Source organism: Cytobacillus citreus (assembly GCF_018343665.1).
Taxonomy (GTDB): domain Bacteria; phylum Bacillota; class Bacilli; order Bacillales; family Cytobacillaceae; genus Cytobacillus; species Cytobacillus citreus.
In genome coordinates, this window is the sequence record NZ_JAGYPM010000009.1 from 72,462 (window position 1) to 115,225 (window position 42,764).

The window sequence follows — 42,764 nt, forward strand, 5'->3', positions numbered from 1 at the left end:
ATCGGGCGTTACAGTCAATGGCAAGCAGCTTCGCTGTGGCTCTGGCTCTACTCCATGAATGAGTAATTCTATTAGTGGCTCTCTATTCCGCAAATGATGGCTCTTTTCTCCGCAATGAATGGCTCAATTCATTCGCAATAATCAGTGCCTCGTTCTCAGATTCAAAAGCTTGTATTGAAGACATTGAGTATTACAAGGATCGTAATAAATAAGGAACTCATATTAAAATTGGCCAGTGGCCTATATATTCAAAATCATCATAACATCATACTGAAAGGACCAACCGGGTCAGGAAAAACCTTTATGGCCTGTGCATTTGGCATATCTGCGTGTCGTCAATTCCACAAGGTAATGTATGTTCGGCTGCCTGAATTGTTGGACGAACTCTCTCTGGCAAAACTGGCGGCAGACGGCAGCTATCGTAAGTTAATCAATAAATATATCAAAACTGATGTACTGATTCTTGATGGATGGCTACTTATGGATTTATCAAAAGATGAGGCCAATATCTTATTGGAGGTTACAGAAGCACGTCATAAAACCTCCTCTACCATTTACTGTTCCCAAATCGATCCAAATGGATGGCACATGAAATTAGGGAATGGCACCATTGCCGAAGCCATTTTAGACCGCATTATCCATGATTCCTACCAGCTTTTATTAGACGGTGACCTCTCCATGCGTGAACGTCATGGATTAAGCAGTAGTAAGGTCTGAAATATGGTTGTTTTGACAAGAGAAGGTTTATCCAAAATGGAAGATTCCTATTATTGGGGAGGCAATAGAAGGTGTGTACCTTTCCCTGATGAATTAAAGGAAAGATTACTGGAAACATACGGAGAAGAACCTTTCCCCTTCACATGGTCTGAACAGGATATCCATGAAGGGGCAAGAAAAATCATAAGACAGTACTTTAACGATTAACACGAGGTTTTAATACACAACAGCCCTCCACTAACATACGATTTGTGAGTTAGTGGAGGGCTTACTGGTAAATTACTTGGCACAGCATGGTAAATTCCTTGGCAAAGGCTGGTACAAAAGATGGCAGAGGTGGTAAAAAACGATGGCAGTAATCAAAGGACACAATCATTGATCAGCCAAATACAAATCGAAATGACTTAACTGACATGACCCCGTACAGTGCAATGCAAAATCGCTCTTTGTACTTCCTCACTGTTGGATTTGGGCACAATTCCAAAGTATGGCTGATATTATTAGTACGCTTCGACTATACGGATATGATTATGCGGTTAGCATTGAGCATGAGGATGGTAATGGTAAGGCAAGCTATTGAGAGGATGTGGTGGGTTTATGGGAGGATAGAAGGAATAATTTGCTTTCTTGAGCTACTTGATTAAATATTGGATCCAAATTGGTATTGTGGTGCAAACTTTGAGATGGGGTTGCTCCGATAAATGCACTTTTTAGTACTTGAAAAATTAATAGAAAAAACCGTTTCATTATTGTGGAGAAACGGTTTTTTTGTATTTTGAAACTGGTGTTGGGGTCGAAATACTGATTTAATATAATTCTGCTTATAAATGTGTAAAATTTGTGTAAAATGTTCTGAATGTATAACGTTGTTGAACAGTTTTAAATTTCTTCGTTTGTTTCCGTATTCCACATGGATTGGATGGTGATGGCAGATAATTATAGATGTAGTATTGTTTACCTTATACTTAATTAATAATCTTATTATCATGTGAAAGGCCATATTACATCATGCCGCTCGTAAGGTGAGAGTGTGTAATACCTTCAACGATGTGTGCAGGAAGTGCGATATACCCAGGTTTTAGCGAATAGGAATTGTAACATCATGTTTTTATAAAATGTATGGGAGATCTGTTAATCCTTTGGTCGATTTCCACGGTATTGAAGCATGATTAAGATTATTCACATTATATGTAGTCGGGTGATTAAATCTATTATTTGAATCAAAACACGACATTGTCCCTTCTATACTATATGCCGTGAATAAACTCGAGTTCCATTTACCCGCATATCCACCATGGTGAGGGATCACCATGATATAGCTATTATGACTATAGGTTCTAAGTACATATTTCTCCAATTTCTTATAATGGTGATCTCCTGTTAGAAGAGCGGTATGATCTGGACCATTAACCAAGACAACAATTCCTGTTTGATTCCTATAACTTCCAGTCGATGCCCTGAATATTTCTAAAAACTCGTTATTATAAACTGAAGAAAGCATGATCTCACGCGAGGTTTTGGGAGTCGGTTTTATTAAGATAGGTCTTATCACACTTCTTATTTTATTTAATACTCTTTGTGCTGTTAAATTATTTGGAACTTGTGAGGGAGCAATAAAAGATTGTATTGCATTTAAATCACTAGAGGACATTCCTAAAATTCCATGATAATGATCAACATCCCAATGGCTTAATATAATATGCAAATTATTTAATTGAGATATAGAAAGTCTTCTAGCCAAACTAGTTAGCTGATTAATCCCCCAAGTCATATCAGCTCCAGTGTCATAAAATAAATTAAATGAATCCGATTTAATTGCATTCCAATTTCCATGACCTACACCAAATACCTCTAACTTAATCTCTTCATTTTCTTTTGGTTTTAATTCAAAATTTGGGTCAGGTTTCGAAACGACTTTCACTTCATTTGTAAAATTTAAAGATGGGATGATTGTTTTATATTTGTTTAACTCCAATTCTTCACCGGAGTACGAGAGGAACAATCTAAATATAGCAGATTCTTCTATTATAGAATCTCTCAAAATAAAATTGTTCCCAAAAAAATCTATTGGAAACCTATACCACATACCCTCTCTTGGTCCTTCATAAGACAATGTTTTAAATCCTTCAATATATATAAGGGATCTTTCATCAATCTCCGATACATCGTCTGAGAAAAGGGTAAGAAAAATATTCAAGTCTTCTTTTTTATAAAAATCAAATATGGCGTACTTGTTTTTTACATGTTTTTCACAATATAAATGAATATACAATAAACTTTCTCCTAACTCATTTATTAAAATATCGCTCTTTCCCATTGGCCAGTTGCAGCTACCGCATCCCAACTCGTTTCAAGTTCTGGAAAGTAGGTAATTCTAAAACCAAAGCTATATAATAAAACACCTATCAAAATCTCAGTAATAATAAACCAAAACAATAAAGATTTTATGATTTTCATAACTAATTCCTTAATTTGTTGCTTCTAGAATGTTTAAGATTGGTAAAAGAAAACCGACTTAAATTAGTTAGTAGATGAAACCCCTATATTTTGTTCTGCTTTTTCTGGTAGAGCTTCAATACTATTTAGGAAAGCGTCATACTGCTCACTATCCCTATTAGAAATGGCTTCTAATATTATTTTCGCGTTTTCCTTAAATTCTGGTATATTAACAGGTTTAAATAATCTATCAGGTTGTTGTTCACCATGCGAATATTCATTGTTTATTCTGTTGATAAATGATCGAACTTTCATATTCCCACCAAAGAAAGATAGTATTCTTCTATCATTTCCAATTTTAATATCTGGGTACTTAAAAAACATATAGGTTTCGATAAATTTACGAGCATTGTTAGGGAAATTGTAGAATACATGGTAATTCTCATCGCATTGTTCCTCATTTGCTACTCGATATATCTCATGAAATAAATATATAAATTCTGTTGAGTATTTTTCTAAGTATTTTGGCATTTTTTTAACCGTACCAACAACTTCGCGTTCTTTATTAAAACACTTTTCTATCAACCACCACTTATTGTGATAGAGTTTCATTCTATGCTTATTTTTCTCCGGATTGGTAAGCTTTTGCAAGTATTTTAGAAAGTCTAGATTATGTGTTGAAATAAAAATCTGCTTATATTTCTTGCTCGCTATCTCTGAATCTATTAAACTATAAACATAAAAAATATGATTGCTATCTAAACTACAGATAGGATCATCAATAAAAATAGTGTAATCATCAACATTAGAAATATCTTTTAGTGTGGCTAAAAAGTAACAAAATGCAATTAAACTTTGCTCACCTTCACTTAAATTTTTTGCCAGCTCTTGTTTTCGCATTATCACAAATTTTGATTGATTTTCTGGTCCACTATTTTTTATTAAATCTAGATATAATTCTGGATGACCAAGAAATGTTTTTAAATACTTATTAATCTCTATAACCGAATTTTGCTCGTCTTTTAACATTACTTCTAGGTTTTTAATTCTTGTCAATGACTCTTTTTCATTTACTGTTAAAGTGTCTTTTTGTAAACTGATTTGTTGGAGCTTTTTATTTTCTTCATCAATTTTCCTTTTTCTCTTTTCATAGTTAATCATCTTTATTACCTTATGGATTTCATTGAATCTTAACTGACTTCTTGCTTTTTCTTGTTCATTTAAGAAACCATTTGTAAAATTGTTATGGCGCTCAACTAACATATTAATATTTGATATATTAATTTCGATACGATGGGCAAGGTCGTTATCGTTTATAGTTTTATTAAAAGGGTTAAAGAGGTTAAGTCTTCTCTCATCTAGAATCTCAATTTTAGTCTCTAAATGCTTTATCTTTTCACTTATTAGAAATTCATATTCTTCAACTAAAATATTGAACTGTTCCTGAAAAACAGAATAAAAATCTGAACTCTTAAGTGGTAATTTGTAATTCATTATCAGCTCTTTTTTATTTTCAAGTTGTTTAATTAAGCTATTAATCTTTAAGGAAAATTCCTCTACTTCTGTAGTAAAATGACTATCCAATTCTTCCCATGCTCGCTCATCAATTGGACTCCCACAAAAAGCACACTCTTCGTTATGTACTTTCTTATGGAAAGCAATTCCTTCTCTTACCCATTGCTGAAGTAAACTATTTTTTGCTAATCGTTCAATAATTCTGCTAGGATTAATATTTCGAGTTAGCAGTTCATTAGCTTCCAGTAATAAATTGGGATCCATAAAATCCAAATCCTTAATCGTATTTAATACTGGCTTAATTTCTTCTTTAAGTATGTTCCGATGTCTTTCTTCAATAGGAATATCCAATGCTAATGCACTAGGTATTTCTGAAAGAAAATCTCTACTATCATATTGCTTCTTTTTCTCATTAGCGACAAAATATAAAGAATTGTTTCTAATATCACTTGCTGCTTCCCTAATTTTTTGCTGTAATTCTTTCTCCATTGAAGAAATTCTTTTCTCTTCCACATTGTATCGATGAACTAACCCATTATTATTCGTTCCATAAAGTCTGAATTGAATTTCTTCAATTTTTCTCCTTTCAATATCAATTTTCTTGTCAATATCAACATTTTCTTCACCTAGTATTGTAAAAGGCAAAATTTCGCCTTCATCGTTATACAAAAAGCTTAAATTTTCTTTCTTAAAATCTGAATTATAGACTCTAAAATTAAATGTTCCTTGAGCAATTTCTTGGTCTGTTATTTCTGTTCCATCTTCTAAAGTTATTAAAAACTTTCCATCTTTAAAGTCTTCATGGGGTTTTCGATTCTCGAGGCTTCTAAAAATTCGTGAAAAAGTTGTTTTTCCTGAATAGTTTCTTCCGTATATGATATTTCTAGGTCCAAAGGTTGTATCTTCCGTATTTCCCATTACATTATTCCAGATAAAATCTTTATAGACCCCATAATCGTAAATATTTAATTTTTTTATCATATTATCGCCCCTATGTATTAATCTTTACGAGAAGAGTGATATCTTGATGAATAATTTTATAAACATTAAATGGAAATAATCATTTAACTTTACTTCCATTCACAATGCTCGTTCTAACTTCTTCAAAATCTTTTGTCTATCTTTTACCGAGAAATTCCCAACCTCACCAACAATCACTTCAAAAGTCAACCTTCTACTTTCCCTTACCAAAAAGGCAATAAGCTTGTCCTTAAAATGTTCATGCAACTGCTCTCGCTCAATTTCTGTTCCAACAACAGGGTAGTAACCTCATCTATCACCTTGTCATCTATTTTTCTCATCGCTGTTCTATAGCTTCTTCAATGTTTATAATGTATGAAGTTAAAAATTCTGCACTTATCGACCTTAAGTAAATAAAATCTAAGTATGTTGTTCTTTCTAAATCAATGAATTCTTTTTTAAACACCTTACGTCTCCCGTAATTATTATCATTCTGCTGTGAATACAGGCTCTGTAAATTGTCAATGAGCTACAAACCTTACTTTCGGCTGATACTCTCATCTGCTGGAGCAATGTTAATACTCTTTTAATCCTTCTTGGGTCGCGATAGTACTACCTTCTATTTCGATGAATTTCCTTATTATTCTTCACATTACGACAATCCTATATATATATTACCAAAAATTTCATCCAAATGTATGGTTTTTATCTATTAGAAACACGAAGTCACAAAGATATTATGTTTCATGAAGTTCACCAGTGAATTCAACCACCAAATACAGTAACCATAACAACCAAAGATCCTTTCGTGATGTTATCTACTTGTAATTTATGGTCTACTTGGAGATACTTCTTCGCATATTTCCCATAGTTTTCACAAAAAGTACGATAGGAATAGGGAATCTTTCCACCCTCACGTGCTTCTGTCGCATACTCGAGATGCAATAAAGTCAAGGTGACATTCTTTTTTTGTAACTCCTTATGCACTTTTTCCCAATCAACCGGGAAGTAACCTTTCTAAACAGCTTGTTTCTCTGGAAAGAGAAACGCTTCTAGCCATGGATTGGTCATTGTATCGTTCAAGCTTTCCACACCAAATTTCTTGGCACGTTGAACGACATCTGAAACTGTATTTCTTGAATGCCCAGTGCTAGAACTAATGGTTCTTTGACTGACCCCTTCAAAATACAGTTCCAGAATCTTCCGACAATTAACCATAAAAAACCTCCTGTATAATAGTGTCATGCTTGCTTGCTTGCATGCAACATAATTATACAAGAGGTTTTTCTTGATTCTATTTATAGTGGCTCTCCATTCTGCAAAGGGTGGCTCTTTACTCCACAATGACTGGCTCAATTCAACCGCATAATCACCGCCTATTAGTAAGGCGGTTCCAACAATAATAGAAATAATCATGGCTGATAATGCAAGAAAAAACACGGACATCACCTTTTCCTTAATTGACTTGATGTAAGCCTGAACAGCTATTTTTGGACTTATGATGGATAATTCCTTAATAGAAACCTAGTTTTATAGTATGAAGGATCTCCTTGTATCTTGCAAATTCATTATTACTTTATTGCTTGATATGGGAAATTTAATGTAATTTTACAAGGATAATTAAACAAATTGCACATTTTCTTTACTTCAGATTTTATTACTACTATCCCCCTAAATTAAACAAAATTACCTAATAATGTTGTTTTTCTATAGTAAAAATTTAATAATAGAATTAGAGAAATAATTAGAAATATTTTTTTTGAAAGTGAAGTGAATATGTTGTTAAAAGGACTTCTTGATAACTTCCATCATAGCTAAGAAATCAGTTATATAATCCTGTGCGGACCCTTCATTCATTCCGGATGCTTTAGAAACAGCAATTTTACTTGCCTGCCTGGTCATTTCACCAAAGTAGACCTTCTTAGCATATTTATAGGCACTGGCCACCATCTCATTTGTTATTTTTGCATTCTCTTTTTTCTTTTCAACTATAGATGGTGACGAAGAGTCACCTGCCCTCCCGCTAATTTGAATAGTAGCCTCATTTGATACTTTCGAGAAGGTTTCAGCTACATACTGATTCATCAATCTAGTAATAACATCCTTTGAACTTTCATTATTAAGCTTTAACGCCATACTAAATTTCTCCGCTAAATTTCTATTTATTGAAAAATCAATGGAACCCCCATTTGTCATATTTCGCACCTCCAAATTAACTATATCAACTATTTACGACAAATTTCTGGAAATCCCTTCAAAAAAAGCTTGTAGAATTAATGATAACTGGCACTAATCTACAAGCTTTTCATATTAATCAGATAGCAACTCTACTAAAACTTTAAATACGGCTGTTGGATTTCTCTCAAGCACTTCCAAGGACATTGATCTCGACACATTTCGGTTTGTTAGTATTATTTCTTGTTCAACAGGTTTAAGCTGAATGGAAATATCTTTGATTTCATACTCCATAACATTCTTGGCTTCATCAACATACGCCGCATCTAAATCTAGTTTAATTTGATCTGAAACTCTTCGAAGTATCCTCCACAAAATCATTTCATCCTTTGACTTCATGAAAAGCTCTGGAAGTTCCTTTGATTCTTGTAATGTATTCAATGTGGTCATTATATAATTAGCAATTCCATATCCTACGGGTTTAATTGCCTCATCTAGTGCTTTCCAATGATTAACTTCAAAGCGTACTGTTTCCTTTTCCGTGTGAATCTGTATAATTTCCCCGTATACGACAACACCATTTATGGAACCAACACCATTTTTAACATATAAAGCAATATGTTTAGCCTCCTGCCACCCTTTCCTTAAACAATTACCTAAAATTACAAAGCAGCCTTCTTGCCTAAACCTTCGATAATCTTCTTCTGATGAAACTAGTCCAACAAGTACCTTTTCTTCAAGACTGGACGACCATGCCTCAAGAGTTCCTTTTGGTAATATCCCTTCATTTTGGATTTCCTCTGGACCAGCATCAATTAATCTTTCCACAAATGTTTCCACTAAGGCTGTTGCATTAGGAAGAAATGGTAACCCTCCGATATTTACCTCGTTAATACTCTTATAAAAATGATGGTGTTGATACTCATACTCTTCTCCCCACGGAAAAAGAACGTATGCACCAAAAGCTGTTCGTTCATATGGACCATTTTTAGCTGCAACGATCGAATCGCGATAACGATGCATTGTATTTATATCATCCTCCATCGGGCCAGGCGTAAAATAACGAGAATGATAATAACTACCAGCCTGGGCATAATCAATCCGATATTTCGCATCAAAAATATAATTGTAGGAATAGTTCTTACCCTTTTTAGAAATTTGCAGGACCATATCGGGCTTCTGTGGAATAGTCGGTAGCCTTCCCACATACTTTTGGTAAGTGAGAACAATTTTCTCTTTCGTGACAGGATGTTGAAAAACCCTCTTAGAAGAACTGTTTACATCGAGATTCACAAACAAGCCTTTATGGTTTACTCGAATAATATCCTGACTGACTAAATCGTATTTTCGGCTAAGGATCTGGCCTAGCTTTAAATAGGTCCAATACTCATATAGAGTAGCAACATCCTTAACGGACATTTGATAAAATTTCCCTTGAAGAGCCAATCCCTTAGAAACAGTTAGATAGATTTGAAATGCGTCTCGGTAGCCTGGTGCCATCTGCATTACCAGGCTCATAACAGAGCGATCAAGCTTGCTAATCTGTCTCCAAAAAAACTGATGCAATTTTTTCTCTAATTGCGTTCTCATAGAGATAATTTTTTCAATCAATTCAAAATCTGGTAGCTGCTTCCATCGATTATTTTCACTTTGAATGGCATTAATTAAATCCGTCAGCTTATGAATGAGCCGTACCATCATCCATTTGACATACTGATTTTCGAGAGTATCATAGGTTAATTCCTTCCTCATTCTTAAACCTTCACGTGGCATCAATTGTCTTTTGTCAATCTCCACTCCATTTTGAACCTCTACAAACAAGCTAGTCCTCTTACGTAAATAGCTTCGACTCGTCGAATCAAGCCTTCTTAGCTGGTCCCCACGTGCCTTTTCATGAATCGTTTGCAGTCGATGATTAGGCTGGTGTTCAATATGCTCTATTGCATGTATAAATTGATTAAAATGCCTACTCATTAAGCGATAAAACTCGGCTTTAGAAGGTTTACCTTCAATTTTCACGCTGGCTCCTAAATAAGTCTTTCGGATAAAATGATAGGCTAAATTATAAATTTCATCGTTCACTTCTTCTAATAGCTTTTGATAATCTCTTTTATAGTCAAGCTTTACTGGAAATATCTCAAGCGTCACTGTCAGTATGGTCTTGTCGGCCTGATGAATTTCAATGGTGGATTGGCCTACCTCATTTTGAAAATGAAGGTTACCCATCAATACCGAATGATTTCCAATTTTCACAGGTGTTATTGCTTTTCTTAAAACAGGATGCTCATGATAGAAGGTGAGTTCCTCCCCAGTCTTTGACACCACGATAACCTGATAGATTCCATTTTCGAAAAAGATCGGACGTAGGTTACTTGGGAAAACTAGCTGTCCAATTTGAACATCATAAACCTTATATTCCTGAATACCATGGCCATCGACAGTAAATTCCATCACATCGTGCGAGTCCATTGCTCGATATTGCTTTAGGCCTTCGTAGCGCTCATGATAAGGCTTCCCTTTAATAATGAGAGAGCATTTCTCTGTTTCAATTTGAACTAATTCAACATCCTCACGAGACCCAGAAGGAAGTAATGCCATCTTCTTGTAACCTCCTCAGCATCTCAGCTACTTTCTCGGCACTTCCAGGATATTTGGCATACTGAAAATCGTTGGTATTATTTTCTTCATATATCATATTGGTAAACATTGCATAAAGTTCAATTAAAACTTTTTCCACTCTACTATCACTACCAGCAATACGTGGCAATATTTTTTGAAGAATGCAGTAATCAAGAGCTTCTTCAAATTTAAATAAATCTCCTAGCTCGTTATATGCTAAATAGAAACAAATCTCATCTCTTACACGATAACCTACATGGGCATGAATAATTTTTAGAGCTTCATTAATCTTAACCAACTCGTTAGTCGTACGTTCGATGATTTCTTTATGAATCAAGTAAAGATCCTTAAGATGCAAATACTTAGACTCTAACTGGTTATTGACAATCTCCAACGACTCCATAGATTCAGAGTCTTCTAGAAAGGATAAATTCTGTAAGTCCACTCGGTTAAATTCGATTGTATTGGCTCTGTCTAAAACCTTTTTACTAAATGGATGTGTTGTTTCATCCATGTTAACAGTACCAATAATATATAGATTATTTGGGAGTCTCAGTTCAAATCCTGCGGTTTCCTCTGTAAGAAGAGGTGAAGAAAGGATGTTCCTACCTTCCCACTTCCGACTCTCCATTACACTTAAAATATCACTGAAATAGTACTCCACTCTCGCTAAGTTCATCTCATCCAGCAGCACAAAGAAAGGCTTAGTTGGATTACCTGCTGCTTTTTTAATCACCCTTGTTAAAGGACCTTCCTTAAATTCACCTTTAATATCCCGATAACCTAACAAATCACTACCATCATTCCAATCCGGCCGTATCGGTATAAGAGTAAATTGTCCATTCGCCTCACTCGCCCCTATACTTTCCGCAAACCACTGTACAATCTTTGTTTTGCCTGTACCAGATATCCCTGATAGAATAACGAAGGGTTTGGATTTGAGCGATAGGAAAAGGTTTGTTACTTCTTCCTTGGAGTAGAGGAAACCCTTTCTTGTTATATAATTGTGAATATGAGTAGTAAGTTTTTTGTAACTAATATGTTCTAGCTGGCTTTCAACCACTTGACTCTCCAATCTATTTGATTCATATTCCATCGAAACGCTTCCAATCTTCATTCTTATAAAATTCTCATAAATTTCAACCATTTCTTTCAGGTCAGAATCAAATACATGCTCCTCTGGCATACTTTCCAAATCATATCTAATGTAAGCAGCAGTAGAAAAGGCGTAATCCCTTGCTTTCTTACTAGTCCCTAACATAATATTGTCGTCCTTTTGGACCCTGTATGTATCAGAGAATGAATCTCGAATTTCTTGTTTCATTCTCAGCATGTCTTCGTGAGAGGTCTCTGTAACACCCTGAGCTAGTGTGAGAAAAACACTATTCATATTCTCACTAAATAAATAACCGATGTAATAGCCTCTCTGAGTAGAAACGGTGATTCTACTGTTCATAATCGCAATCCAAGGTACTGCAGCCCAATTTCCTTGTCCAACAGAGCCAGTCACTACATATTCTGCAGAATCTATGAACGGAATCTGCGTAAATTCCTTGGTGACATCCTGTCGAACAAATGCACCCAAAGGATGCCCACCAAAGGGTTCTCTTTTTGCATCTATGTATTCATTCATGATTCTTAATAAACTATCCTTAATTTTGCTTGTCATATCTTGCTCCCTTTGAGATTGTGTCTCAAAATAACTTTCTACAGGAGACCATTTCTCATCAATTAACTTTGTTGTTTCCAGCCACTTAAGAAGATTATAAGTTCGTTCCTTTGCAACCGATTCTACCATAAGATTGCTACCTCTAGAATTTCGAACTATCAACATTCCTAACTCAACTATAGCTGCTCTCTTTTCCTCTTCTGATAGCTCCCTTAAAAGGTCTAAACAAATGAGAACCATATTAATATATTGCAGTTTTGGTAGTATATTTTTTATGTAGTCATCTTTGTTACTAGATTCTGAGTATTCTTCTAATTGAAACATATTTACTTCTTTAAATTCATTTACAAAACCAAGTAACCTTGCATCCTGTCTAGCACGTGATTTAATCCGATACAGCTTATCATCTAGTTGTTGGCTAAGTTGTTTTGGATTGTATTGCCCGTTTATCATTTCCTCTAAGAAGCTTTTTACCTTATGATACTGTTCATTTGGTAACTCATCTGTAAAATATTCTTTTAACTGAATAAAGGTTTTTCCATTATTAATTGAAATCTCAACGAAAGGTAATTGACTAAATAATGCCATCAGGAAAGAGGTTCGTCCTCTAGTTTTTCTGAAATCATCCGCTGTGGCATTCCTTGCCGAAATAAATTCCTGCCATCCATCTAGGAGAAAATCATTTGTAATAATTTCATAAGGTTCTTGCTTATCACCTTCTTCAAATTTTCTTCTAGAAGATTCAGTTTCTACATAGATTCCCACTTGGTCAACATTGGTAATATAATTTACTTTTTTTGTACTAAGAGTGTTTATTTGTTGCACTCTTTTTACTAACTCCAACACCACTTTTTCTAACAATGTCATTTCACCCTTACTTCTGCTTTAATTAATTTTATAATTTAGGCTAAATTGTAACTAACAACACCACTCTATTTATTAGAATATTTGGTATAGAAAGAAAGTTGATCACCTATTCCTTTACCTTCAAGCGGCACCTTACATTTAATTCCCTTTTGTTCAAGCATTGTGATTAAATACTCCCGGTATTTCTTCCCCACGTAAAAATCCGCTTGTTTTACATTTTGATGAAGACCTTCTATCTGGTCTAGCACCCTTTTAGACCAGTTTAACCTTTCAGAAGCTTTCTTTGAATTCAATGTTACATCATAGGGTTCAATAACATCTTGTTTTCTTAATAAACCATATTTGGCAGATAGAATAAACCAGTCGACATAATCTTTACTTTCTATGTAAATTGTAGCCTTCTTAAACAAAGTTGATTTTAAATACATTTCTTTAGCACTGCATGGCATTTCTTCTTTAAGTTTTGTACAGCAAACAAACGCTATTTTCATCTATTAACTACTTCCTCTTGATTCTATGTATTTTGAACAATACTTACGTTCTTTTTCTACATTATATAACAAATTATTGGAAAATACTGGTCAACAATCTGTTTTACTTGTAATATTAAAAATAAAAGAGAAGATAATATGGGAAGAAATTATATTTTTGAACTTTTATTTTCTATTTTGGAAATAAAGGAAAAAATGGAGGATTAAAAAACTGTTTTCCTGAGTATAGTGAAAAGTATTTTTGACGATTTTTATGAACGGTCCGAAAATAAATAGTCGGCATGACTGATCTTAACTCCCATAAATTCGAGGTTACTTGCATTAGCTGCCTTAAGAGCAAGTCTGCGTTAGATTATTGTCTCCAAAAAGTAGAGAGTGCTGGGTTGGTATGACCGGGGCTTTTTTGTATAGAATTAAAATATACAGTCTAAAATAGTAGCAGTAAATTTTGAGGTGAAATATCATGATAGAATATATTGTATTTTTCGGTCTACATGCTGCTGCAATTTTGGCTTTTATTTTCCTCCCTAAACCGGTGCCAATCGTTAATCTGGTCGTAGATGAACGAAATAAATGCGAAAGTCCTATCGAGCGCCAGTTATATAACGCTCTGACATTTCGAGGCTATGCGGTCACAACTCAAGTTCCCTGCGGTAAATACCGTATCGATATTGCGTTAGTTGGTCCTCGCATCGCGATAGAGTGCGATGGCAAGGCGTATCATTCATCGCCAAAAGCAAAGGCGCGTGATCGATGCAAGGATAAATGTTTGATGGAGAATGGCTGGAAAGTACTGCGGTTTACTGGACTGCAAATTTATTACGATATGCCCCATGTAATGAAGCGGATTGGTGAGGCAATAAAGTGAATGAGTTACTAGAGGAGAAATTATCTATATCGAGGATTTTATAATGAGTGATGATTTAGCTTGTTCAGCTTAATTTTGTTATCTATTTTATTTAATAAATCAATTTCCGTTACTCCTTAATACATCATGCCGCCAATTCTTCAGCTTATAAAACATAAGGAAATCATGTTAAATAGACGCTACAAATCAACATCTTTTGAGTTTATTTTAAATAACTTAAAAGTGCTTATGAAAAAGACGAGGACAGTATTTGCCGAGGTTAGAAATCCTAACAATTCCATCTTTACTTACATTGAAATAAGAACATCAAATGTTATTCTTGTAAGCATTATTAATTAGTTAGGTTAATGAAAAAAAATAATGTATGCACAAGAGAACAGTGCATACATTATTTTTTTTCTAATGTTTAAGAATTTGGAAGTATGAAAGTGGCAAACCCGTAATTTGACTAATAAAATGTAACAATGTTTTTGCACCAATAATAAGGTCATTATAATTGGTGAACATACTTTTTAATTTATCATGATCTATATCCTTCGATTGTAGATCGTATTCCATTAAGGAAAAATCCAAAAATCTAAGTAAATCATAATATTGAAGTGGATTATTTGTTACCCTATTAATCAAATCTTTAAATGCTTCAGTATATCTTGGTGGACCTAGGTTGATAGATGGTAAATCAGCTGGTGGTATAAAATCCGGATTTTGACCTTGTACCATACTATACGCAACCCTAAATGCAGCATCAAAAATCTCTTTTCTCTTCTTATTAGAAACATCCCCGGCTGATAACGCTTCAATAATTGTGTCGGATTTTTCCCTATCACTAAAATAATATAATTCTTTTGATATATTTAATGTTGAAAGTAAAAAGAAGCATACAAGTTCGTTAATTGCCCATTTTATTGAAACTAATTGTTCCGATGGAATTGGAACATCTAAGATATTAGACAGCTCCCGGATTGCGGTTATAATTTTCTTTACTCTCGAATAGTTATCCAAGACCCAATAGTCAGATGAAATAAAGTTAGCAATTTTTTTAAAGATTTCATTTGTCGGGACGGCAATTCTTGAAAAAGTTACAAGTTGATTGTGCTGTGTTTCAGGGTTCCATGAACCAGTCCAATCATCAGATAGGATATTATAATCCTTCTCTAATTTTTCAATTATTCTTAGATCTAACACTTGTATTCCATACTTCCTCGCATATTGCTTTACTTCAGTTCTTACCCCACCTTTTACAAATAGGGCATTATTAATATCTACCGTATTCATAATACCCCTAATCCAGGAAATCCTCTCATGTACCTTTGCTCCCCCAGATTTACAATCGGCCCAAAGAGTTTTACTAGTAAAATCTTTATGAACATAAATCCCATAAACATCTAAATCAGTTATTGTTACCGCTGCTTCATCTTGAGATGTTTTCATTATAACGCCAACTTTTGGGAAATACCCCATATTAAACAATAGTCTTTTTAATCTAAATTCCAAAAGCGTTCCAACAGGAATTGTAAATGGAATTTTTCTCCCCGCTGAATTTCCACCATTTTCGTACTGATTTTTCTTGTAGCTTTTATATACCTTTTCTGTTTTATCTGGATTTAACTTATGTGCTTTAGACATTTCAGTTGTTGAGGATTTTGCAAAATCGTCTTTTTCAACAGCTTTTTTTTCCTTTACTTCACTTGAATCTTTTAAATCAATCAATTCGTTTTTTTCTTCCCTTTCATTGATCAAACTTTTCACCCTTTCCTATAAAAGTTCCCCTCTTAGTAATCTAACAGCGTGTTCTTCAACTTCTTGAACATGTTCTGGTGATTCTCCTAATCTAATTCTTGATTCTTCTGGAGTTAAAAAAGAACCGGTTTCAATCATTGAACTAAAATCAGTAATGTCCGAATCTGTCTGGAAATTGTAATCTGGACTCTTTATTATCTTTAAGGCTTCTTCGGCAACATCTTTACGTATTAGTTCTAAGCATGAACCTGTTCGGGCTCTACCAGTGTAATAATTAAACTTTGTTTTAGTTACAACTTTTACAATTCCCTTTTTTTCTAACAGAGTATAGTCTGTAGCATTTGCATCATGTGGACCAATATCTCCACTATTAATCAATTTATTTAGGAATCTTTCTGGATCATTGATAGTAGAGTGTGGTGTATAATTTTCACCAAATCTAATTGAAGCTAAAAGAAGTTTAACATCATCCAAAATGTCGTCATTATTTAAGTTTGCCCCAATTAAGTCAGAACTAAAACCAAAATCTTTTTGAAACCCCCTTCTTGACACAATTGTAGTTGGATTAATCATACCAATTTTTTTTGCTAAATTTAAAAATTCATTAGATTGAACAGGTAACTTTTCAAGCGGGTATCCCTGTGTACGTTGTATAATCTCAATAATCTCCTTTAAGGTTTGTCTACCTTCGATTTCCAGTCCAGATATTGCAAGAGCAATTTTCTGACTGTTTGCACCCCATACATACTCATTACTAATGATCCGCTCTTGACTTTTAGATTTTTCAAACATCTGGATCAATTTAAACTGTTTTTGCAAGGCATAAGCTAAAGATATGTCTTTCTCGGAGTAGCCCTGCTCTACTAGGAGCTGCGTTAGTTCGCTTTGTAAATACGGTATTTTTTTAGTCTCATCCATAGTCTCAACGGTAACCAGTTCAAATGCATTTGGGGAAAGATTATCAAAAAGTTGACCAGATATTTCCAATACCTTTGAATTCGTAAATACATACTCTGCTACTCCAGTTATGCTACCGGTTGTATCTTTAATTAACTCTATTTGTTTATCTGATGCCTTGGCCAGGTACGGAAGTATTATCATTTCTAATTCATGTTTACTATTTATTCCAACGGTATTTGCCATTTGGACTAGTTTTTCCATGTTTTCAATAACTCCATTACCTCTAATTACACCCAAAAATCTGCCAGCCTTACCCGCAATATTAATACTGCCAAAATTACTAAGACCAGCGCTATCAACTTGAAACTGTTTCAAATGCTTTTGTGTTGCAATAGACCAATATCCAGCTTTTATTTTTTCTTGTGTCGACATTTTTTCCCCTCTTTTTAAATTATTAAATTTTTTTAAAAGAAATTGTTACTTCCTCTGATTAATTGTAAATCATTGTAGTATGGAAAAGAAGGAAAAATTATACAAACAAAACAATACTGTATCTTGATTTGATAATAGATGCTTAAAAAATTTAATAAAGGTACACGGAAACAAAATTAAAAGTAATATTGGGTCATTCATAGACGCGTCACCATATAACGATAATACACTTTATTAAGTCTCGGAATACGATCTCAAACTGGTGCACTGGAAATTCTTATCCTAGTGTTCCGGAATTATTTGAACTTGCTAAATTACTAGGAAAAAATGTAGATGAATTATATGAATGCTTGGAAGAGAATATGGAGTAGGATTGTCTGTATAACTTTAGAAGTTTGGCGATTGCTCGATAGTAATTTACACAACGTCCTCAAGGTTATGCTGTTCCAAGTGAAAGTAAAAAAAGCCAAGGAATGTATCGCCTCGACTCTTATATTCAAACATATTCTGTTTTACTGGCTATTCTTCGTTTTCAGTCAGTTCAAAGCCACCATCAAGTTAACTATATTTTTGCTTAATTTCAGCCATCCATTCTGGAAGTTTGGGAGTTAGTGTCATATTATGCCTTAACAAATTGCCAGCCGTTTGATTGATTGCCTTGCTAAAATTAACACTACTAATGAGCTCATTGATATAGGGAACAACATCAGGCTGTGAAGTAGAATATGAATTTACTGATCTTTCAAGTATCCCACTATCTAGCCCCCACTCCGAAGAGAAATCAATAATCGCATTCTGCAGCTTACTTGCTTTCCAAATTTCAAATGCCTCATCAAAGTTTAAACCGCTTGATAAGTTACCAGGCACAAGCTCCGCATCCACAAATTCCTTCAACAACTGTGCATGCTCGTATTCCCCCATGTTACTCAACTCTTGAATTTGTTGATAAATGATACGGAGTGTTTCACTATCCACCGTTTGCATGCCGTTCGATGAGGTGACTTTTGAACCGATTAAACTAAGAATATGATACGCATCGATTACTTGCGTACCCGCTAACTTCGTTTTTCCAACAAGGGTATTAACTGCTGACGGCAGCGGAGGAGTGCCGGGCTGCCAAGTTAAGTTTTTATACGCACCGACATACTGCAACCACTTATGTTCATCAATACCAAAAGTACTATCATCCCACTTAAATTCATAGTATTGTTCGACTAAATTTAACTGCTCAGCAGCATCTTTAAAAGCAAGTATGAATGCTTCTTTTTTCTTCTCATCATGTTCAATTGTTTGCCAATCAGTAGGGTCAGGTAAAGCCGGAATCATTTCAGCAATTTTTATCGCGAACTTCTTTACGGCTGTTTCATAAGTATCAACAATTGCGATGCTACTCTTACCCCCGCTTCCATACAGCTTCAAAGCTTGATTTACGATTTCTTCGGTAATTCGAGGATATTGAAAGTTAATAATCGTACCAAATTCTTTAGTTGAGCCAAAGACCCGATTTGTTCGTGAATAAGCTTGAATTAAACCTTGAAGTTCAAGTGAACGGTCAACATAAAGCGTATTGAGACGCTTAGAGTCATAACCAGTCAGTAATTGGTCTGCCACAATCACGAGGTCTATATTCTTTGGATTTCGTCCGCTACCACCCCTAGTGGCACGTTCCACGACATCTTCAAAGTAAGCATCCTCGCCGTGTTTTTTATCACCAGCAACAAACGAAATGCCCGTAAATGCGGCATAGTCCTTAAACATATCTCCGACAATTTTAGGGTCTAGTGGCGTAGGATCATTTTCATTACCAAAACTGAATGTCATAGCCACATTCAATTTTTCTCCGCGTTCTTTCAGTTGTTTTTTAAATTCATCATAATAAGCCATGACACGATTTTTATAAGCAACTGTCAAAATCGCATTAAATTCCCTACCTTGTGATTGTGATTCCCAGTTATTCAGAATTTCTTCCACTACTCGTGGGATATGTGTTTCGTCTTGATATGTAAGCAATTCTCTTTTTCTCGCTTGCCTTTCAACGTCAGCTTCTGACAATTCTTGAACTTGGCGTTCAATTTCTCTGTCAGTTAACTCTGGGTGTTCTTCTTTCATCTTCTCAGCAAGTTGCTCTCTTAAATCATCATAGCTTTTAAATTCTCCCGTGTTGATATAGTCAACGTGAAAACCTAATACGTTTTTATCTGCAATCGCTTCATCAATCGTATATTGATGTAACTTAGGTCCAAATAATTTTTCGGTTGTGTTGATGACCTCACTTTTTTCATTGACCTTTCCCTTGATCTTATTTTCATCAAATAAAGGTGTTCCAGTATAGCCAAAGAAGAGCCCATTTTTCTTGAAATAGCGCTTAATGGTTCCCATCATTTGCCCCATTGTTGTACGGTGAGCTTCATCGATGATAAAAACGATTTTCTTATCTGCTAAACTAACATCTTGTACTTCTTCCAGTTCCTTAACTAAGGAATTCAGTTTGAATGTCGTTGTTACCACAATTCCGTTTTTAGCTGACTTGAGTATCTTTTTTAACTGGTAGGTGTGTTTCGTATCATCAACGGAAACAGACTCGTAAGCAGCGTATGCTTTGAAGTTTTCACTGGTACGATTGTCTAGCTCACGTCTATCAACAAGGAAGACGACTTTATCGAACCCTGCTCTAGTCGATAAAAACAAAGCAGTCTTGAAACTCGTAATAGTTTTCCCCGAACCAGTAGTGTGCCAAACAAAACCGCCATGAGGTAATTTTTCATCATTGTCCCAACCGAATGCTGCCCCTTCAACCGCTTGTAAAGCGTGGACTTGATATGGACGCATTAACATATGTCGTCTATTTTCCTCATCACGAGCTTCATCAATAACTAAGTAATCTCCGACCATCTGATGTGCCATTGGAATCATCAAAAATTGCCCAATTACTTTCTCCCAAGCATTTACAACATTGTTTTCTTTATCTGCCCAATGGAATACGAAACTAGGGTTAAAGTCTCCAGCTGTTTTTGGTGTAGCGAAATAGCGAGTGGCGATTTCAGAAGTGATCACCATCATTTGTGAAAAAGCCATGAAGTTGTTACTGTATTCGCCGTCACGATAGTAGCGCATAAATTGACCAAATGCTTCGTCTAGTGTTTTATCTGTGCGTTTTTGCTCAATATTGATTAAGGGCAAGCCGTTGATCAGTAAGACAATATCAAAACGGTTGTTGTTTGGTGTCTGTACCTCTCTAGCAATTCGATAACTTGAATCCCCACCACGCACTGCAGCTTTTTTGAAAATCGTCAACGTGATTTGTTTTCTTGTGATTGTGGGATGGTCATCACGGTAAATGCCGTCAATCTTGCCTTTTGATTCTTCAATCGCTAAAATCTTTGCTGCCTCGTAACTGTTGCTAATTTGATTGACTTTTGCCATCACTTGACTGAACTCATTATCCGTCAATTCCACGCCTTCAAGCTGGTCAGCATTGATTCGGTTGAGTTCTCTACGCCAATGCTTAACCAAGTCAGCAACGGTTACCTTTTGAATATTACCGTTTAGAAAGTCGGGCGCTTCCCATTTATATTTTTGTAGTTCTTTAGCAAAATTCTCTTGAAAAGTTTTCTCTGCCGCACTTTTTGGTGCATTGCTCATGACTGACGCTCCCCTCTAAACAAACATCTCATTTAGGTATGCTTTTTTAATATTTTGGAGTTTTTCTAACTTACGCTGATGAAAAGTGATGAGGTGGTCTAGTTGTGCAAAAAAGTCACCAATTTTCTTCTGTTCTTCTTCACTTGGTAACATAATCTCTTGATTTTTTACTAAATCAGAATTCAAGTTGACTTGACTACCAGGCTGTCCATATTTTTGCCATTTCGGGCGGAACATCTCCAACCATTGGAACATGAATTCACGGTCGAATTTTGGATTTTGAAAGATTAAGAATCCATCGTGTACGCCAGTTTTAACATAGTTCACAACAGGTTTTCCCACTGTTGCAGCGATACTCAACAATAAATGTGGTTCAGTTAATACACGAGTTTTTTCTTGCCCAGCTTTTGATATACGTTGTTCAAGATAATGAATACGTCCGCCTTGCTCAGTTACATCTGCAATTCGTAACCATCCAATATCAGATTCATCATCAAACCATTTCGGATCTTGAATAGGTCGAGGGCTTGCACCTCGTACTATATCAGCTAATTCCCCAACTTTCCGTTGTTCCCAAGCTTGAGTAAATCCTGCAAATCTCCGTTTTGGTTCACGTTCACCTTCAGTGGGAAACATTTCAGAAAGGTATGCAGACTTTAACGCTTTCGTCTTTTCTAACTTGCGCTGATGAAGAGTAATCAACTTATCAAACTGGCTAACGAACTTAGAAATTACCTTCTGTTCATCTAAAGTTGGTATTGAAATAGTTAAATTCCTCAGGGTACCAGCATTAACATTCTTTTGCGCTCCCCCTGCTTCCATTCCCGTTATTTGTTTCATACCTACATCAGAATTAATAAATATTGATACAAATTCAGGTAGAGCTTTGTTTTTTTTCAGTCTCGTAATTAATGTTGTGAAGGTTTGGGCACAATTTAAATGCATTGGTACAACAGCACTTAGTCCGGGATATCCGGTTCTTACTGTTAAAACATCCCCTGTTTTTACTCTTTTTGTAGAATTAGCTTGATCGAAATCTTTTGAAATAAATTCTAATTCACTATCATCAATTCTATTTTGTTTTATATTTTGATTTTTGATGAAAGGAACTCCTTTATTTCTATCGGTAAAGTGTTCACTTGAAGACGTAGCTATGCCAACAGAAACCTTTTCGGCAACTTCACCTAACTTACGCTGTTCCCAAGCTTGAGTGTTTTGAAACTCCTTAAATCGCCTTTTTGGCACTGAATTTGTTTGTTGCGTCATTATCTCACCACCAATTCACTCATCAATGCTTTAAACGCTGATTCTAAGCCACTACTCTCTTCATCAATCGCTGACAAAGTATCTGCATAACGATTGTGCAACATTTGCAGCGTACTTAGCTCTGTTTTTAACGGAAGTTCTATCAAATAAACCATAGCGTCCACCGTACTACCGAACCATTTTTCATACATCAAGTTGTCGATTTCTTCATTTGTCAAAGTTAAGATACGTTCTTGCACAGCCTCTTTGAGCGCTTTTTCATCAGCTTTCACGGCTTTGCTAAGCGCTGATTTATCTGCAAATAACTTTTCAACTTTCTTCAGTAGGTTATATTCAACTGTTCCCTTGCTCACCTTCTTCAACTCTGCTTTGACTGATTTATTTTCAAAAGCTTCTCCAGCTTCATTCAACATTTCACCTAAAGCATTGGCTTCATCGCTGTCTTCAACTTTCGCAGACTCAACCAAGTCTGACAGCTCATTTTCAATTTCTTGAATGCGAATATTCTTTGATTCGATTTCTTCTAGCTCATCACTATATAAAAGTTTCGCAATCAACTCATTCGGTACGATACTGCCAACCCAGCCGTCTTGCTCTTCACGTTTTTTATCGCCGGTTCCTTTCGTTACCATATTGGGTTCACGAGTGCGTCCTGCCGTATAGAAATCACTCAATGCGATGATTTCCGTATCATGTGTCAGTGCATTCTTCCAAATTTCAGCCACAATCTGATACCCATCATAAACATCAATATAATTGAAATCCGCCAAAATCGTCTTGATTTCAACAAGCATTTCATCCATCAGCTGAGTAAAACTACTGCTACTGTCTACATTTCGTAAAATGCCCCAGTATTTATCAATATAGGCTTTTGCTTTGCTTTCGATTTCTTTTGATTTTTCAACAATGCGAGAGTCACTTAATATAGCATCTGAAATTTCCTCAACTGGCTTCAAAAGTTCGACATAACCATCACGAATTTCTTTCAAAGATTTTCCTAAAACATCTGACACTGTAGACTGTAAAATCTTCAAATCATCAATATTCTTTTGAGGAATCCCACCTTGTAAGTGAGCATCTACATCGTGAGGAATCTCTTTATCTATCGCTTCAATATAGCGAGGAATATTCATGTTGTATTGATTTTCGAGAATATCTTCACGTTTCACCAGACAGCTATAACCATTTACTTCCCTACGTTCAACATACGTATCAACAATTTTTGCGATGTCCTTTTCTTGTAGGACATTTTGTTTCCCTACTTTGATAAAGTCATGGGAAGCATCAATGATCAGTACAGGTTCATTGATATTACGATTCTTCTTCAAAATCATCACGGCTACTGGAATTCCCGTATTAGTAAATAAGTTATTTGGTAAGCCAATGATTGTATCAATATAGTTTTTCTCAAGCAAACGTTCACGAATCTCACCTTCAGCTGAACCACGGAATAGCACACCGTGGGGTAACACAATCGCCATTGTTCCATTTTGGCCTAAGTGGAATAGCCCATGTAGAAGAAAAGCAAAATCTCCTTTAGAGTCTGGTGGCAATACGCCAGCAACTTCAAAACGAGGGTCACTGACTTTTAATCCTGCTTTGTTCCAATTTTTCGCGGAATAAGGTGGGTTCATAACGACCGCATCAAACTGCACGCCTTCATTTGGACGCTCTGGATCCTCTGGCCAGTCTTGTGAAAGTGTATCGCCGTTTTTAATGGTCATCTTTTCCGGACGAACACCATGAAGCAATAAATTCATACGAGTTAAGTTATAGGTTGCTGTATTCTTTTCTTGACCGTAATAGCTTAAATTCTTTTGAACATCTTCATCTAAATGCTTCTTAACCGTTAAAAGTAGCGAACCAGAACCGACAGTCGGGTCATAGATTGACTTGACGTCTGATGTTTTCGCTACGATTTGTGCCATGACTTCACTGACTTGTCGTGGCGTGTAGAATTCACCAGCCTTCTTCCCCGACTCCATTGCAAACTGCCCGATAAGATACTCATATGCATCTCCCAGAACATCGCCTTTTTGCAAAGCCACCATGTTCAAGTCTGCAAATAGTAAAATCAAGGCCTTAATATTTTTACTACGTTCGTTTAAGTTACTGCCTAAAGCAGTATCCGTTAAATCAAGTGTAGAACTTGAGAACAATCCTTTAAAGTCATTCGAATCACCAGACACGGCAATCGTACGCTCAAAGTTATTCAAGCTATCTGTTACTTTTTGAACTTCAAAATCTCCTAAATTGATGTCTTTTAACCATGTCTGATAGAGATACTCAGGCGATACATAATAACCGAGTACATTTTGAATCATTTTATCTAGTTGTTCACCGTATTCTGCTTTTGCCTTTGTATACTCTTCCACTAATTCGGATTCAGCCATTTGCCCTAAACCGCTGGTCACTTTGAATGTTTCTAAAGTCTTATCGCTCAAAAACTTGTAGAACATCAATCCAAGCATATAATCTTTATAACGGCTGGCATCCATTGAACCACGTAGTTCACTTGCCCCGTCCCATAATCTGCGTTTAATTTCTTCTGATGTAATCACTTCGTATCCCCCATTGATTTTTTACTTTTTCAGCCTAATAATATCGCCAATATCAACATTAAGCACCAAACATAATCATTAAACTAAGCTCAAACATTAACATTTTCTCATTATCATTATACCAGTCTATTAATAAATCCGATGAAAGAGTTAATATAGAAAATGAACGGCTTTCTCTTTCTACTTTAACTATTCGATACTGCTGATGAGAGCATATGAAGAAATGTTTCCTGCTATTATATTTATTGTAATTAAGATAATAAGTTTTCACAACGCACCACTATTGTTAAAGCGGTAGATGTGATCAGAAAAACCGCCTTACCACAACTCGGTTATTTACTAGGTGTTATCAATGGTCTCTTGTATGACATCAAGTCGATTGAGTTCCGTATTAATAAGGACAACTTTGTTCTTAATTAATTCTATTAGACCAAAAAGTTCACGAATATCATCCACAGCGGCTTCTGCAAGTTCTGATTGTCGCTCTGAGGCTTGCTGTGATGCTAATTGACAAGCTTCATCCAGATCTTCATAAAGTGCTAATTCGTTTGAAAGCAAATCGCTTGCAAAATTCTGAGCATTAAAAGAGGAAAACTCCCAGATTGGAGTTCCGTGATCACAAAGGTCACTAGCCCGCTGTAAAATACTCATATCCGATAAATTAAATATTTGATTAAGACCATGAATTTCACGTAAATTATTAATTTCTTCCTCCAATTCAATAATCACATCATACAGAATAGAAACATCTCGATTTGACAAATATGAGTCCCAGAAGTTAAATACCTCTGTATCTTCGATAGGGTGACCTACATATGTATATACCCCCTCCTTCATATTGTCAGCAGCCATCTTCATTTCGGATAAGAGCATTGAAAAAGTAAGCTGTTTTTCATTAAGAACATCACCGAAGTATTGGATTCCTTCGCCCTCAATAATTGGAACCAGATTGTCGATAACGAGTTGTACCATTTCTGGATCTTTGATCAAAATACCTGTTTCTCTACTGTTTTGACTTTCTTCAGAGAAATTTGCAGACCCTACATACGCAATATTGTTAGTTAAGATAATCTTCGTATGGTTTTCAAAGTGAAAAAATGCTGAAAATCCATCCATTGATTCAGGATTCAGTTTTTCAGTATATCTTTCTATACTTGCTTGTGCCTTTTGGCGTGGTACAGATGAATAATACCTATCAAAACGGCTAGGTATATTAGTAACTAATCTTACTTCTGCATGCTCAGATGCCTCCTTGAGCATCTGCAGGAGTCGTTCTCGTCTTTCCGAAATGTTATATGTTGTAACAAAAATGAAATCAGCTTCAGAAAAATCGTTAAGCACATCCTGATAGTTCAATTCATCTTTAGATGATACTAGCTCAATCTTTCCTGGTACAAGTGGAATTCTTTGAATACTCATGGCTGTATTCCCCCTTTACATTTTTATTATAATTTGACCTTAACCACAATTGGGTGAATTTGTCAATATAGAAATAAATCAGAAATTAAGGAATAGCATCTCTATGTCGCCGCTTTAAATAATCTAAGAAATTGGGATTTAGGGTGATTCCATTTTCACATAAAAATACCCAGTATGATTGCTGGTCACTTCTCCTGGTAACACGTTCCACAAAATAGCTCTATTTGGTAGTGTTCAGTAAAGAAAATACGAGGAAAGGACAAAAAAATCAACGCAAATCAAAAGTAACCTTTATTGTATTGCACAGCTTTCGCGGCTATTTTTGCTTTAAAAATCCCTAGGGCCCGTTAGTTCAATAAGAAGAACTGCAACAATAATGGCAACTGAAACCTTAACTCTTGCTTCAGAAAAACAACGTTAGGAACGGTATTACAACCATTGTTTTGGTTGTAGCTGCTGTTAGAATTGTGATTGAAACCATCGACTTTTAAATCTTGAAGATCTGTATACTTCAAAATAAAAAAATCGACCTAAATGGCCGACTGATATTACTCTACACTTCCATTTCAATGATTAAGCTGCTCCTGACGTTTCTTAGCCCTTATTAACGTGCTTTTACTTATACCGGTCATATTTTCTACCTGATTATAAGAATTGGTTTCAAGTAACTTCAGTGCATGCTCTATTTGTGACTTTTTAAATTTTTTCGGTCTGCCCTCTCTAAAATCCTCACGTTGCCTTGCTAACGCTTTCCCTTCCTGAGTTCGCTCAACTATCATATCTCGTTCGAACTCTGCGAAGCCGCTCATAATTGTTAATATCAGTCTCCCTGTGGGCGTGTCTTCGACTAGCCCCATATTAAGAACGTGTACCTTTACGCCCCTTTCGAATAGCGCTTTTACTGTATTGATCGCGTCTACTGTAGAACGTGCGAAGCGATCTAGCTTTGTTACGGTCAATGTGTCGCCTGCTTCCAGCTTCGCCAGTACCTCCTTAAATTTTGGTCGATCTGCTTTCGTCCCTGTGAACTTCTCCGAATAGATAACTTCGCAACCTTCATTCTTTAATGCCTGAAGCTGCGCTTCTAGATCTTGCTGTATCGTGCTTACTCTTGCATATCCATATTTCATAGTGATTTCCCCCCTTTTACGTATATATTTTTGACACTAAGTTATGATACCAAAATATATACTGATACTAGCACATTTGCAAAACGTATTCAAAACTTCTAAGTTATGAAACAGTCCTTTATCAAAATAATAAAAAGTTGATATGTAATGGTCGAATTTTATTTTTTCCCTATTTAATTAATGCAACCGGTTAATTTCTAATAGGTAAAATTAATAATAAACATGGTGCAGCTACACCTTGATGATGTATCTTATAGAGGTGTTAGCATTGCATTACACGGAGTAAACTTGTAGGTGGGCATAAACGTTAGGATGTATATTTCATAAAAATGCCACAAGGAGTTTCTAATTAATTGTCTAATATTTAGTTTAGGAGGGAGTTATGATGAATAATTCACTTGGCTTTGTAGAAGCCGGAGTACGATATCATATTTTTGCAACCAAAAACGAAGTTACAGTAATTGCAATTTCAAAAACATTTACTATTAATGTGAATGGAAAAACAATAAAGGAGGCCATATCAAACTCTAAAAAGGTAATACGTGAACATGGGTTGTCAACACTAAACTAGACAACTTTTTTAAGGTGATCAAGTTTATAATCGACTGGGCTTATATAACCAAGCGTTCCATGAATCCTTATGTGATTAAACCAATGAACATAGTCATGTAATTCTCTTGTTAAACCTTCTATATTATCAAAATGTCTACCATTAATAAATTCTGTTTTAATAATTTTGAATGTTGCTTCAGCTACCGCATTGTCATATGGGCAACCCTTCATGCTTAAGGATCGGTGGATAATAAAGGTTTCTAGGGCATCATCATTTAGTTTTTTTAAAACTCATTACCTCTGTCAGTGTGAAATAACTGTATTTTACGTAGGTCAACTTTGATAGAAGCAAGCACGATAGACAAGTAGGGCATTTTTATTTGGGCCGTACTACAGCCAACTATTTCTCGATTAAAGAGATCGACAAATATACATATGTAATGCCATTTTTGATTGACTCTTACATACGTCAAACCACTTACAATCGCAGCCATTTCTTCTTCCTGGTTAAGCTCGCGGTTTATTTCATTCTTCTGTGTGGATTCATTACATGTTTTTGCATGTGGTTTATACTGAGCTACCTTGTAAATGGAAACAAGGCCGTGTTCTTGCATAATTCGTCCAATCCTATGTCTTGAAACGATGTGACCATGCTTTTTAATTCAACTTTGATTTTACGTGTCCCATAATTTTGACGGCTCTCCTGGAAAATTTCGATGACGTCTGAGGTGATGTCATCCTCGACTGCTCTTTCTTTTGCTTCATAATAATAGGTGCTTCTCGGTATTTGCAGGACTTTGCACATTGCTGATATCGAGTATTTATATTGATTGTTATTAATCACATATACTTTCGTCCTAGTATCAGTGCGGCTTGCTTTAAAATATCGTTCTCCATTTCTAATTGCTTGTTTCGTTTGCGAAGCTCAATCAGCTCTTTTTGTTCGGCTGTTAAATTGTCCCTCTCCTTAAAAGAGCCAGATTTCTGACTTTGTCCTACCCATTTATCTAAGGAGGAAGGAGTAAGGTCAAATTCACGAATAATATCTTTTCTTGGCTTACAATATAGAAACAGCTGCACGATTTGTTGTTTAAACTCAACCGTAAATGTTCTGTGTTCTTTTTTAGTCACCGTAGATTTTCCTCAAATATATTATCTGTAGTCTATTTGACCTTTTAATTTCTGTCCAACTAAGTGTAGCCGATCCAATTTAATAATTAAATCTAAAGTATACTAATAAAATATGTGAGTTCTAAAATGAAATTCTATATCTCCTTCGTATTCAGAAACTCTAATGCAGTTGGACAATCTTGATTTACTAGTGCCTGTATCATAACCATTATTCAGCATTCATTGATAAAACTTTTCAGTTCTCATATATTTTATTCTCCAAATCATATCCGTATTTCTTGTTAATCTTATCAGAAATAGTCTTTAAGAATACTTCTACAGTCATATGTTCTACATCTCTGGTAAACCATGCTAGTTTTGCATCTTTATGTTGCCCATCATAGTTAACTTCTAATGGCCAGAATGTATTTGTTGCATGTGTATAATCAAAATGAATATAAAGCTCCTTACCTTCAGGGCATTCCAGTATAACTTTATATACTGGATTTTTCCCTTCTGTGTTAAGTTTCACCTTTTTGATTTTGGCTAGCATAATGCCCCTCCTTTTAAATTGAAAATAATAAGGGAAATAATTATAGTAACTACTACCTCTGTAGCTTCAATTCATACGCCTTATCTATAAACCTAGTTATCTGTTCTAAGTTTTCTACCCATTCTAACTTTATGTACACTTCACCAGAAGTGAGTCTCCCACGATCATATTACTCATAAACATGGCCAAGCAATTCATCTACTTCTTTCTGTACTCTCTTAGCTGTTTCTGTATGAAGTATTTTCCCTAGATGAAGAATGAAGCATACTTTCCTAGCTGGAGGTACCAGTTACCCATCCAAAATAAAGATTAACACCATTTAACTGTACTGGCCCAACAATTCCATCCTTCTTAGGGGAAAAATGAAAAAGTTAAACAAATTCAGCATAGTCATCAAACCATTTTCCTGTCTCACTAAAAGAGTGTACGAGAATAAGTGAATTGTTAGCATTAACATTCTTAGCTTCAATCAGTGCGGATGCAGCCCTATGTATTAATTGGTATCTTTTATTTAGTACACTTTCTTCATTTAAACCCAGTATATTAAGTAAGTATTTCAATCTTATTCTTTTACCGTTACTAGGATTATCGCCTAACCAGGATGCTACAGTTTCTCCAAAGGGTTCTGAAACTTTTCCTTCCACCATAATCGTTAAAAGCTCATTATTTCCCTTTGCAAGTACATAAAGATCATTTTGTGAGCTTGTGCTACCTCCAGGTAAAGGAACCTTGTACTCAGGAAATCCATACAATACTTCTACATTTTTAAACAGAGGTAACTGACTTTGTTTGAATACCCTTTCAACACTAGGTGGTAAGTTGTTAGCGTCTTCCCAACAATTTGCCAATTCATATGCAGAATACCCTTTTTTCCACTGTCTCTCAGGATCTGCAAGGAGTTCTTTCCATAATATTGCTCCGTTTGAAGGAACAAAGTATTTACCCATTTTCCCCACTCCTACATGAATATTTTGGTTGTATCCTTATTTACCATACTTTGATTGTTTAATAGTTTTTAGAAGAAAGATAACGCTCAATTGTCTTTAAATATGTTTTCCAATCCCGATAGTGTTCTTGGACTTTCCGCTCGCCCTTTTTTAATACATGCTTTTGCTTTAAATTTACTTTAAACTCCAATGTTATTCATCCACCTTTAAAAAAATTTTATTACTTTTTCTAGTCCCATTACTCCTGCTCTAATAATTCTGTAAGCTATTTACTCCCGCAACAACTTTCAAGAACAGTTGATTCGGATTTATATGGAGATGAAGAAATCATATCTTTTCCAAATTACCGATATTGAAGATATCTGAGAGGAAGATGCTTATCTCAAGGGATGAGGTTCAAATGCAACATAAAAAGGACCAATATGGCCCTTTTTACGAGAAAATGATTATTTTGTAATCTGTTTAATAAGTTTTTTGTTTCCTTTGTTCAGGATGTTTTCATAGTCGATGTATTCGTAGATATCATCCGTTATGCTGTCGCTGAACTTGGCTATTTCTTCAATCGTTAAATCTTCAATCGCTTTCTTTTTCTGCTCGCAATAAATGATGATTTTTCCAACGATCTCATGGGCATCCCTAAAGGCTGTTCCTTTGCTGACCAAATAGTCAGCAACTTCAGTAGCGTTTAGGAAGCCGGCTTTGATAGCGGCTTTCATGTTTTCTTCATTGACATGAAGGGTATCAATCATTTTCGACATGATTTCAAGGCAGTCCATTACCGTATCTAGCGCATCGAAAAACTGTTCTTTATCTTCCTGCATATCTTTGTTATAGGTGAGCGGCAATCCCTTTAGGGTCGTTAATAAGGAAAGAAGGGAGCTATACACTCTTCCTATTTTTCCTCTAATCAGTTCCGCAGCATCCGGATTTTTCTTCTGAGGCATAATGCTGCTTCCCGTTGAATAAGCATCATCCATTTCAATGAATTTAAACTCTTGGCTGCTCCAGAGGATTAGCTCTTAACTTAATCTGCTCAAATGCATCATCGTGATGGAAAAGCTGGACATCAGTTCAAGCAAGTAATCACGGTCACTAACCCCATCCAAGAAGTTGTCTACAGGCTTGGAAAAACCTAATAACTCAGTCGTTATTTGCCGATCTATATGATGGGTGTCCCGGCCAATGCACCGCAGCCTAACGGGTTTTCATCCAAAATGTCAATGGCATTGCTCATTCTTTTTTTATCCCGGCTAAACATTTGAGCATAAGCACCAAGGTGATGGCTGAATGTGACAACCTGTGCACGCTGCAAATGAGTATATCCTGGCATGATGACATTATTATTATCTGCTTTGTCATGTAACGAATCAATGAGCTGCTGAAGGGCCGTCATTACTTCTCTGGCTTTTTGCTTTGCATATAGTCTCATGTCGACTGAAACCTGATCATTTCTGCTTCTTGCAGTATGAAGTTTTTTTCCGGTTTCGCCGATTCTCTTCGTTAAGTTCATTTCAACGAAGGAGTGGATATCCTCATAAGCACCTTCCATTTTAATAGACCTGACTCGATATCTCTAAGAATGGACTCAAGTCCGTCTATAAGTAGAATCCCTTCAGCCTCTGATAGCAAATTGCATTTTACAAGCATTTTTACATGCGCAATACTTCCTGTTATATCTTGATAGTAAAGTCTATGATCTACAGGCAAAGAAGTATTAAACTTCTCCATAATTTCATCTTCGCGCTTCGTAAAGCGCCCGCCCCATAGTTTCGCTTACATTTCAACTCCTTCACCATACTTCTTTTTGTGAATCTTGGATAAAACAAAAATAGCTACAAAAAGCAGGACAATGTTTAAGATGATCGTGAATGCACTGCCAGTAATTCCTGCAACAATAAAACCAATGAATGCGATCGATGCATTAAGGAGTGCATAAGGGAATTGTGTTTTCACGTGATCGATATGATCTGCCCCTGCTCCTGTAGACGATAAAATGGTTGTATCGGAAATAGGTGAACAGTGATCCCCGAATATTCCTCCTGACAGGACAGCCCCGATACAAACTAATAAATGTGCATCGAGTGAAACAGCCATAGGAATGGCGATTGGCAGCATGATTGCAAATGTTCCCCATGAAGTTCCAGATGCAAGAGACATCAATGCTCCCACTACGAATAAGATGGCTGGAATAATAAATGCAGGAACATTTCCATCCATGATTTCAACAATAAAGGAAGCCGTTCCCATTTCCTTAATTACTTTACCAAGGGACCATGCAAGAATAAGTGTAACAGCGACATACACCATTTTTTGCATACCCGTTGTATAAATATCAAATATCTCGCTGAATTTTTTTACTTTATATGCAAGCATTAAGATAATAATAGTCACTGCCGCAAATAAATAGGCTGTACTTAGTGAAACCCTAAAATCATTTCCTGGAACAGGCTTGAATGGAAAGCCAAATGAAATTAATAACCCGAATAACGTAATGAATAATACCAGCAATGGCAGCCAAATCATGATAGCACGGCTGTTTTTTGTGCTTTCCTCACTAATTTCTGTTTTTCTTAACGGCTTTGACTCTGGCCAATAAAGTTCTCCAGTCTTTTGTACTCTTTGCTCTGCTTTTGCCATTGGTCCAAAATCTAACTTAGATAATGCAATAAGTGGAACCATTGTAACAGCTAAAATAGCATAAAACTGAAAGGGAATTACTTTGATAAGTGTAGTGAATTCCGATGTAGTGATATTTAAAGATTCATATTCTTTTTGAATAAGGCCCATTATGTAAACGCCCCAGCCAATAAAAGGGACTAATACTGCGACCGGAGATGATGTTGAGTCGATAATCCAAGCGAGCTTCTCTCTTGAAATTTTCGCTTTATCAAAAATCTTTTCAAATACAGGTCCGACGATGAGCGGTGTACCCAAATCTGAGAAGAAGATGATAATTCCTCCTACCCAAGCAGAAATCTGTGCTTTTGCCTTCGTGTTAAAGAATTTAATGGCATGAGTGGCAAGTGCGGCTCCACCGCCAGACTTCTCCATTAGTGCAACAAATCCGCCAATAAAGAACAGCAAAACTAATACTGCTGCATTGTAGCTATCTGCAACTAGTGGAAAAAAGTAATTTCCAATCGTCTCCATTGTTGCTTTAAGAGGGTGACCTCCAACAAGAATGAGTACCCCGATATAAGCACCGGAGAATAGAGACACAATAACGTTCTTCGTTATTATTGCAAGAACAACTGCAATAATTGGTGGTACCAAAGATACCCAGCCCATGTGTTCCATAAATAAATCCCCCCCCGCTTATAAAATATTATTCTAGTACATAAATATAATCGGGTAAATATTCTGAATTTACCCTAAAATAGATTATATGGAACACCATAGTGAAATGCAATAAACTTTTTTATAAGTGAATATTTTTATTAGAAGGCTCTATAAACTTTTCCAAAAATACATAAAAAAGACTGCCTGGGTTAATTCCCAGCAGTCTTAAATTGCTTTAAATGGAGTATTAGTTAATTTATAAATCCGCCGCGGTCTTCCTTTTACATAGGCTGGTTCGAAGCCCATGCATTCAACCAAACCGGCTTCACATAAACATTCAATAAAACGCATTGTGTTTCTTTCATCTTTAGTTATTCGGCTCCGAGAGGTATACCTGCTTTTTCTATAAACCTTTCGAACAGATGATTTAGTACTGGGGAAACTTCGTCCAGTACCTGTTTGCATCGTATTTCAGTACTTTCCTCTTTAAAGAGAGATAGATAATATCCCAGATTCAATTTAATCTCACCTTCTTATTTCACTTTTGATTTACTAAAAAATATTAGTTTCCAGAAAAAAATATATGGTAGTTAGTTCTCAATCACCTTTCTCCATCCAATAATCAGTAATTCCGGCCTGCCTCTATTCTTAATTCTCTTCAATAATTCATTTAGCTAAAAGCCGTTAAATGTACGATTTCGAAGTGAACTTACTCTATAAAAGCAATATTGTTACTCTGACAAAATTCTCTAGCTATTTCCTTAAAACAATGATCACGGTACTCATACCATTGTTCAGCAATCCCTAACCGATTGACATTGTCCTTAAATCGGCGAAATGCTCCCTTTCCTCTAATGGAATCAAGTAATATATCTTGTTTTTTATGATCAGGGAGGCTATAACAAAACCTTTCCATCATGTCATACTCATGTATATCAAAGCTAGTAGGAAGTGAGGTATAATTATCAAAGCTATCAACAATTGCATATGCTAGCTTTACTTCTTCTTGCTGCCAATCGGGTAAATGATCATATTCTTCACCATCTTCCGCCATTAATATTGCCTCATGTGAGACAATAACGATTTCGCCTGTTTCAAGATTAAGATAAGAATTGCTTTCCTCTGATTGCATTTCCATTCCTTCCAATATATGTTCCAGTTTCACTTTCATCGACCTTGTCCTCCTATTTTTATTTTTATTCGATTCCCATTAACTTATAAGAACTAATTGAACAGACTCCTGACCATATACATTCAATCTAAAATCACACTAGATATTTTATTGATAAGATTACCTCAATATGTTGTTGGCGTTTTTTTGATATTTCTAGTGTTTCATTTTCTAATACATCATCATAATCAAGGGAATGTCCATTTTCTATTGACTCATAATATTTTTTAAATAAAACATCCATTAATGCTTCATTTTCTTGCATGGACTTTTCTACCAAAAACCTTTGATCTGCATTTGCTTGATAGATAAAAATTTCGGACTCGAAGTCATCTCTTGTAATTTAACGTTCTTTTTGATATTCAAATAAGAAATAGCTTGAGTTATTAGAGTACAATATCAAGCAGTTTCTAATAGCTTTGTTAAGGTTATTCACTTCTCGATTATAGGTTGAAGATGACATCTCATATATTTTTTCACCTTTTCTTTTGCAATCCTTACAGATGTGTTGGCGATGACCCTTCCCGCTGAACTTTTCATTAGGAACAGTTCTTCCACATGCTTTGCAGTAATGGCCACTTTTCTTTTTTCCCATATATAAAACTCCTAGTTTTTAAATCGTAAAGGACGATCAACTATACTTAATAAATTTATTATATCAAATAACTTTTTTCTAAAAATTCCATGAAAACGACGGCAGATACATAAAGTGAAACTTCCATCAGTGGGGGTTATCTTTCATCCCCCACTGATGGTTAGTTGCGGCCCACAGGAAGTGGGTCACGCAGACGTTGCCACACGATGTGGCGCTTTTAGTCTGTGTTCATTTTACGGGCCTTTACGGGCAGTTGATCCCCCACTTAGGTTTCTTTAATTCTCTCGCAACCTTGAAGTGGGGGTCTTACTGCCCGTTAATCTGCGATAAATTCATTATATTGATAGCGAAATCTCTTTTTCTTAAATTCTTCAATAGTCTTCACTCTGCCCGTTTCCTGCCGTGCATTGACGTTTTTCCATTTACAAACTTATCCAAATCGTTTTTAATGCTATGGTGTATTCACGAAAAGAATCATTTACTTAAAAAAATGATAGTTCCGCATGAAACAAATATTGACGCTTTCTTTCATATCACTCATAAAAATAACGTAAATCGCCCGATATCTCTCCATTATCCACTTTTAAATATTACGATTTCCTTTAACAGTAGCATTCCCATTGATATCTACGTATAAATTCCTTATAATATAGGTATAAATAAAAAAGATCAGGTGCTTAGCACACCTGATCAACGCAACAACAAGCCGCAAAGTGAGCGGCAGCCTAAGTAAAGTTATATAAAAAGAAGTAACCTCTTCAACCTAGGGCAAGGAGAGCGGTTACTTCTTTTTGTTTTGTAACCATACATAGTAGAGCTTTCGTCATTTTGCCAATTTAATAGTTTACAAGAGTCTTTTCTTGAGTATTTTTCATACAAAGTCAGTGGTTGTTTACATTCATATTTTTCATTTTTTCTTTTGCACTTAATAAAATGTCCAATACCATTGTTTTGAAATAATCATTTCTTACTAGACTTTCACGGATCGAATCATTAAACGTAAAGCAATTTTCCTGGAAAGTAATAATTGGTTGATCCCCATATTTTTTCTTAAAGACTTGGGTAAAAAATGATAAATCAAAGATACCTTTCACTGATGCAATGGTATCCTCGTCTACTACGCAACCTTCTTTGTTTAAATGATTAATATACTCCCCATGTGCAACCTTCTCCTGCTGCATTAACAATTCCAACAGTACGATTTCATGCTTACGTTTTCCATTCAATAGCTCTAACGATAAAATTTACAAATTTATCCAGTTAGATATTATTCAAGTCTACTATATTCTTTCATTATTTTGAAGTTCTAACAATCTCGATCTCAATTTCGAATCACTGGCATAAATAAACAGGCCACGTATTCCTCTTTTCATAAGAACATTAAGAGAATTTAATATAATTTTTTCCTTTATTTCATCGCTATTTTGGAATTCATCTTTTCCTCTATAAGCTTCCGTATCTTTATAATTTTCTGTTAAGATTTTCAATTCATCTTTGTCTTCATCATATGAAATCGATGGACCCAGGATAACTCCAACATAGTTTAAATCAAAGCCTTGTATGGTATAAATAGAACCGACTTCCCTGACTGTTTCTGCTTTTTCTGCCCATGTAGTATTTCCGTAATCCCCATTCCAAGGAAGTTTAAAATTATCTTCTTCTACGTAATACTCTTGATCGTCTTTCTTATGTATGTAATCGAATGTGGATACAATTCTTGCTAAACCATATTCCTTATTTAATTCCTGTATTACGTCATACATTTTTGCTGCTGATTCAAAGATCATAAAATCATATTCAGGGTCTTTAGGTATTTCAGTAATCTTCTTTTCAACAAAATGGTCAATCCAATTAACCATTTCATTATTTGCCTGCATGCGGAATTGGTTCGTAAGCTTATAGGTAGGTTCAGTATTATATTTTCCTATAATAGATTGAAGCCTTTCCTCATCCCAGTAGCTCTTCATCTTTAACACTTGCTTATCATCGAACACTGCGATAACAATCTTGCTATGCCTAATAATCTCTTGCAGCTGATTCTCCTCAACAAAATTATTATATGGATCAGGCTTAGTTAACAACAAATGAGCTTCATCTACTAACACAATATCAGCCTTTTCCATCAATTTTTTCCGCTGATTAATAAAGGATGTTGGTTTTTCAAAATTCTTTTTAGTGAGTGCTTTAACTTTACCAGCAATCTTCTTATACGTTTTTAGCATCTCTGTATGATTGACTAATAAATAATTATTGGTTTTATACAAAGGGGATGATTTTTCCTTTGATAACTCTTGAATTTTGTTAATTACGGAGCTTAATACAACACTTTTTCCTACTCCTGCTTCCCCTTTAATTAAAAAGACAAAAGGCTCATCCTCATTAATGTGTTTTTTACAAACCTCTATAATCTTCTGCTGAAGTTCTAACTATTCTATCGATAATTCTTTGAATGGGGAAAGCTTGAATATATCCTTATTTTCGATTGTATTTCTAGAATTTTCTACAATATCCCTATCTAATAGCTCATCCCATATGTTTTCAAACAATTCCTCATTAAAGTATTTTTTTTCATAATAATTGTGCATCACACTATTAACTGTTTGACTCTTGTTTTGTAATTTGTAGCGTTCATCTGCTAAAAAATAATTGATCAGCTTGGTTTCAATATTGTATGTAGCTGATCGATTAAACTTTTCATGAATGATCAGGGACATCTTCTTTAATGCTTTTCTCTCACCATTATTTAAGTGATCTCTCATTCGATTTTTTACTGCTACTGTTTCACCGATATAGACCGTTGTATCATTATTTAGAAAGTAGACAACAGGATAATCGGTATAGTAACCGTTCATATTGTCTATTGATGTCTTGTCAAAAGGTATTGTTTTTATTTCTATTTTACTCATATTGTTTAATACCTACCTCATTATTGCTGGCATATTGAAGGGATGATCAATTACTTTACTTTATTTACTGGATACTTCACCGCATTCTTCTCCATTTTCTTAAAGGCTTCCTCTTCCAAATCTATATTCATTTTATCCGCTAACTGCAGAAGATATATAAAGACATCCGCCATCTCTTCTTTAATATTCTGTTTTGATTCAGCAACCGCTTCTTCACTCGTTCTCCATTGAAAATTTTCTAATAGTTCATTCGCTTCTAGAGATATGGAAATAGCTAAATCTTTTTCATTGTGATAATGGGCCCATCCTCGCTCATCTCTAAACTCTATTATTTTTTGCATTAATTCTTTCATTTCTAGCCCACCTAATTTGAATATTTTTTGTTAATATCTTCTATTTTAACACTTGATGTAATGTAATTAAATAGAAGCAGGCACCCGTAGTGGACACCTGCTTCTCTTCTAAACTAGTAGTGGGGCAATTTCGACATGTATCCGCTGCTAGTCACTGCATTCACCATAATCAATATCTAATTGACTTTTCCTTACTTCAATTAGTTCGTATTGAGATCATTGCAGCGATTGACTGCGATGTTCTTTCAAGCTCGAAACCGTCTTTCAAGCTCCGCCTTCTCCCCAACCGACAGTATTTTCTCTGCCAATGGAAACAGCACTTTTTCTTCTCTATCAGAGTGCTGGATTAAGGTAGCATAAGCTTGGACGGCGTATACGGCAATCGCTTGGGCTTCATCTATATCAATGGCGGGTCCCGCTTGTTCCGCTTCAGTCAGAAAATCTCGTAAATGCTGTTCAGCCTTCTCATGCTCAAATTCCATCACTTCAATTGTTTTGTCATTCTCTCCAAGGCGGCTGGCCATCATAGCGAATAGCCAGTCGTCCTCTTTTTTGGAATGTGCCTTTAGCTTACTATTAAAGGTCGAAATCCGCTCGTATAATCTCGTAAACTCTTGAATGAGAGCAGGACCTGATTCGAATTCTATCTCTTCTGTGATCTCATAGAAAAGATTCATATCTTCCCGGAGTGACACATGCTCATCCTTTAATTGCTGCAGTGGAGCACTTAAAATAACGTTTGAAGCCTCCATCCTCGAATTCCTCCCCCATATCCTCACCCATCATCTGCATTCTTATAATCCATGATGGCGTCAGTCTCTCTCTTCTTAAAAGAATACGCCAAAAATGCTGACAATTTTGTGAGGATCATCACTAAGAAAACAGTTTAAATCCTCTATTTGTTTCTTCTCATTGGATTCAATTTGGTTAGAGTCAATTTAGTAATCCACCATACCTGAATAAAAGTTGCTATAAAGGGTAGTATACCTCTATAAACATGAATGAGGTGATGAAAATGTCTAACATGATAAAACAAGAAGAAATGGAAACATTAAGAGAGTTAATCAAAGAAGTAGACACAGCCATGCTGACTACGGTAACTGAAGAAGGGCTTGTATCTCGTCCTATGAAAACACAGGAAGTAGAGTTTGATGGCGACTTATGGTTTTTCACTAAAAAAGAGACTAATAAATATGAAGAAATTATACATGATCAAGATGTTAATGTGGCTTATGCAGGTAAATCCTATGTTTCCGTCCGTGGAAGAGCGGAAATCGTTGAAGATTTAGACAAGAAAAAGGAATTGTGGAGCAAAGCATATGAGGCAATTATGCAAACCTCTTATGATGATCCGAACGTTGTCTTGATAAAGGTAAAAGCGGAAGCAGCCGAATATTGGGAAACCGGTAATTTTACGAAGAAAATCGCCTTTCTCTATAAACGCATGACAGGGCAAAGTTCTCAATCGACAGATGTGAATGAAACGGTTGAATTGAATAAATAACAGCAAAAATTGGGTTGTTTGGTTATAGAACAATCCATTTTTCTATGTTAAGTGATGTTGATCCATTTGTACCTATATTAATAAGTGAAATAAGTGTCTTCAGATTACAAAGAAAACCATCTATATAATTCATCCAACCCTTAGACATATAATGAAGATTATTTCATTTGTTCTACACTTTTTTGCACGATTTCTACCATATCGTTTTCAGCCCCAAGACTAAAGTTAAAAAGAACTCCACTTCCTCCTCCAGCCCCAATGGCTGAAATAAAAATATTACGGTTATCACCAACTACAGTAAGGCTCAAACTTGCTCGATTCCCAATTCTCATAAAATATTTATCATAAACCCGCACAGCTATTTTAGTAGCTCCAATCGTATGATTGCTTTCATCAACTTATTTCATGCTGATTCCACTATTGCCAATATCGTTTTCCAAATGCTTAACCACTTTCTCAAATTCACCAATCATCGTGGTAATATATGGGTAATAAATTAATTGAAGGAGTGAAAATTTATGATATTGTGGTTTAGACACTTACCACAATTAAGTATGGATTTGTCAGAATGGACCCCTTTTATACAGAATCATTGGTTACGAAAGCACTATATGAAGTTTGTATATCTACTCCAGGTCATTATAGTCCTAATTCCATTTTTATTTGGAGGATGGTTCCCACATATCAATACTTTCAATCTTTTCTTAGTATGGATCTTTGTCTTCATCATTCACGAGACCCTTCACATAATTGCCGTAAACAAAAAAGGTGACATTAGTTTAACGTTTAGCGGTATATTTTTCTGGCTACATACAAATGCAATTCTATCCAAACCGAGATTTTGGGTGTTTATGAGCTTGCCCTTCATTACATTATCAGTAGTGCCTCTCATTGTATCGTTTTTTTTATATGAAGATATCAAGTCAATTTTTTTATTTGTGAGTTGGATAAACACTTTGATTTCTGCCTCAGATATCATTAATTCATTTTTAATTGCTATGAAACCGAAAAACTCAGTATTTTGCAAAGGCTATTACCGATTGCAATAGTATTGAGGCATGCAATACATCTATTCATTGAACGAACGAAAAACGATCGTTCAGTTCTTTAAACCTCCCTTTCAGCGGGGGCGGTTTTCCTACCGTGGCTATCGGGTAGCTTTATCAGTCACAAAAACATTCCCATTTTCCAGCAATATCTCTTTAATTAATACAATATCAACATATAAAACTAAAATTTATAATACCAAAAGATTGCAATTTCATTAGCAGTTGGAAAGTTTGAATAAAGCATCGTATCAATTGCACCGATTTCAAAGTTATTTTTAGCATAAAAATGACAAGCAGAAACATTAATATCTTGTGTTTCAAGCATAAGACCACAAAAGTTATTCTCCTTTGCCCATTCAATCGCTTTATTCAATAATGCTGTTCCAACACCCTTTTTTCGATATTCTACAGCAACAGCAATATCTTCTATAAAGGCATATCCATTCCAACTAGAACGTATTCTAATCTGACCAATGCAGGTATTTTCAACATAAAAGAAATAAACAACCTTCCCTTCTTCTTCAATATAGCTGTTATCCATTTCTTCATCTTCATATTTCTTGAAATATGGCTCAGAAAAGACCTCCTCCGTATATTCCCAAACATTGTTTTCATATTTAGGTATCATTCTCCCAGTGACAATGAAACCTTCATTAGATTTATTAAAATCATTCATATTAGATTTTGTCATTTTAATGATCATGCTGAAACTCCCATAGCTAAAGCAATGGGGTTCTTGAGCGACTAGCTTGTTTCTTCTATACTCTCCCCTGCTTTAATATACAATAGGGTACAACATACAGACACTACAAAGCGTTTGCTCAAGACTTCTACAGCCAAACACCTCAGCGGTGCTTATCGACTGCATGGGCTCGTTTCTAACCCAACACTCCTTTAAATTCCAAAACTACTTATTTTGTTTTGATTACTTGATTTTATTCGTATAATTTCTATGTCATGTAGTTTCTTAAAATGATCATATTCATCCATACATAAATACCTATTAATGCTATCAAGAGATTCCGTTACATTTTTTATGAGATAAGCAGAGTACAAATCACGTTGGACACGTTCATTTCTTATAAGATTCCATCTTTCAGACAAGGATTTCTTTTGAAAGGTGTCCGTCTCGTGATGATACTGACTAGCTTTTACCTTCGAGGTGTTGATCTTTTTCAGTTCTATGCCGAAGATAGATAGCTTTTGTTCTAAAATGGTTATAAGCATAGAGGGCGCTTTCCTAGCTATAGATTTTCCAAACCGTTTCTTTCGGCTGAAACGTCCGTTCTTGTTTCTAGTTGTTTCTTTTGCCCGTTTTTGAAGGGCTTGAAAATTCAT

At 35.4% G+C, this 42,764-nt stretch carries 35 protein-coding genes and 8 pseudogenes; 8 read left to right on the forward strand and 35 right to left on the reverse strand.

The annotated features are described in order from the left end of the window. Positions 1–152 precede the first annotated feature (152 nt). The 3 genes and pseudogenes from KHA94_RS24220 to KHA94_RS24230 all read left to right on the forward strand — a co-directional run. Positions 153–717 (forward strand): annotated as a pseudogene (locus KHA94_RS24220) (ATP-binding protein); the annotation flags it as partial. A 36-nt stretch (positions 718–753) separates the two neighbouring features. Then, the gene (locus KHA94_RS24225) at positions 754–924 is read left to right on the forward strand and encodes a hypothetical protein (protein ID WP_249365734.1); all 171 of its coding nucleotides are present in this window, start codon (positions 754–756) and stop codon (positions 922–924) included. Between the two features lie 152 nt (positions 925–1,076). Then, positions 1,077–1,276: pseudogene (locus KHA94_RS24230) on the forward strand (sugar phosphate isomerase/epimerase); the annotation flags it as partial. A gap of 549 nt (positions 1,277–1,825) precedes the next feature. Here KHA94_RS24230 and KHA94_RS24235 read toward each other — a convergent pair. The 9 genes from KHA94_RS24235 to KHA94_RS24275 form a co-directional block, all read right to left on the reverse strand. After that, a complete protein-coding gene (locus KHA94_RS24235; protein ID WP_213104641.1) occupies positions 1,826–2,989 on the reverse strand; it encodes a ComEC/Rec2 family competence protein in 1,164 nt (387 codons plus the stop codon). A 23-nt stretch (positions 2,990–3,012) separates the two neighbouring features. After that, positions 3,013–3,174 carry a hypothetical protein gene (locus tag KHA94_RS24240; RefSeq protein WP_213104642.1) on the reverse strand — a complete coding sequence of 54 codons (162 nt, stop codon included), beginning with the start codon at positions 3,172–3,174 and terminating at the stop codon, positions 3,013–3,015. Between the two features lie 63 nt (positions 3,175–3,237). Further along, complete coding sequence (locus tag KHA94_RS24245) at positions 3,238–5,649, reverse strand: AAA family ATPase (protein WP_213104643.1); 2,412 nt, start codon at positions 5,647–5,649, stop codon at positions 3,238–3,240. Between the two features lie 744 nt (positions 5,650–6,393). Then, positions 6,394–6,582 carry a hypothetical protein gene (locus tag KHA94_RS24250; protein WP_213104644.1) on the reverse strand — a complete coding sequence of 63 codons (189 nt, stop codon included), beginning with the start codon at positions 6,580–6,582 and terminating at the stop codon, positions 6,394–6,396. Positions 6,583–6,645: 63 nt separating this feature from the next. Beyond that, positions 6,646–7,074: a hypothetical protein gene (locus tag KHA94_RS26145; protein WP_249365735.1), complete on the reverse strand. Its 429-nt coding sequence runs from the start codon at positions 7,072–7,074 to the stop codon at positions 6,646–6,648. A gap of 336 nt (positions 7,075–7,410) precedes the next feature. After that, positions 7,411–7,824, reverse strand: coding sequence for a hypothetical protein (locus KHA94_RS24260; RefSeq protein ID WP_213104645.1), 414 nt, complete (start codon positions 7,822–7,824; stop codon positions 7,411–7,413). 114 nt (positions 7,825–7,938) lie between these two features. Then, positions 7,939–10,401, reverse strand: coding sequence for a restriction endonuclease-like protein (locus tag KHA94_RS24265; RefSeq protein WP_213104646.1), 2,463 nt, complete (start codon positions 10,399–10,401; stop codon positions 7,939–7,941). Next, positions 10,373–12,952 carry an MrcB family domain-containing protein gene (locus KHA94_RS24270; protein WP_213104647.1) on the reverse strand — a complete coding sequence of 860 codons (2,580 nt, stop codon included), beginning with the start codon at positions 12,950–12,952 and terminating at the stop codon, positions 10,373–10,375. Before KHA94_RS24270 ends, KHA94_RS24265 begins: the two co-directional genes overlap by 29 nt. A gap of 71 nt (positions 12,953–13,023) precedes the next feature. Beyond that, a complete protein-coding gene (locus tag KHA94_RS24275; RefSeq protein WP_213104648.1) occupies positions 13,024–13,449 on the reverse strand; it encodes a DUF6884 domain-containing protein in 426 nt (141 codons plus the stop codon). Between the two features lie 463 nt (positions 13,450–13,912). On the opposite strand from KHA94_RS24275, the gene KHA94_RS24280 reads away from it, so the two are divergent. Next, positions 13,913–14,317 (forward strand): endonuclease domain-containing protein, encoded by a 405-nt coding sequence (locus KHA94_RS24280; protein WP_213104649.1) that lies wholly within the window; start codon positions 13,913–13,915, stop codon positions 14,315–14,317. A gap of 399 nt (positions 14,318–14,716) precedes the next feature. Here the strand turns inward: KHA94_RS24280 and KHA94_RS24285 are convergent, their stop codons facing one another. Both KHA94_RS24285 and KHA94_RS24290 read right to left on the reverse strand, forming a co-directional pair. Next, a complete protein-coding gene (locus KHA94_RS24285; RefSeq protein ID WP_213104650.1) occupies positions 14,717–16,057 on the reverse strand; it encodes a hypothetical protein in 1,341 nt (446 codons plus the stop codon). A gap of 15 nt (positions 16,058–16,072) precedes the next feature. Beyond that, positions 16,073–17,389: a hypothetical protein gene (locus KHA94_RS24290; protein WP_213104651.1), complete on the reverse strand. Its 1,317-nt coding sequence runs from the start codon at positions 17,387–17,389 to the stop codon at positions 16,073–16,075. A 251-nt stretch (positions 17,390–17,640) separates the two neighbouring features. Here KHA94_RS24290 and KHA94_RS26150 point away from each other — a divergent pair, with 251 nt between their 5' ends. After that, a complete protein-coding gene (locus KHA94_RS26150; RefSeq protein ID WP_338030873.1) occupies positions 17,641–17,760 on the forward strand; it encodes a helix-turn-helix transcriptional regulator in 120 nt (39 codons plus the stop codon). A 187-nt stretch (positions 17,761–17,947) separates the two neighbouring features. Here KHA94_RS26150 and KHA94_RS24300 read toward each other — a convergent pair whose 3' ends face one another. The 5 genes from KHA94_RS24300 to KHA94_RS24320 form a co-directional block, all read right to left on the reverse strand. Beyond that, on the reverse strand, positions 17,948–21,031 hold the full coding sequence (locus KHA94_RS24300) for a type I restriction endonuclease subunit R, EcoR124 family (RefSeq protein WP_213104652.1): 3,084 nt from the start codon (positions 21,029–21,031) through the stop codon (positions 17,948–17,950). Positions 21,032–21,046: 15 nt separating this feature from the next. Beyond that, a complete protein-coding gene (locus tag KHA94_RS24305; RefSeq protein ID WP_213104653.1) occupies positions 21,047–22,297 on the reverse strand; it encodes a restriction endonuclease subunit S in 1,251 nt (416 codons plus the stop codon). Beyond that, positions 22,297–24,858, reverse strand: coding sequence for a type I restriction-modification system subunit M (locus KHA94_RS24310; protein ID WP_213104654.1), 2,562 nt, complete (start codon positions 24,856–24,858; stop codon positions 22,297–22,299). Before KHA94_RS24310 ends, KHA94_RS24305 begins: the two co-directional genes overlap by 1 nt. A gap of 339 nt (positions 24,859–25,197) precedes the next feature. Continuing rightward, on the reverse strand, positions 25,198–26,277 hold the full coding sequence (locus KHA94_RS24315; protein WP_213104655.1) for a phospholipase D-like domain-containing protein: 1,080 nt from the start codon (positions 26,275–26,277) through the stop codon (positions 25,198–25,200). A gap of 566 nt (positions 26,278–26,843) precedes the next feature. Continuing rightward, a complete protein-coding gene (locus KHA94_RS24320) occupies positions 26,844–27,407 on the reverse strand; it encodes a recombinase family protein (RefSeq protein WP_213104656.1) in 564 nt (187 codons plus the stop codon). 382 nt (positions 27,408–27,789) lie between these two features. Between KHA94_RS24320 and KHA94_RS24325 the strand changes: the two genes are divergently transcribed. Next, complete coding sequence (locus KHA94_RS24325; protein WP_213104657.1) at positions 27,790–27,978, forward strand: hypothetical protein; 189 nt, start codon at positions 27,790–27,792, stop codon at positions 27,976–27,978. On the opposite strand, the pseudogene KHA94_RS24330 reads toward KHA94_RS24325, so the two are convergent. From KHA94_RS24330 to KHA94_RS24400, 16 genes and pseudogenes are all read right to left on the reverse strand, one after another. Then, positions 27,975–29,090, reverse strand: a pseudogene (locus tag KHA94_RS24330) (IS3 family transposase). The gene KHA94_RS24325 and the pseudogene KHA94_RS24330 sit on opposite strands and share 4 nt — an antisense overlap. Before the next feature lie 235 nt (positions 29,091–29,325). After that, a complete protein-coding gene (locus KHA94_RS24335) occupies positions 29,326–29,622 on the reverse strand; it encodes a hypothetical protein (RefSeq protein WP_213104658.1) in 297 nt (98 codons plus the stop codon). Between the two features lie 371 nt (positions 29,623–29,993). Further along, complete coding sequence (locus tag KHA94_RS24340) at positions 29,994–30,569, reverse strand: DUF6946 family protein (protein WP_213104659.1); 576 nt, start codon at positions 30,567–30,569, stop codon at positions 29,994–29,996. Positions 30,570–30,627: 58 nt separating this feature from the next. Continuing rightward, the gene (locus KHA94_RS26410; protein ID WP_275950937.1) at positions 30,628–30,759 is read right to left on the reverse strand and encodes a hypothetical protein; all 132 of its coding nucleotides are present in this window, start codon (positions 30,757–30,759) and stop codon (positions 30,628–30,630) included. 256 nt (positions 30,760–31,015) lie between these two features. Then, positions 31,016–31,582 (reverse strand): lyase family protein, encoded by a 567-nt coding sequence (locus KHA94_RS26585; protein ID WP_338030874.1) that lies wholly within the window; start codon positions 31,580–31,582, stop codon positions 31,016–31,018. Between the two features lie 146 nt (positions 31,583–31,728). Then, the gene (locus tag KHA94_RS24350) at positions 31,729–32,118 is read right to left on the reverse strand and encodes a lyase family protein (RefSeq protein ID WP_213104660.1); all 390 of its coding nucleotides are present in this window, start codon (positions 32,116–32,118) and stop codon (positions 31,729–31,731) included. After that, positions 32,076–32,297 carry a hypothetical protein gene (locus KHA94_RS24355; RefSeq protein WP_213104661.1) on the reverse strand — a complete coding sequence of 74 codons (222 nt, stop codon included), beginning with the start codon at positions 32,295–32,297 and terminating at the stop codon, positions 32,076–32,078. Before KHA94_RS24355 ends, KHA94_RS24350 begins: the two co-directional genes overlap by 43 nt. Positions 32,298–32,342: 45 nt before the next feature. Beyond that, a complete protein-coding gene (locus KHA94_RS24360; protein WP_213104662.1) occupies positions 32,343–33,866 on the reverse strand; it encodes a Na+/H+ antiporter NhaC family protein in 1,524 nt (507 codons plus the stop codon). Positions 33,867–34,557: 691 nt separating this feature from the next. Next, positions 34,558–35,019, reverse strand: coding sequence for a UPF0158 family protein (locus KHA94_RS24365; RefSeq protein WP_213104663.1), 462 nt, complete (start codon positions 35,017–35,019; stop codon positions 34,558–34,560). Between the two features lie 94 nt (positions 35,020–35,113). Continuing rightward, positions 35,114–35,284, reverse strand: coding sequence for a hypothetical protein (locus KHA94_RS24370; protein ID WP_213104664.1), 171 nt, complete (start codon positions 35,282–35,284; stop codon positions 35,114–35,116). A gap of 78 nt (positions 35,285–35,362) precedes the next feature. Then, complete coding sequence (locus KHA94_RS24375) at positions 35,363–35,614, reverse strand: hypothetical protein (RefSeq protein ID WP_213104679.1); 252 nt, start codon at positions 35,612–35,614, stop codon at positions 35,363–35,365. 316 nt (positions 35,615–35,930) lie between these two features. Continuing rightward, positions 35,931–36,029 (reverse strand): annotated as a pseudogene (locus KHA94_RS26775) (hypothetical protein); the annotation flags it as partial. 374 nt (positions 36,030–36,403) lie between these two features. Further along, a pseudogene (locus tag KHA94_RS24385) lies at positions 36,404–36,858 on the reverse strand (DUF3427 domain-containing protein); the annotation flags it as partial. Between the two features lie 36 nt (positions 36,859–36,894). After that, positions 36,895–38,520, reverse strand: a pseudogene (locus tag KHA94_RS24390) (DUF2075 domain-containing protein). 50 nt (positions 38,521–38,570) lie between these two features. Further along, positions 38,571–38,873 carry a nucleotide pyrophosphohydrolase gene (locus tag KHA94_RS24395; RefSeq protein WP_213104665.1) on the reverse strand — a complete coding sequence of 101 codons (303 nt, stop codon included), beginning with the start codon at positions 38,871–38,873 and terminating at the stop codon, positions 38,571–38,573. A gap of 245 nt (positions 38,874–39,118) precedes the next feature. Beyond that, on the reverse strand, positions 39,119–39,625 hold the full coding sequence (locus KHA94_RS24400) for a hemerythrin domain-containing protein (protein WP_213104666.1): 507 nt from the start codon (positions 39,623–39,625) through the stop codon (positions 39,119–39,121). Positions 39,626–39,888: 263 nt separating this feature from the next. Between KHA94_RS24400 and KHA94_RS24405 the strand changes: the two genes are divergently transcribed. Beyond that, positions 39,889–40,377 carry a pyridoxamine 5'-phosphate oxidase family protein gene (locus KHA94_RS24405; protein WP_213104667.1) on the forward strand — a complete coding sequence of 163 codons (489 nt, stop codon included), beginning with the start codon at positions 39,889–39,891 and terminating at the stop codon, positions 40,375–40,377. A gap of 158 nt (positions 40,378–40,535) precedes the next feature. On the opposite strand, the pseudogene KHA94_RS26155 reads toward KHA94_RS24405, so the two are convergent. Next, positions 40,536–40,763: pseudogene (locus KHA94_RS26155) on the reverse strand (DUF6054 family protein); the annotation flags it as partial. A 168-nt stretch (positions 40,764–40,931) separates the two neighbouring features. On the opposite strand from KHA94_RS26155, the gene KHA94_RS24415 reads away from it, so the two are divergent. Beyond that, positions 40,932–41,426: a DUF3267 domain-containing protein gene (locus tag KHA94_RS24415; protein ID WP_213104678.1), complete on the forward strand. Its 495-nt coding sequence runs from the start codon at positions 40,932–40,934 to the stop codon at positions 41,424–41,426. A 181-nt stretch (positions 41,427–41,607) separates the two neighbouring features. Here KHA94_RS24415 and satA read toward each other — a convergent pair whose 3' ends face one another. After that, the gene (gene satA, locus KHA94_RS24420) at positions 41,608–42,129 is read right to left on the reverse strand and encodes a streptothricin N-acetyltransferase SatA (RefSeq protein WP_213104668.1); all 522 of its coding nucleotides are present in this window, start codon (positions 42,127–42,129) and stop codon (positions 41,608–41,610) included. Positions 42,130–42,320: 191 nt separating this feature from the next. After that, positions 42,321–42,764: pseudogene (locus KHA94_RS24425) on the reverse strand (RNA-guided endonuclease TnpB family protein); the annotation flags it as partial.

Excerpts from the sequence above, each read along its gene's own strand:
- KHA94_RS24315 (WP_213104655.1), bottom strand. The coding sequence starts at position 26,277 with ATGAGTATTCAAAGAATTCCACTTGTACCAGGAAAGATTGAGCTAGTA.
- KHA94_RS24325 (WP_213104657.1), top strand. The coding sequence starts at position 27,790 with ATGATGAATAATTCACTTGGCTTTGTAGAAGCCGGAGTACGATATCAT.
- KHA94_RS24305 (WP_213104653.1), bottom strand. The coding sequence starts at position 22,297 with ATGACGCAACAAACAAATTCAGTGCCAAAAAGGCGATTTAAGGAGTTT.
- KHA94_RS24265 (WP_213104646.1), bottom strand. The coding sequence starts at position 10,401 with ATGGCATTACTTCCTTCTGGGTCTCGTGAGGATGTTGAATTAGTTCAA.
- KHA94_RS24415 (WP_213104678.1), top strand. The coding sequence starts at position 40,932 with ATGGATTTGTCAGAATGGACCCCTTTTATACAGAATCATTGGTTACGA.
- KHA94_RS24260 (WP_213104645.1), bottom strand. The coding sequence starts at position 7,824 with ATGACAAATGGGGGTTCCATTGATTTTTCAATAAATAGAAATTTAGCG.
- satA (WP_213104668.1), bottom strand. The coding sequence starts at position 42,129 with ATGATCATTAAAATGACAAAATCTAATATGAATGATTTTAATAAATCT.
- KHA94_RS24335 (WP_213104658.1), bottom strand. The coding sequence starts at position 29,622 with ATGCTAGCCAAAATCAAAAAGGTGAAACTTAACACAGAAGGGAAAAAT.
- KHA94_RS24320 (WP_213104656.1), bottom strand. The coding sequence starts at position 27,407 with ATGAAATATGGATATGCAAGAGTAAGCACGATACAGCAAGATCTAGAA.
- KHA94_RS24280 (WP_213104649.1), top strand. The coding sequence starts at position 13,913 with ATGATAGAATATATTGTATTTTTCGGTCTACATGCTGCTGCAATTTTG.
- KHA94_RS24300 (WP_213104652.1), bottom strand. The coding sequence starts at position 21,031 with ATGAGCAATGCACCAAAAAGTGCGGCAGAGAAAACTTTTCAAGAGAAT.
- KHA94_RS24350 (WP_213104660.1), bottom strand. The coding sequence starts at position 32,118 with ATGGAAGGTGCTTATGAGGATATCCACTCCTTCGTTGAAATGAACTTA.
- KHA94_RS24290 (WP_213104651.1), bottom strand. The coding sequence starts at position 17,389 with ATGTCGACACAAGAAAAAATAAAAGCTGGATATTGGTCTATTGCAACA.
- KHA94_RS24360 (WP_213104662.1), bottom strand. The coding sequence starts at position 33,866 with ATGGAACACATGGGCTGGGTATCTTTGGTACCACCAATTATTGCAGTT.
- KHA94_RS24225 (WP_249365734.1), top strand. The coding sequence starts at position 754 with ATGGAAGATTCCTATTATTGGGGAGGCAATAGAAGGTGTGTACCTTTC.
- KHA94_RS24245 (WP_213104643.1), bottom strand. The coding sequence starts at position 5,649 with ATGATAAAAAAATTAAATATTTACGATTATGGGGTCTATAAAGATTTT.
- KHA94_RS24355 (WP_213104661.1), bottom strand. The coding sequence starts at position 32,297 with ATGGAGAAGTTTAATACTTCTTTGCCTGTAGATCATAGACTTTACTAT.
- KHA94_RS24395 (WP_213104665.1), bottom strand. The coding sequence starts at position 38,873 with ATGAAAGAATTAATGCAAAAAATAATAGAGTTTAGAGATGAGCGAGGA.
- KHA94_RS24340 (WP_213104659.1), bottom strand. The coding sequence starts at position 30,569 with ATGGGTAAATACTTTGTTCCTTCAAACGGAGCAATATTATGGAAAGAA.
- KHA94_RS24365 (WP_213104663.1), bottom strand. The coding sequence starts at position 35,019 with ATGAAAGTGAAACTGGAACATATATTGGAAGGAATGGAAATGCAATCA.
- KHA94_RS24375 (WP_213104679.1), bottom strand. The coding sequence starts at position 35,614 with ATGGGAAAAAAGAAAAGTGGCCATTACTGCAAAGCATGTGGAAGAACT.
- KHA94_RS24405 (WP_213104667.1), top strand. The coding sequence starts at position 39,889 with ATGTCTAACATGATAAAACAAGAAGAAATGGAAACATTAAGAGAGTTA.
- KHA94_RS24275 (WP_213104648.1), bottom strand. The coding sequence starts at position 13,449 with ATGAAAATAGCGTTTGTTTGCTGTACAAAACTTAAAGAAGAAATGCCA.
- KHA94_RS24240 (WP_213104642.1), bottom strand. The coding sequence starts at position 3,174 with ATGAAAATCATAAAATCTTTATTGTTTTGGTTTATTATTACTGAGATT.
- KHA94_RS24370 (WP_213104664.1), bottom strand. The coding sequence starts at position 35,284 with ATGCAAGAAAATGAAGCATTAATGGATGTTTTATTTAAAAAATATTAT.
- KHA94_RS24400 (WP_213104666.1), bottom strand. The coding sequence starts at position 39,625 with ATGGAGGCTTCAAACGTTATTTTAAGTGCTCCACTGCAGCAATTAAAG.
- KHA94_RS26145 (WP_249365735.1), bottom strand. The coding sequence starts at position 7,074 with ATGTCCGTGTTTTTTCTTGCATTATCAGCCATGATTATTTCTATTATT.